The following is a 57,671-nucleotide window of genomic DNA, read 5'->3' as shown; positions in this document are numbered from 1 at the left end:
GGTGGCGCGAAGCGCCGGATGAGGGGTCTCTATCGGCACGGTAAAATGTGGCGAGATACCCCTCACCCCAATGAGCCTGGGTCTACCAGCATCGCTGCCCTCTCCCGCAAGGGGCGAGGGCACATCGATCAGCACCGCGCCGAATTCATAACCCGCCTCAGGCCACCGCGGCCGGGATCGGGCGCGGGCTGACGACGTATTCGCGCAGGACCTTGTCGTTGGCGTCGACCTCGATCAGTGCGACGTCGTAGGTCCAGAGATCGGCCAAATGCTGCAGAACGCGCTTGGCGTCGGTCTCGTTGAGCTGCGCGCCCTTGATGACGTGGTGATGCAGGATCAGCCGGCGGTCGCCGGAGAGATCGACGTCGACCACCTCGATATTGGCGTCGATGTAGCCGACATCGTGCTGCCGCGCCAATTCGCGCCGGACGCGGCGGAAGCCGCGCTCGTCGTGGATGGCATCGACGCGGATGCCGGCGCGCTCCTCGGGATCGTCGTGCAGGTGGAACATGCGGAACTGCCGCATCAATTTGGGGCTCAGGAACTGGCCGATGAAGCTCTCGTCGCGATAATTGGCCCAGACGTCGCGCAGCACGCCCATGACGTCGTTCTTGCCGGCGATGTCGGGGAACCATTCGCGGTCCTCATCTTCCGGCCGGGTGACGATGCGCTCGATGTCCTGCATCACGGCGAAGCCGAGCGCATAGGGGTTGAAGCCCGAGAAGCGCGGATCGTCGAACTCGGGCTGGAACACCACATTGGTATGCGAGCCCAGGAATTCGAGGAAGTTGCCGTCGGTGATGCGGCCCTGCTGATGCAGCTGGGTCATGATGCGATAGTGGACGTAGGTCGCTGTCCCCTCGTTCATCACCTTGGTCTGGCTCTGCGGATAGAAATATTGCGCGATGTGGCGGACGATGCGCAAGAGCTCGCGCTGCCAGGGCGCCAGCCGCGGCGCGCTCTTCTCCAGGAAATAGAGCAAATTCTCCTGCGGCAGGCCGAGCAACTTGCGGCGCCGCTCGATGCTGAGCGTCGAACGGCTCTTGCTCTTGCCGGCCGGCACGGTGCGCCAGAGATCGTTGAAGACCTCTTCCTCGTGCTGGCGCCTGCGCCCTGCCCGCTTCTCCTCGGCGCGCAGATCCAGCTTCTTCTTGCCGGGGTAGCGGTCGATGCCGTGCGACATCAGCGCATGCGCGGCGTCGAGCGTACGCTCGACCTCGGTGCGGCCGTAGCGCTCCTCGCATTGCATGACGTAGTTCTTGGCGAAGTCGAGATAGTCGAGGATGCCCTCGGCATCGGTCCACTGCTTGAACAGATAGTTGTTCTTGAAGAAGTGGTTGTGGCCGAAGGCGGCGTGCGCGATCACCAGCGTCTGCATCGTCGCCGTGTTCTCCTCCATGAGGTAGGAGATGCAGGGCGAGGAGTTGATCACGATCTCATAGGCGAGCCCCATCAGGCCCTTGCGGTAGGAGGCCTCGTGGAAGGCGAAATGCTTGCCGAAGGACCAGTGCTTGTAGAACAAGGGCATGCCGACCGACGAGTAGGCATCCAGCATCTGCTCGGCGGTGATGACCTCGATCTGGTTCGGATAGACGTCGAGCCCGAGATCCTTCAACGCCACCTCTTCGCAGGCATCGGTGATGCGCTGCAAGGTGCGAAAATCCCAATCCGCGCCTTCGAACAAACGTTCCGTCATGGAGCGGCTTTCTCCTGAGCAGTTTCGCGGCGCTGGAACAGGTCGTGGAACACCGGGAAGATCTCGCTGCGCTCGGAAACCTTGCGCATCGAGAGCGGTGCGCCGCTGTTACGCAGGCGCTCGTAAAGGGTCCAGAGCGAGGAGTCGGAGAGATCGAAGGCGCTGCCGCCTGCTTCCCCGACCTCGAGATAGGCAAAGAACTGGCAGACCGGGAGGATCTTGTCGGTCAGCAGCAGGCCCGTGAGTTCGCCGTCGGAATAGGAATTGTCGCCGTCGGAGGCCTGCGCGGCGTAGATGTTCCAATCCGCGGGATTGAAGCGCTCGCGCACGATCTCGTGCATCGCCTGCAGCGCGCTGGAGACCAGCGTGCCGCCCGAGGCCGGGCCGTAGAAGAAGGTCTGCTCGTCCACCTCCTCGGCGCGGTCGGTATGACGGATGAAGACGATCTCGACATGCTTGTAGCGGCGCTTCAGGAACACGTAGAGCAGCATGTAGAAGCGCTTGGCGAGGTCCTTCATGTGCTCGGACATCGAGCCGGAGACGTCCATCAGGCAGAACATCACGGCCTGCGCGACGGGCTTCGGCACCATCTCGAAGCGGCGGTAGCGGATGTCGAGCGGATCGATGAAGGGAATGCGCTTGGACTTCGCCTTCAGTGCTTCGAGCTGGGCGATGAGCTCAGTACGCTCGTCCTCGTCCGTGCAGGCGGCGATCGCGGCTTCCAGCTCCTCGATCTCCTCCTTGCGGGGACGCTTGAGCGCGATGCGGCGCGCCAGCGCGAGCTTCACCGTCCGGCTCACCGAGATGTTGGCAGGCGAGCCCGACGTGGTGTAGCCGGCGCGCTGGATGCCCTCGCTCTCGGTCTGCGCGATCTTGCGCTTGGCGAGATCCGGCAGCTCAAGGTCGTCGAGGAAGAGATCGACGAATTCGTCGCGGGAAAGGACGAAGCGGAAGGCGTCCTCGCTGTCGCCTTCGCCAGGACCGGAATCCTTGGCGCTGCCCTGGCCGGAGCGCTGCAGATAGTCGCCCTCGATGAACTTCTTGTTCCCGGGCAACACCATGTCCCGCGTTCCGCCTTCGCGGCGGAAACGCGGCTCGTGCATCCCGTCCAGCGGGATCGTGACCTCACCACCCTCCAGGACGTCCTTGATATCGCGTTCCTGCGAGGTCTTCTTGACGGCGCCCTGCACCAGGGATTTGGCCCGACGCAAGAACCGCTGACGGTTCTCAAGACTCTTGCCGCCTGGATTCAGGCGCCTGTCAATAATGTGAATCGGCACTTTTTCATCCGCCTCAACCGGCCTGCTTCACACGCATGTACCATTCGACGAGCCGGCGAACCTGACGCTCGGTGTAGCCGCGCTCCACCATGCGTGCGACGAACTCGCCGTGCTTCTTCTCCGTCTCGCCGTCCTTCTTCGACCCGAAGGAGATGACCGGAAGCAGGTCCTCGACCTGGGAGAATATCCGCTTTTCGATCACGTCGCGAATCTTCTCGTAGGAGGTCCAGGTCGGATTCTTGCCGGCATTCTGTGCTCTGGCCCGTAACGAGAACTTGACCACCTCGTTGCGGAAATCCTTCGGATTGGCAATGCCGGCCGGCTTTTCGATCTTGGTCAACTCCTGGTTCAACAGTTCGCGATCGAGCAACTGGCCGGTGTCCGGATCCTTGAAATCCTGGTCCTCGATCCAGGCATCGGCGTAATCCACGTAGCGGTCGAACAGATTCTGGCCGTAATCCGAGTAGGATTCCAGATAAGCCTTCTGGATCTCGTTGCCGATGAACTCGGCATAGCGCGGTGCCAGCTCCGCCTTGATGAACTCCAGGTAACGTTTCTCGGTTTCCTCCGGCAGCTGCTCGCGGCGGATCGACTGCTCCAGCGCGTACATCAGGTGCACGGCATCGGCAGCGACCTCCTGCGGATCATGGTTGAAGGTCGCAGCCAGGATCTTGAAGGCAAAGCGCGTGGACACGCCGTCCATGCCTTCATCGACACCGGCGGCATCCCGGTATTCCTGGACGCTTCGTGCCTTGGGATCGGATTCCTTCAGGCTTTCGCCGTCATAGACCCGCATCTTGCCGAACAGCGTGGAGTTCTCGTGCTTGCGCAGGCGCGACATGACCGAGAACCGAGCCATCGTTTCCAGTGTCGACGGCGCGCACGGCGCAGACGCCAGCTCCGAGCCCTGGATCAGCTTCTCGTAGATCTTCTGCTCTTCGGTGACCCGCAGCACGTACGGCACCTTGATCACGCAGATGCGGTCGATGAAGGCCTCGTTGTTCTTGTTCGCCTTGAAGCTCGCCCACTCCGCCTCATTGGAGTGCGCGAGGATGACGCCGGTGAACGGGATCGCACCGATATTCTCGGTGCCGATGTAGTTGCCTTCCTGCGTTGCGGTCAGCAGCGGGTGCAGCATCTTGATCGGCGCCTTGAACATCTCGACGAATTCAAGGATGCCCTGGTTGGCGCGATTGAGGCCGCCCGAATAGCTGTAGGCGTCGGGATCGTTCTGCGCGTAGGTCTCGAGCTTGCGGATGTCGACCTTGCCGACCAGCGACGAGATGTCCTGGTTGTTCTCGTCACCCGGCTCGGTCTTGGAGACCGCGATCTGGCGCAGCCGCGACGGCTGGATCTTGGCGACGCGGAATTGCGAGATATCGCCGCCGAAGGCTTCCAGCCGCTTGTAGCACCACGGGCTCATCAGGCCGGTGAGACGGCGGCGCGGAATGCCGTACTTCTCTTCCAGCATCGGCCCGAGATGATCGGGATCGAACAGGCTCAGCGGGCTCTCGAACACGGGCGAGAGTTCATCGCCGGCTTTCAGCACGTAGATCGGCTGCACTTCCATCAGCGACTTGAGCCGCTCGGCAAGCGAGGATTTGCCGCCACCGACCGGACCGAGCAGATAGAGGATCTGCTTGCGCTCTTCGAGACCCTGCGCCGCGTGCCGGAAGAAACCGACGATGCGCTCGATGGTTTCTTCCATCCCGTAGAAGCCGGCGAAGGCCGGATAGGTGCGGATGGTGCGGTTCAAAAAAATACGGCCAAGGCGTGGGTCCTTGGCCGTGTCAATCGTCTGTGGATCGCCGATCGCCGCTAGCAGTCGTTCGGCCGCGTTGGCGTATTTCATCGGATCGCTTCGACACGATTCCAGATATTCCGCCATCGACATGTCGTGCTGGCTTCTCGCCTCGAACGACCGAGCGAAAGCGTTGAATAGAGAATCGTTGTACATGATCCCTCTCCGCGTGATTTCCGCTACAAGCTGAAACGAAAGCAGTTACTGGACCGTTCCTCAGGCCGCTTCTCGAATCAGCGTGAGCACATGACAGTCATTGGACACCCGGGGACCGACTCGACGCAACGCACAACGTAGGCAACCGGGTGAGTTACGAACAGGCACCTGCCTGTTATTTATGCGAATCTATGTATATCTTCGCTCATTTCCAGAAAATGTCACTCGGCCGCCACATCCGGGCATTACCGGGGATCAGCTCATCCGGCGGTGCAGCATAGCCGTCAGCCGGCGGCAGCTTTATGACGCTTGTACGGCCAAGCCTTGTGCACCCGAGCCTTGATCGCGGTCTCGCCGCAATGCGGTGCGTGCATCGCTGGCGGCATGGCAGTCACGGCAAGCGCGCTGCAATGTATCAAAATCGGTCGCCAGTCCCTCGGAGGAGATGACGATTTGATCTTGCTGCGCGCCGCGCGGCGTCGCCCGGCTCCTGCCGCGAATGCAGGAGAGCTGCTGCTGCAATGCCGGCGTCGGCGTCAGCACGATCATCCTGTGCCCGCGGCGATCCTCGGTCGAAATCTCCGCGATCGACTCCCACAGCAGAAATTCATTGCCGATGCGGAGATCGCGGATGCCGTAGGGGGTGACGATCACCACCGGCCCACGTTCGCCGGGAAGCAGCCAGATCAGCCAGCCGGTAATCAGGCCGAATACCGCAACGCCGGCGTAGCCGACCGCCGTGTCGTAGTCGCCGAGGCTGTCCCACCAGTCGAAGGCAAGGCTCGCGCTGAACAGCATCATCGCGAAACCCGCCGCGACCAGCAGCCGCAAGCGCGTGGCGCATTGGTTGACTTCGAGGTCGTGGGACGCATCGACGCGCGCGGTCGGCGCGACCGATTGCGGGCTGTCGGAGACGGCGGACGGCGGGCCGTCAGGATGTGCTTGCATGCTTTCCCCCAGCATGGCCATTCGCGACCGAGCCACAGATGATCCGGCGGATCGGAATCCACTGACGACCGGCTGTGCAGCGGCCGACAGGCGTTACGCAACGAGACCTCGGCCGAACCTTTCCCGGCCAACGACTTTTTACGCAACACAGCCACTGCCGCCTGGATCGCCATGATCGCGACGGAGTTACACTGGAGGGTATGACTCCCACATGCGTGATTGGTTCCCTCCAGGGAGCATGTACGCTAGAGGATAGCGCGTCAGGACCGGCGCGGGAACCCCTCGCCCGCAGGCTTGGAGATAAATAAGCATCATGAATCCCGTCAAAGAACTGGAACAGCACGGACAGGCCGTCTGGCTGGACTTCCTGGCCCGCGGTTTCATCGCCAAGGGTGACCTGAAGCGGCTGATCGACACCGATGGCGTCAAGGGCGTCACCTCCAACCCGTCGATCTTCGAGAAGGCGATCGGCAGCTCGGACGAATATGACGCCCCGATCGGCAAGGCCCTGAAGCGCGGCGACCGGTCCGTGGCCGACCTGTTCGAGGCCGTCGCGGTCGAGGACATCCAGAATGCCGCCGACGTGCTGCGCCCGGTCTATGACCGCCTCAAGGGCGGCGACGGCTATGTCAGCCTGGAAGTGTCGCCCTATCTGGCGATGGACACCGCCGGTACCGTCACTGAAGCCCGCCGGCTGTGGAAGGACGTTGATCGCAAGAACCTGATGGTGAAGGTGCCGGCGACGCCGGAAGGCCTGCCGGCGATCGAGACGCTGATCGGCGACGGCATCAGCATCAACATCACGCTGCTGTTCTCCAAGGCGGTCTATCTCGAGGTTGCGGAGGCCTATCTGGCGGGTCTGGAAAAATACGTCGCCGGCGGCGGCGATCCGTCGCATGTGGCCAGCGTGGCGAGCTTCTTCGTCAGCCGCATCGACTCGGTGGTCGACAAGCAGCTCGACGAGAAGATCGCGCGCGCCAACGACCCCTCCGAGAAGGAACGGCTCGCTGCGCTCAAGGGCAAGGTCGCCATCGCCAACGCCAAGGTCGCCTATCAGGATTACAAGCGCCTGTTCGCTGGCCCCCGCTGGGAGAAGCTCGCCGCCAAGGGCGCCAAGCCGCAGCGTATGCTGTGGGCGTCGACCGGCACGAAAAACAAGGACTACAGCGACGTCCTCTATGTCGAGGAACTGATCGGCCCCGACACCATCAACACCGTGCCGCCGGCGACGCTGGATGCGTTCCGCGACCACGGCAAGCCGCGCGACAGCCTGGAAGAGAATGTCGAGGACGCCAGGCGCGTGCTGGAGGAGCTGGAGCGCTCCGGCATCTCGCTCGATGCGATCACCGAGGAGCTGGTCAGGGACGGCGTCAAGCTGTTCGCGGATGCCGCCGACAAGCTCTACGGCGCCGTCGCCCACAAGCGCGCCACCGTGCTCGGGCCGGCGCTCGATCGCCAGCAGCTTTCGCTCGGCGACGGGCTCGGCAAGGCGGTTGCCAAGAGCACCGAGGAATGGCGCGCCTCGGCAAAAATACGCAGGCTCTGGCAGCGCGACAAGTCGGTCTGGACCGGCACCGACGAGGACAAATGGCTCGGCTGGCTCGACAGCGCCGCCAAGGCCGACATTGCCGACTACGAGGACTATGCGGGCCGGGTGAAGGGCCAGAACTTCTCCGACGCCGTCGTGCTCGGCATGGGCGGATCGAGCCTGGGACCCGAGGTGCTGGCCGAGACCTTTGGCAAGAAGCCCGGCTTCCCGAAGCTGCACGTGCTTGACTCCACCGACCCGGCACAGGTGCGGGCGATGGAGGCGAAGATCGACATCGCCAGCACCGTGTTCATCGTCTCCAGCAAGTCCGGCGGCACCACCGAGCCGAACGCGATGAAGGATTATTTCCATGAACGCGTCGCGCAGGCGGTCGGACCCAAGGTGAAGACCGGCCACCGCTTCATCGCGGTGACCGATCCCGGCTCGTCGCTGGAGAAGGCGGCCAAGAAGCTGAACTATGCCCGCATCTTCCATGGCGAGCCCTCGATCGGCGGGCGCTATTCGGTGCTGTCGCCGTTCGGGCTGGTGCCGGCGGCGACCGCCGGCATCGACGTCAAGGCCTTCGTCAAGCACGCGCGCTCCATGGCGCGCTCCTGCGGACCGGACGTGCCGCCGTCCGAGAACCCGGGCGTGCAGCTCGGCCTTGCCATGGGATTGGCCGCGCTCGAAGGCCGCGACAAGGTGACGATCCTGTCGTCGAAGAAGATCGCCGATTTCGGCGCCTGGGCCGAGCAGCTGATCGCGGAATCGACCGGCAAGGAGGGCAAGGGCCTGATCCCGATCGACGGCGAGCCGCTGGGCGATCCCAATTCTTACGGCAACGACCGGTTCTTCATCGACATCCGCACCGAGGGCGAGGCGGACGCCGCCCATGACTCCAAGCTTGCCGCCATCGAAGCGGCCGGCCACCCCGTCGTGCGCATCGTCATGAAGGGAATCGACCATCTCGGCCAGGAGTTCTTCCGCTTCGAGATGGCAACCGCGGTGGCAGGGAGCATCCTCGGCATCAACCCGTTCGACCAGCCCGACGTGGAAGCGGCCAAGATCAAGACCCGCGAGCTCACGGCGTCGTTCGAGAAGACCGGCGCGCTGCCCGCGGAGCAGCCCGTGGTCAGCACCGACGAAGCCGACCTCTACACCGACGAGGCCAACGCCACCGCGCTGCGCGCGGCCGGCGCCAATGGCGATCTCACCTCCTGGCTGAAGGCGCATCTGTCGCGCTCGGGCGAGGGCGACTATGTCGCCCTGCTCGGCTACATCGCCCGCGACAAGGCCACCATCGATGCCCTCCAGGCGATGCGGCTGGAGGTGCGCGAGAAACGGCATGTCGCGACCTGCGCCGAGTTCGGCCCGCGCTTCCTGCACTCCACGGGACAGACCTACAAGGGCGGGCCCGACAGCGGCGTGTTCCTCCAGATCACGGCCGACGATGCCAAGGACCTGGCCGTGCCGGGCCAGAAGGCGAGCTTCGGCGTGATCAAGGCGGCGCAGGCGCGCGGCGATTTCGACGTGCTCACCGAGCGCGGGCGGCGGGCGCTACGCGTTCACCTCAAGGGCGGGCTCAAGAAAGGTCTCGCGGCGCTCAATGCCGCGCTCAACGACGCGCTGAATTAAGGGAATCTCTCACATGCAACTCGGCATGATCGGCCTCGGCCGGATGGGCGGCAACATCGTTCGCCGCTTGATGCGCCAGGGACATTCGACCGTGGTCTACGACAAGGACGCCAAGGCCGTCGCGGGCCTTGCCGCCGACGGCGCGACCGGCTCGGCGACACTCGAGGAGTTCATCTCCAAACTCGAGCGTCCACGCACGGCCTGGGTGATGCTGCCTGCGGGGCACATCACCGAGACGACGATCGACACCATCGCGAAGGTGATGCAGGAAGGCGACGTCATCATCGACGGCGGCAACACCTTCTGGCAGGACGACGTCCGCCGCGGCAAGGCGCTGAAGGCGCGCGGCATCCACTATGTCGACGTCGGCACGTCGGGCGGCGTCTGGGGCCTCGACCGCGGCTACTGCATGATGATCGGCGGCGAGAAGGCTGTGGTCGACCGGCTCGATCCGATCTTCGCCGCGCTCGCGCCCGGCGCCGGCGACATTCCGCGCACCGAAGGACGCGAGGGGCGCGATCCCCGCATCGAGCAGGGCTACATCCATGCCGGCCCCGTCGGCGCCGGGCACTTCGTCAAGATGATCCACAACGGCATCGAATACGGCCTGATGCAGGCCTATGCCGAAGGTTTCGACATCCTCAAGAACGCCAATATCGACGCCCTGCCGGCGGACCATCGCTACGATTTCGATCTCGCCGACATCGCCGAGGTGTGGCGGCGCGGCTCAGTGATCCCGTCCTGGCTGCTCGACCTCACCTCGACCGCGCTCGCCGACAGCCCGCTTCTGTCGGAATATTCGGGCTTCGTGGAGGATTCCGGCGAGGGACGCTGGACCGTGAATGCCGCGATCGACGAAGCCGTGCCGGCCGAGGTCCTGACCGCGGCGCTCTACACACGTTTCCGTTCCCGCAAGGAACACACCTTCGCCGAAAAAATTCTCTCCGCGATGCGTGCGGGTTTCGGCGGCCACAAGGAGCCGAAGCAGCCGGGCGCTTCGAAACCAAAGTAGCAAGTAGACAAGCGAAGGCCGACAATTCGTGACAAAAGACCCGCAAGCCAAGCGCAAGCCGGAAAACTGCGCCTTCGTCATCTTTGGTGTCACCGGCGACCTCACCCATCGCCTGGTGATGCCGTCGCTCTACAATCTGGCGGCGGAGCACCTGCTGCCGGAAAAGTTCTGCGTCGTCGGCGTGGCCCGCAAGGGTCAGTCGGATGACGAACTGCGTAGCAGCCTGCTGAAGGGACTGCGCCAGTTCGCGACGCGGCCCGTGGACGACGACATCGCCAAGAAGCTGCTGGAATGCGTGACCTTCGTCGAGGCCGATCCGAAGGATCCGCCTTCCTTTGATCGCCTGCGCGAGCATCTGGATTCGCTGGAATGCGCGCAGGACACCGGCGGCAACCGGCTGTTCTATCTGGCAACACCGCCCGCTGCGTTCGCGCCGACCGCGCGCGAACTCGGCCGCACCGGCATGATGAAGGAGAACGGTGCCTGGCGGCGCCTCGTGATCGAAAAGCCGTTCGGCACCGATCTCGCCTCGGCGCACGCGCTGAACGCCGAACTGCTGAAGATCATGGACGAGCACCAGATCTACCGGATCGATCATTATCTCGGCAAGGAGACGGTGCAGAACATCCTGGTGCTGCGCTTTGCCAATGGCATGTTCGAGCCGATCTGGAATCGCAATCACATCGACCACGTCCAGATCACGGTGGAGGAAAAGCTCGGTGTCGGCCACCGCGGCGGCTTCTACGATGCCACTGGCGCGCTGCGCGACATGGTGCCGAACCATCTGTTCCAGCTGATGTCGCTGGTCGCGATGGAGCCCCCTGCACGTTTCGACGCACATTCCGTGCGCTCCGAGAAGGCCGATGTGCTGACGTCGATCCAGCTGCCAAGCCCGGAAGAGGCACTGAAGAATTCAGTCCGCGCGCAATATCTCGCCGGCCGCATCGGCGACGAAGAGCTCACGGACTATCGCAAGACCGCGGACGTCAAGCCCGGCAGCACCACCGAGACCTTTGTCGCGCTCAAGCTGATGATCGACAATTGGCGCTGGGCCGGCGTGCCCTTTTACCTGCGCACCGGCAAGGCGCTGGGTCACAAGCGCACCGAAGTCGCGATCAAGTTCAAGCAGGCGCCGCTGTCGATGTTCTCGGGCACGGACGTCGACCGCCTGTCGCAGAATTTCCTCACCATCGGCATCGCGCCGACCGAGACCATCGAACTGCAGTTCAACGCCAAGATCCCGGGGCCGAGCATCACCATCGACGGCGTCGAGATGAAGTTCCGCTACGGTGACTATTTCCGCGTCGATCCCTCAACCGGCTACGAGACGCTGATCTACGACTGCATGATCGGCGACAACATCCTGTTCCAGCGCGCCGACGGCATCGAGGCCGGATGGCAGGCGGTGCAGCCGTTCCTGGATGCCTGGAAGAGTGCGGGCACCAACGGCATCGAGACCTATGAAGCCGGCAGCGACGGCCCGAAATGCGCCGACGAACTGCTCCGGCGCGACGGGCGAAGCTGGCGGAAATTTTCGTGATGGCGGGCGGACAGCCGAAGCTGATCGTCGCGGCGGATGCCGAGGCGCTGGCGCAGGCCGCGGCCGAACGGGTGATGGCGCGGATCGGCGCCAATCCGGCGCGTATCGCGGTCTGCCTGACCGGCGGGTCGAGCCCGAAGAAACTCTATCAATTGCTCGGCAGCGATTCCTGGCGTGGCAAGATCCCGTGGGACCGCGTGCACTGGTTCATCGGCGACGAGCGATTCGTGCCTGAAAGCGATCCTCTCAACAACATGGCGGTGGCGCGGGCGACCTTCCTCGATCGCAATGCGCCTGCCGGCCATATCCATCCGATCCCGACCACGACTGAAAATCCCGATGCCAGCGCCGAAGCCTATGCGCGCGAGCTGCAGGCCTTCTATGGCGCTGACCGGCTCGATCCGGCGCGGCCGCTGTTCGACCTCGTCCTGATGGGCGCAGGCCCGGACGGCCACACCGCCTCGCTTTTCCCGGGCTATCCCGAGATCGAGGAGGCCCAACGCTGGGTCGTTGGCGTGCCCAAGGCCAATGTCGCGCCGTTCGTGCCGCGGGTCTCGCTCACCCTGCCCGCTCTGGCCTCCTGCCGCGAAATGCTGTTCGAGATTGCCGGGCACGACAAGCAGGCGATCTTGACGCGCCTCCTCAATGGCGAGAATCTGCCGGCCTTACGCGCGCGCTCGAATGGTGAGACCGTCTGGCTGGTCGATAGGGCCGCGCTTCCGGAGGAAATTAGTGGGCCGCGTTGAAGCACCTTGTGCGTTGATCGTGATGGGCGTGTCGGGTTCGGGCAAGAGCACGGTCGCGGAGGCGCTGGGCCAGCGGCTCGGCTGGCGGTTCGAGGACGGCGACAGCTTCCATCCCGCCAGCAATGTCGAGAAGATGCGGGCCGGCCATCCCCTCACCGACGAGGACCGCTGGCCCTGGCTCAACGCCATCGCCGACGAGATCGCACGGGTGTGTGACAGAGGCGAGCACGTCATCATCGCCTGCTCGGCGCTGAAGCACACCTATCGCGACGTGCTGCTGCGCGGACGCGACGACGTCCGCTTCATCTTCCTGAAGGGAACGAAAGAGCTGATCGCCGAGCGGCTCGCGCAGCGCAAGGGCCATTTCATGCCGCCGGGGCTGCTGACAAGCCAGTTCGACACGCTGGAGCCGCCGGAAGCGGGCGAGCACGTCCTCACCGTCTCGATCGACGAGACCGTCGAGGCGATCGTGGACGGCATCGTGCGGCAATTGAAGCTGGGCGGCGCAATACCCAAGGTTCTGCCATGACTCCCATCTCACTCGTGGTCTCCGATGTCGACGGAACGCTGCTGACCAAGGACAAGACGCTCACCGAGCGCGCGCGATCCGCGGTGCAACGGCTGCACCAGGCCGGCATCGGCTTCACCATCACCTCCAGCCGCCCGGCGATCGGCATGCGTTTCCTGATCGAGCCGCTGGCGCTCTGGCTGCCGGTCGGCCCGTTCAACGGCTCCTCGATCGTCGATCCCGAGATGCGCCCGGTCGAGCAGCACCTGATTCCGCCGGGCGCCGCCGAGCGGTCGCTGCAGATCCTCCGCGACTACGGCGCCGACATCTGGCTGTTCACCACCGACAAATGGCTGATCGACAATCCCAGCGGCAAGTACGTCGCCCATGAGCAGCACACGATCCGCTCCGACCCGACCATCGTGACGGACTTTTCGCCCTACCTCACGAGCGCCTGCAAGATCGTCGGCGCCAGCGCCGACGCGGCCAGGCTCGCCGCTTGCGAGAAGGCGATGCAGGAGGCGCTCGGCAGCGAAGCGACCGCGGTGCGCTCGCAGACCTATTATCTCGACATCACCCCGCCCGGCTTCGACAAGGGCACGTTCGTCGAGGCGATGGCGAAGCGCTTGGATATCTCGACCGACGCCGTCGCCACCATCGGCGACATGCAGAACGATCTCGCGATGTTCCGCGTCAGCGGCACCTCCATCGCCATGGGCAACGCCGCCGACAACGTCAAGGACCAGGCCACGCATGTCACCGCGAGCAACGAGCAGGACGGCTTTGCGGAGGCGATGGAGATGATTTTGAAGCGGAATGGGGTGGGTTGAGCGATCGGCTATCGGTACACGACCTTGGAAATCGACCAGCTGACTTTTTTGGACGACGGCGCGCAGCTGTTCCGGCAGGCGTTGACATCCGATCGATTGCACGAGCTCAGGGCAGCCCTGTCCCATTTGCCGCCCGATCACGCCGGACTGAGATTAAGAGGCATTGAGGGTCTCGCGCCCTTCCTTGCCGCCCGCGGACATGTCGGAAGCTGTGCCGCGTCAGTGCTTGGAGAGTCGTGTCGTCCGGTCAGGGCCATCCTGTTCGACAAGACGGCCGCGACGAACTGGGCCCTCGGCTGGCATCAGGACCGCACCATCGCGGTGAAGGAGCGCATTCCGGTCGATGGCTTCGACATCTGGAGCATCAAGAGCGGCATGCAGCATGTCGAGCCACCCTTTGCGCTGCTATCAGGCATGGTGACCCTGCGGGTTCATATCGATCCGGTCCCGGCCAGCAATGCGCCGTTGTTGATCGCGCCGGGCTCCCATAAGCTTGGGCGGATTGCTGAAGAGGACGTCCGGGACGTGGTACGCGGTTGCGGCACGGTCGCATGCCTGGCTGAGCCTGGCGACATCTGGCTCTATGCAACGCCAATTCTCCACGCATCGGATGCGGCCACTTTGCCGATACATCGCCGCGTCCTGCAGGTGGACTTTTCTGGTGGAGAACTCCCTGGCGGTCTGGAATGGCTCGGGATCTAGGACCCAAGCGAGCATCACTGCTTCGACCGCTGCATCGCCGGCTTCTCGCTCTTCTGCCTTGCCGCCGAGAGGTTATGCGCGGTGTTGATCAGCGCGATGTGGGTCAGCGCCTGCGGGAAATTGCCGGTCTGGCGGCGGGCCACGGAGTCGTATTCCTCGGCCAATAGCCCGACATCGTTCGCAACGCCTACCACGCGATCGAACAAGACCTGCGCCTTGTCGAGATTGCCCGCCAGCACATGAGCATCGGCGAGCCACAGGCTGCAGGCGAGGAACGCACCTTCGAGCGGCGGCTGTCCCGCGGGCAGCTCGCGCGGATCGTGCCGCAGCACGAAACCGTCGCGCATCAGGCATGTCTCGACGGCGGCGATGGTGCCGCAGATGCGCGGATCCGACGTCGGCAGGAAGCCGACGCCCGGCAGCAGCAGCACGCTGGCATCGAGCAGTTTCGTGCCGTAGGACTCGACGAAGGCGTTCTCCTCCGCATCGAAACCGTTGTTGCAGACGTCGCAATGAATGGCTTCGCGCAAGGTGCGCCAATGCAGCAGCGGCGCCTTGAAGCCAAAGGTCTCGGCGCTCTTGATGCCGCGGTCGAAGGCGACCCAGGCCATGACCTTCGAGAACACGTAGTGCCGGGGCTGCCCGCGCCGTTCCCAAATGCCGTGGTCAGGCCGATCCCAGACTTCGGCGAGATGGTTGAGCACGTTGCATTCCAGCGCCCAGCTCTCCTCGTCGAGCTTCAGCCTGGCCATGCGCGACTGGTGGAAGGCGTCAATCAGTTCGCCGTAGACGTCGAGCTGGAGCTGCGCATGCGCGGCATTGCCGACGCGCACCGGCTTGGCGCCCTCATAGCCGGCGAGCCAGCCTGCCTCCCATTCCAAGAGCCGCCGCTGACCCCAGATGCCGTACATGATCTGCATGTTCGCCGGCGAGCCGGCGGCCGCGCGCAGCAGCCAATTGTGCCAGGCCGAAGCTTCCTCGGTATAGCCCGAGTTCATCAGCGCCAGCAGCGTGAAGGTGGCATCACGCAGCCAGCAGAAGCGGTAATCCCAGTTCCTGCTGCCGCCGAGCTTTTCCGGCAGCGAGGTGGTGGGCGCCGCGACGATGCCGCCGGTGGGGCCGAAGGTCAGCGCCTTCAGCGTGATCAGCGAGCGCAGGATCAGGTCGTGATAATCGCCGTCGCGGGTGTAACGGAGGCACCAGTCCTGCCAGAAATTCTCGGTCTCCTTAAGCGCGAGCTCTGGATCGATCGGCCCGGGCGGATCGAGATGCGAGGGGCCGTAGGTCAGCACGAACGGCACGGTCTCGCCCGCCCTGACCTCGAAATCGGACACCGTGGTCAGATCCTCGCCGCGGGTCTTCGCCGGCGTGCGGAGCACCGTCATGTCCTGGCCGCAAATCGCGAGCAGGGAATGATTGATCCGTCGCACCCAGGGAATATCCACGCCGAAGCCGAAGCGGATGATGAGCTCCATCCGCATCTCGACCTTGCCGCTGACGCCGCGGACCAGACGCACGATGTCGGAGGCCTTGCCGCGCGGCGGCATGAAGTCGATCAGCGCGACGGTGCCGCTCTTGGTCTCAAATCGCGTTTCGAGGATGAGGGTGTTGCCGAGATAGCGACGCGAGATCGCGGTGACGTCCTCGCTTGGCGCGACCAGCCAGCGGCCGTTCCTGTGCGTTCCGAGGATAGCGGCAAAACAGGCGTCGGAATCGAAGGCGGGCCAGCACAGCCAGTCGATCGAGCCGTTGCGCCCGACCAGCGCCGCGGTCTCGCAGTCGCCGATCAGCGCATAGTCCTCGATCCTCTGCGTCAATGTCGTACGAGCCCGGGAAGCCCCCCCGGCCGTTCAACTCCCGCCGGTCAGCGAACGTTCCCGCGTTGCCGCTCTCAAGGCCGTGAGATCAACCTTGGAGGCGATCTTGTCGAGCGCGACCGGAAGGCGCTGGCGCCAGTTCGGATGCTCGTCGATCGTGCCGGGAATGTTGGGCTGGTCGATCACGCCGAGCAGATCCTCCATGGACACCGCGAGCAGGCGCGATGGCGTGCGCGACAGGAAGGCGAGCACCGAATAGAGGTCGTTGGCATTGATGCCGTTCTGCCGCAAAATCTCGTCGAGCGCACCGAGCGCATCCCAGCGGGCCTGATCGTTCTCGCCGGGATCGAGCCCGAGCGACAGCTTCATCTTGAGATCGCTGAAGGAGCGCCAGCCCGCATAGGTGCACAAATCATGCGTGTTCAGCGTCACCAGCGCGTTGGGCCGGTAATGATCGATATTGCGGAAATGGCCGGAATCGTCGCGCTCGAACATCATGACGAGATACGACCAGATGCCGAAATCCTGCATGGTCTCGCGAAAGCCTTCCGGCACGGTGCCGAGGTCCTCGCCGATCACGATGCATTTGTGGGCCGCGCTCTCGCGCACCACCGCGGCCAGCAGCGCCTCGAACGGCATCTGCACATAGGCGCCGTTGTCGGGCTTGAAGCCGCGCGGCACGAGGTAAAGCCGCTTCAAGCCGAGCACGTGATCGAGCCTGATGGCGCCGGCATGCCGCATCGACGCCGCCAGCATGTCGGCGAACGGCACGAAGGATTGCGCCTCGAGGCCGCCGGCATTGAAGCCCGCGAGGCCCCAGTCCTGGCCGACGGTATTGAGCACGTCCGGCGGCGCGCCGACGGCGAGGTGGCGGGAAATCGCGGTCTGCTCGTTCCAGGCATCGAAGCCGTTGGACTGCACGCCGACCGCGACGTCGAGATAGAGCCCGACGCGCATGCCGAGCTGGCCGGCCAGCACCTTGGCGGCATGCAATTGGCTGTCGGCCGTCCACTGCACGAATTCGACGAACTCGACCTCGCGCCTGTCAGGCCCCTTGTGCAGCTCGGCGCATTTGGCTTCACTCGGCTGTTGCCATTCGGACGGCCATTCCCACCACGGCCGGTTGAAGCGATGCCGCAGCACCTCGAAGCAGGCGAAGCGGGACAATAGCGGCGCGCGGGCGGCGCGGAAGGCGTCAAACTCCTTGCGGCGCGCCTCGCGCGCGCTCGTCACGAAGCTGTTGAAGGCAGCGCGCAAGGCCAGCCATTTCAGCGCCGCCATGTCGGCATAGGGCACGCGGTCGCCGTCACGCAGCCGCGCGGCGGTCGCGGCCGCGTCGGGGACGAGATCGGCGGAAAATTCCGGGATCGCCTCGACGTCGATATAGAGCGGATTGAGAAACAGCCGGCTGTTCGGCGAATAGGGGCTGCAATCGGCCGGCTGGTCGTCGAACAGCACGTGAAGCGGGTTGAGGCCGACGCCGTCGGCGCCGAGTTGCTTGGCAAGCCGGACGAGACCGGCGAGATCGGTGAAATCGCCGATGCCCCAATTGCGGTCGGAGCGGACGCTGTAGAGTTGCACGGCGAGCAGCCAGCCGCGGTCGAAATCGCCGCCGAAAGCGCGCTCGGGCGCCACGATCATCGGCACGTCTTCGGTCTCGCCCCCGGCATCCGTCAGCGTCAGGCGGTGATAGCCGAGCGGCAGGCCGGCGGGCCAGGCGATGACGGGCTCGCGCGTCTCTCCTTGCGCGATCACATTGCCGTTGCCGAGGATCTTCCATTGCAGCGGCGGCGTCCCGGTTGCCGCCAGTTCCGTGCGCGGATGCCCTAAGGCGCGGACCACGACCGGCCCGCTGACGAAGCGGTAGACCCGCTTCTCCGGCAGGGCATCGAGGATGGATTTGAGCGCCTCGGGCGCGGTGACCCGCAGCTTGCCGAGGGCGTCGACGAATTCGGACTGAACGCCCTTGATCCGGGCTTGAGCTAAAAGATCCATTCGGCACGCAGCTTGCAGGCCATAGTTTGGCCGGTGGCATCGATTTTAACGAGGTCGCGGAAGAGGTTAGTCAGGGGTAACTCGCAAACTGCGCTTGCCGTTCCCCAGGGAACCAATGACACACAAGCGGCTTTCTATAATGGTACCAAGCGCGGGTTCCCGACAAGGGAAACGGGCTCCTGCTTTCTTGTCAATGGCATCACCGTGAACAAGACAATTCAAACTGTCGAAAGTGCCGCTTCAGGCAGCGCTTTCCTCATCGAAGACGTCTATCCCTTGGTCGACGGCGGCCGCTTCGCCGTGAAGCGGATCGCGGGCGAACCGGTCGAGGTCTGGGCTGACATCTACCGCGACGGCGATGCCGTGATCGCGGCTGCGCTGATCTGGCGAGGAGAGCAGGACCGCGAATGGCGGAGCGAGCCGATGACCCCTCACGGCAATGACCGCTGGTCCGGCGCGTTTACACCGGTTGAGCCCGGTCAATATGTCTATGCGATCGAAGCCTGGACCGACGAGTTCGCGACCTGGTCGCACGCGATCGCGCGCAAGCGGCGGATCGGGGCCGATGTCAGCCTCGATGCGATCGAGGGCGCTGGCCTCCTGACCAAGGCGCACGGCGCGCGGCAGGACGCCGCAGCGATCATCATCAAGCGATGCGAGGATTATCTCCAGACCGGCGACGTCACCCCGCTGCTGGCGACCGAGCTTGGCGAAGCGATGGCCGAGAGCCAGTCGCGGCCCGACCTGACGCGCTCGCCGCTGTTCCCGCTGATGGTCGACCGCGACAAGGCGCGCTTTGGCGCCTGGTACCAGATGATGCCGCGCAGCCAGAGTGAGATCCCGGGCCGGCACGGCACGCTCCGCGACTGCATTGCGCGCGTCCCTGATATCGCCGCCATGGGCTTTGACGTGCTCTACTTCACACCGATCCATCCCATTGGCCACACCCACCGCAAAGGCCGCAACGACTCGCCGGTCGCGAGCGAGGGCGATCCCGGCTCGCCCTATGCGATCGGCACCGCCGAGGGCGGGCATGATGCGCTGCATCCCGCGCTCGGCACGATCGAGGACTTTCGCGCGCTGGTCGCGACCTGCCTCGAGTACGGGCTCGAGCTTGCGCTGGACTTCGCGGTGCAGTGCTCGCCGGATCATCCGTGGCTGACGCAGCATCCGGAATGGTTCAAATGGCGGCCGGACCGCTCGGTGCGGACGGCGGACGGGCCCTATTCGGATATCGTCATCCCCGATTTCGGCTGCGTCGATCGCGCCGGGCTGTGGAACGCGCTTCGCGACGCCATGCTGTTCTGGATCGACCATGGCGTCACCATCTTCGCCATCGACAATCACGACACCGCACCGCTTCCGTTCTGGGAGTGGCTGATCGGCGACATCCGCCGCCGGCATCCCGAGGTAATCCTGTTCTCCAAGACCTTTGCACGGCCGAAGCTGATGAAGGGCCTCGCCAAGCTCGGCTTCGCGCAGTCTTTCAGCTATTTCCCCTGGCGCACTTTGAGGTGGGAGCTGGAACAATATCTCGGCGAGCTGACCCGTTATCCCGAGCGGGACTTTTATCGGGCGAACCTGTTCGTCAACACGGCCGACCTCTTGCCCTATCATCTCCAGAGCGGCGAGCCCTGGGCGTTCAAGTCGCGCGTTGCGCTGGCGGCGACGCTGTCGGGCAATTACGGGATCTTTGGCGGCTTCGAGCTCCTGGAGCACGAGGCGATTCCAGGCCGCGAGGAATATCTCGATTCCGAGAAGTATCAGATCAAGCAGCGCAACTGGGACGCGCCCGGCAACATCAAGCCCTACATTGCCGCGCTCAACCGCATCCGCAACGACAACGCGGCGCTGCAGCAGACAGCAAGCTTGCGCTTCCTCGGCATCGAGGACGGCGAGACCATCGCCTTCGTCAAGGAGGCGGCTGATCCCGCGAGCACCGTCGTCGTCGTGATTGCGCTCTCGCGCCATGTGCGCGAATTCTGGCTGCCGCTCGGCGACCTCACTGTTGACGCCGACGGACAGCGACACCATGTGACGGCACTCGAAAACCTCCTCACCGGCGAGCAGTCCCGCATCGAGTGGGGCGGGATCAGGTTGCGCATCGATCCCGACCGTGATCCTGCGCTCCTGTTCCGCTGCCTGGCGTAAGGGTTCACGCCATGAATGTTCTGTCTTCCGTCGACACCAAGAAAGTTGAGGCTGCCGAGACCGTGGATGAGCTCTGGTACAAGGACGCGATCATCTACCAGCTCCACGTCAAGGCCTTTGCCGACAGCAACCATGACGGCATCGGGGACTTCGCCGGCCTGACCGAGAAGCTGCCCTATCTCCAGGAGCTCGGCGTCACCGCGCTGTGGCTGCTGCCGTTCTATCCCTCGCCCGGCCGCGACGACGGCTACGACATCGGTGACTACGGCGCGGTCAATCCCGATTTCGGGACGATGAAGGATTTCAAGCGCTTCATCCAGGAGGCGCAGAAGCGCGGTTTGCGCGTCATCACCGAGCTGGTCGTCAACCACACCTCCGACCAGCACAAATGGTTCAAGCGCGCGCGCCGCAGCCCGGCAGGCTCGAGCGCCCGCAACTGGTATGTCTGGAGCGACACCGACCAGAAATACCAGGGCACGCGGATCATCTTCACCGACACCGAGAAGTCGAACTGGACCTGGGATCACGAGGCCGGCGCCTTCTACTGGCACCGCTTCTTCTCGCACCAGCCGGACCTGAATTTCGACAATCCGCGCGTGGTCAGCGCCATCATCCAGGTGATGAAGCGCTGGCTCGACGCCGGGGTCGACGGTTTCCGGCTCGATGCCATTCCCTATCTCTGCGAGCGCGAGGGCACCTCGAACGAGAACCTCCCCGAGACGCATGCGATCATCAAGCGCCTGCGCCAGGAGCTGGATTCCTACTCCAAGGGCAAGCTGCTGCTGGCCGAAGCCAATCAATGGCCGGAGGACGTGCAGGAATATTTCGGCCGCGGCGACGAATGCCACATGGCCTATCACTTCCCGCTGATGCCGCGCATCTACATGGCGATCGCGCAGGAGGACCGCTTCCCGATCACCGACATCCTGCGCCAGACGCCTGACATCCCGGCGAGCTGCCAATGGGCGCTGTTCCTGCGCAACCATGACGAGCTGACGCTGGAGATGGTCACCGACGTCGAGCGTGACTATCTCTGGACCACCTACGCCAACGATCCGCGGGCGCGCATCAATGTCGGCATCCGCCGGCGCCTTGCGCCGCTGATGGACAATGACCGCCGCAAGATCGAGCTGATGAACTCGCTGCTGCTGTCCTTCCCGGGCACGCCGATCATCTATTACGGCGACGAGATCGGGATGGGCGACAACATCTATCTCGGCGACCGCAACGGCGTGCGCACGCCGATGCAATGGAGCCCGGACCGCAATGGCGGCTTCTCGCGCTGCGACCCCGCCCGGCTCTACGCGCCGCTGATCATGGATCCGGTCTACGGCTATGAATCGGTCAACGTGGAGGCGCAGTCGCGCAGCCTGTCGTCGCTGCTCAGCGCCACCAAGCGGCTGATCTCGGTGCGCAAGTCAACGCTCGCCTTCGGCCGCGGCACCATGACCTTCATCCGCCCGGCCAATCGCGCCGTGCTGGCCTATGTCCGGCAGTATCGCGACGAGGTGATCCTCTGCGTCGCCAATCTCTCGCGCGCCGCGCAGGCGACCGAGCTCGATCTGTCGCCGTGGAAAGACCGCATCCCGCAGGAGATGCTTGGACGGACGCGTTTCCCGCCGATCGGCGAATTGCCCTACATGATCACGCTGGGGCCCTACGGCTTCTACTGGTTCCATCTCACCGAGCGCGACAAGTCCGAGCCGGTGACGCCGCGCGCGGTGCCTGAGTTCGAGACGCTGGTGGTGCCGGTCAATTCGAACTGGGTGTCGCTGGCACGCGAGCGCGGCGTGTTCGAGCGCGACGTGCTGCCAGGATTTTTGGCAAGGACACGCTGGTATCCGGAGCACAATCCCAAGCACATCAAGGCCACACTGACCTCGGCGGTGCCTTTCAGCGATATCGGCGACAACAGGCCCTGGATCGCGTTCTTCGAGACCACGCGGGACGACGTCACGACGCGCTACGTGCTGCCGATGCAGATCGAATGGGTACGCTTCGACCGCGAACGCTTCAACCCGAAGGCGCTCGCCGCCGTCCGCCAGGGTGCGCGCGAGGGCACACTGCTCGACGTCGCGACCGAGCAGATCTTCATCGGCCTGTTCCTGCGGGGTCTGTCGCAAAACCTGGTGGTGGACGAGAACAATCTGCGGCTGGAGTTCAAGGCGACCAGCCGATTCGCCGACTACACCATCAAGGAGCCCGAACGCATCCGCGCGATCGAGCAGTCCAACAGCACAGCGCTCGTGGACAACCAATATGTCGTCAAGATCCATCGGCAGCTCGAAAGCGGCACCAGTCCCGAGATCGAGATCGGCCACTACCTCACCGAAATCGCCCGCTTCGCCAACACGCCGGCCCTGCTCGGCAGTGTCGAGCTGGTGGAGGACGATCAGCGCAGCGCCGTCGGCGTGCTGCATGCCTATGTCGAAAACCAGGGCGACGGCTGGACGATGACCACCGGCTATCTCGATCGCTATATCGACGAGCAGCGGCTCTTGTCCGCGGGCGAAACGCCGCGCGAGACCCAGGAGCAGGCGCCTTACCTGCACTTCATCGCGCAGATCGGCCGGCGGCTTGCCGAGCTGCATGTCGCCCTGGCCGCGGCAAAGCCGGACAATCTCGCTCCGGAGCCGATCGGCTCCGGACACGCCAGGCGCTGGGTCTCTGACCTCAAGGCGCGGGCCGAGCGCGTTTTCGAGCACCTGGCCAATAGCCGCGACGGCCTGCGGGAGGCGGACCGGCCGCTGATCGACCGGCTCGGCGCCGCGCGCGCGGCCCTGCCCGACCACCTCAATGCACTATTGCCTTCCGGGATCGGCGGGTTGAACATCCGTCATCATGGCGACTTCCGCCTCGGGCAGACTCTGATCGTGAAGGACGACATCTTCATCATCGACTTCGACGGCCATCCGCGCCGGCCGCTGGCCGACAAGCAGCGCAAGCTGCCTGCCGCGCGCGATGTCGCCGGCCTGATCCGCTCGATTGATCTTTCGGTTAACGTGGCCCTCAACCGGGTGCTCGCGGGCGGCTCCGACGAACAGGACCGGCTTGCAGCCGCGCTCGGCGAATGGCGCGAACGCGCCACCACGACGTTCCAGCACGCCTATCGCGAGGCCATGACCGACCGGCGGCTGTGGCCGGAAGATCCGCAATCCGCGCAAGGCCTGTTAAGGTTTTTCCTGCTTGATCAAGCGTTCGACGACGTAGAGTACGAACTGTCCCACCGGCCCGAGGGGCTCCATGCGCCGCTGACCGGACTGCTTCGCATTCTGTCCAGCGCCGAAAGCGAAGCCCATGCCTAAACTGCCAGCTGAAGCCTACGCGATCATCGAGGGCCGCCACTCCGACCCCTTCCACTATCTCGGGCTGCATCCCGAGGGCGGCAAGAGCGTGGTGCGCGCCTTCCTTCCCGAGGCCTCCAATGTCGAGGCGGTCGGCGAGCATGGCGAGGTCGCGCCGCTCGACCGCGTTCATGACTCCGGCCTGTTCATCGGAGCCCTTCCCAACGGCTCGCAGCACTATCAACTGCGCGCGAAATTCGGCAACAGCGTCGTCGAATTCGAGGATGCCTACCGCTTCCCGCCGATCCTGACCGATTTCGACCTCTATCTGCTCGGCGAAGGCACCCACCAGCGCCTCTACGACAAGCTCGGCGCGCATCCGATGCGGCTCGACGGCGTCGACGGTATCGGCTTCGTGGTGCTGGCGCCGAATGCGCGGCGCGTATCCGTGGTCGGCGATTTCAACTTCTGGGACGGTCGGCGTCATCCGATGCGGGTGCGCGGCAGCGGGTACTGGGAGCTCTTCATCCCGCATGCGAAGATCGGCGATCACTACAAGTTCGAGATCATCGGCCCGCACGGCCATCTGCTGCCGCTGAAGTCCGACCCGCTGGCGTTTGCGAGCGAGGTACGGCCGAAGACGGCCTCGATCGTGCTCGACGAGGCGCATCTGCCGCGGCCGCGCCCCGCGCCCGACGGCATCAACGCGCTGTCGGCGCCGATGTCGATCTACGAGGTCCATCTCGGCTCGTGGCGGCGCAAGGGCAACAATGAATGGCTCACCTATCGCGAGCTGGCCGAACAGCTGCCGGCCTATGCTCGCGACATGGGGTTCACGCATCTCGAATTCCTGCCCGTCAGCGAGCATCCGTTTGACGGCTCCTGGGGCTATCAGCCAACCGGCCTCTATGCCCCGACCAGCCGGTTCGGAAGCCCCGAGGATTTCGCCGCGCTGGTCGATGCCTGCCATCGCGAAGGCATCGGCGTGCTGCTCGACTGGGTGCCCGGCCATTTCCCCGACGATCCGCACGGGCTCGGCAGCTTTGACGGCACGGCGCTGTTTGAGCACGCGAACCCGCTTCAGGGCCGCCATCTCGACTGGGGCACGCTGATCTACAATTACGGTCGCACCGAAGTGACGAACTTCCTGGTGTCGAACGCGCTGTTCTGGATGGAGCGCTACAGCATCGATGGCTTACGCGTCGATGCGGTGGCGTCGATGCTCTATCTCGACTACAGCCGGCCGCCCGGCGCGTGGATTCCGAACCAGTATGGCGGCCGCGAAAACATCGAGGCGATCGACTTCCTGCGCCGTTTCAACACGGAGGTCTTTGCCCGCTTCCCGCAGGCGACCACGGCCGCGGAAGAATCCACCGCATGGCCGCAAGTCTCGCGCCCGGTCGAATTCGGCGGGCTCGGCTTCGGCTACAAGTGGAACATGGGCTGGATGCACGACACGCTGAATTACATCAGCAAGGATCCGATCCACCGCAAGTATCATCACGGCGAGATCCTGTTCGGGCTGCATTACGCCTTCTCGGAGAATTTCATCCTGCCGCTGTCGCATGACGAGGTCGTGCACGGCAAACGTTCGATCCTGGGCCGCATGCCCGGCGACGAATGGCAGCGCTTTGCGAATTTGCGGGCCTATTACAGCTTCATGTTCGGCCACCCCGGCAAGAAGCTGCTGTTCATGGGCGCCGAGATCGCGCAGAGCCGCGAATGGAATCACGACCAGTCGCTCGACTGGCACCTGCTCGAATACAAGGTCCATTCCGGCATCCAGGCGCTGATCCGCGACCTCAACCGCCTCTACCGCGCGGTGCCGGCGCTGCATCAGATGGACTGCGACCAGGCCGGCTTCGAATGGCTGATCACCGATGATGCCAACCGCAACGTGTTCGCCTGGCTGCGCAAGGGTTTTGACGAGCACGCGCGGTGCCTCGTCATCGTCAACTTCTCCCCCAATGTCTATCGCAACTATCGCGTTCGCGTGCCCCTGGCCGGCAAGTGGAAAGAGGTGTTCAACTCCGACTCCGCCCATTACGGCGGCAGCAATGTCGGGAACATCGGCGAGGTCCGGACCGTTGACGGCAAGACGCCCGAGCTCCGCCTCACCATTCCGCCGCTCGCCGCGATCTTCCTCGTTCCGGAAAGCTGACCGATGCGCCTGACCGCCGGATCGCCCGCACGCCTCGGCGCAAGCTGGGACGGACGCGGCACCAATTTTGCGCTGTTCTCCGCCAACGCGCAGAAGGTCGAGCTCTGCCTGTTCGACACGCAAGGCCGCCGCGAGCTCGAACGCGTCGAACTGCCCGAAAAGACCGAGGACGTCTGGCACGGCTATCTCAACGACGTCTCGCCCGGCCAGCTCTACGGTTATCGGGTGCACGGCCCGTACGAGCCCGAGCACGGCCATCGCTTCAATGCCAACAAGCTGCTGCTCGACCCCTATGCGAAGCGGCTCGCGGGCCGGCTGGTCTGGAGCGATGCGCATTTCGCCTACCGCACCGGCTCGCCGCGCGAGGACCTGTCGTTCGACCGGCGCGACAACGCGCGCGGCATGCCCAAGGCCGTCGTGGTCGACGAGACCTTCAACTGGGGCCGGCGCGAGATCCGGCCGAACATTCCCTGGGAAGACACGATCATCTACGAAGCTCACGTCAAGGGCCTGACGCAGAAGCGCGACGACGTGCCGCCGAACCTCCGTGGCACCTACGGCGGCCTGTCCTCGCCGGCGATGATCGAGCACCTGAAGAAGCTCGGCGTCACCACGATCGAGCTGCTGCCGATCCACAGCTTCGTCGACGACCGCATCCTGGTCGAAAAGAAGCTCGTCAATTACTGGGGCTACAACTCGCTGTCCTTCTTCGCGCCGGAGCCGCGCTACGCCCAGGACAATGCGCTGGATTCCTTCCGCACCACGGTCGCGCGCCTGCACGATGCCGGCATCGAGGTGATGCTCGACGTCGTCTATAACCACACCGCCGAAGGCAACCACCTCGGCCCGACGCTGTGCTATCGCGGCATCGACAATGCCTCCTATTACTGGCTCAACCGCGAGAACCCGCGCTACTACGACGACTTCACCGGCTGCGGCTCGTCGGTGAACCTCACCCATCCGCGTGTGTTGCAGATGGTGATGGACTCCTTGCGCTACTGGGTCGAGGTCTGCCATGTCGACGGCTTCCGCTTCGATCTCGCCACCACGCTCGCGCGCGGGCCGAACGGATTTGATCGCGGCATCTCGTTTCTGACCGCGATCCGGCAGGATCCGGTGCTGGCCGCCGTGAAGCTCGTCGCCGAGCCCTGGGACCTCGGCCTCGGCGGCTACCAGGTCGGCGCATTTCCCTCGCAATGGTCGGAGTGGAACGACCGCTATCGCAGCGCCATGCGCCGTTACTGGAGCGGCGAAGGCAGCCTGATCGGCGACATCTCCAGCCGCATGACGGCGTCCTCCGATCTGTTCAATCACGACGGACGGCGGCCGCGCGCCAGCATCAACCACATCACGGTGCATGACGGTTTCACGCTCGCCGACCTCTTCAGCTATAACGAGAAGCACAACGAGGCCAATGGCGAGGACAATCGCGACGGCTCCAACGACAACCACAGCAACAATTGCGGTGTCGAGGGACCGACCGACGATCCGAATATCCTCGCCCTGCGCCGGCAGCTTCGCAGGAACGTGCTGGCCTGCCTGATACTGGCGCAGGGCGTCCCGCTGATCCTCGCCGGCGACGAGGTCGGCAATTCGCAGTCCGGCAACAACAACGCCTATTGCCAGGACAACGAGGTCGGCTGGGTCGGCTGGGACAATCTCGGCAAGGAGGGCGAGGACATGGTCGATTTCGTCTCAGGCCTCGCCGACATCCGCCGCCGCTTCTCGCAGCTTCGCAGCCATCGCTGGCTCGACGGCCGTCCCAAGGACGGTGTCTCCTACGGCGCACTGTGGCTGACGCCTGAGGGCAACGAGATGACGGAGAGCGACTGGACATTCCCGGATGGGCGGTTTCTCTCCTATGTGATGGGGCCGATGGAACCCGGCAGCGCCGCGATCTTTATCGTCCTGAACGCTGCGCCCGAAGAGATCGCATTCAAATTGCCCAAAATGTCCGAATACAAGAGCTGGCAGCAGATCCTGAACACGACCGATGCCAAGCTGAACACCATCGACTTCCCGTCCGGGAGCGACAGCAAGGCGCCGCCGCGCTCCGTGCTCGCCTTCGCGGGGGCGCCATGAGGCCATCCTTCGGGGCGCGGCCAACGAAAGACGGCGTGTCGTTCCGGCTGTGGGCGCCCGGCGCGCGCCGCGTCGATCTCCTGCTCGACCGCAGGCACGCGATGCAGCGCCGGCAGGATGGCTGGTACGTGGCCGAGATTGTCGGCCTCACCACTGGCAGCCGCTACAAATTCAGGATCGACGACGAGATCGACGTGCCCGATCCGGCCTCGGCTTTTCAGCCAGAAGACGTCTTCGGCCCGAGCGAGGTGATCGATCACGACGCGTTCGCCTGGCGCGCGCAGGATTGGCGCGGCCGGCCCTGGGAAGAAACGGTGCTGATCGAGACCCATGTCGGCACCTTCACGGGCGAAGGCACCTACCGCGCCATGATCGACAAGCTCGATCATCTCGCAGCGATTGGAATCACTGCGCTGGAATTGATGCCGCTGGCCGATTTCGCCGGACGCCGCGGCTGGGGTTATGACGGCGTGCTGTGGTATGCGCCCGACAGCGCCTATGGCCGTCCCGAAGATCTGAAGACGCTGATCGACGAGGCCCATCTGCGCGGGCTGATGGTGTTCCTCGACGTCGTCTACAATCATTTCGGCCCGGAGGGGAATTATCTCGGCCGCTATGCGCCGACCTTCTTCACCGATGCGCATACGCCCTGGGGCAGCGCGATCGACTACCGCGTGCCGCAGGTGCGCGCCTTTGCGGTCGAGAACGCGCTGTCCTGGCTGACCGACTACCGCTTCGACGGACTGCGGCTGGATGCCGCCAACCACATCATGGCTGTCCCTGGCGAGCAGTCGATGCTGCAGGACCTCAGCGTCGCCGCCGGGGAGCTTGCCAGGGCCACGGGACGGCACATCCATCTCGTGCTGGAGAACGGCGACAACCGCGCCAGCCTGCTCGATGCCGCACAGGAGCCGCCGAACGGAAAATATCGGGGACAGTGGAACGACGACTATCATCACGTCTGGCATGTGATGCTGACCGGCGAACTCGCCGGATACTACGGCGACTACCAGACCCCGCGCATGGACCTCGCGCGCGCGCTGGCCTCGGGCTTCGTCTACCAGGGCGAGATCTCGGAGTTCTGGGGCAAGAAGCCGCGCGGCGAGCCGAGCGGCAAGCTGCCGCCCGCAACCTTCGTCAATTTCCTGCAGAACCACGACCAGATCGGCAATCGCCCGCTCGGCGAACGGCTCGAGAGCCTGGCATCGCCGCAGCAGATCGAGGCGGCGCTCGCAGTGACCCTGCTCGCGCCGATGGTGCCGATGCTGTTTCAGGGCGAGGAATGGGGCTCGAAGGTCCCCTTCCCGTTCTTCTGCGATTTCCAGGGCGGCCTTGCCGATGCGGTGCGCAAAGGCCGCAAGCAGGAATATGGCTGGGCCTATGAGAAATACGGCGACGAGGTGCCCGACCCGCTCGATCCGGCAACACTCGAAACGGCTGTGCTCGACTGGACCGGCCGCACGCCGGAGCAGGAGGCGCGGATGGCGCTGGTGCGGGAGCTGCTCGCGCTTCGCCGTAAGGAAATCATGCCGCGGCTCAAGGGCGCGAGCTTCGGTGATGCCGAGGCAGCCGACAATGGCCTGCTCAGCGCACATTGGCGGATGGGCGACGGCACGACGTTGCGCCTCGTCGCCAATCTGTCGGATCACGAGATCACTTCCACCGTCAGCACCGGCACGCCGATCTGGGGCGGCGCGGCCGGCGATCGGCTTCCGCCCTGGTCGGTGGTCTGGCGCCTCGGAGGTTGACATGCCTCCCGCCATTCCTGTCGCGACTTACCGGCTCCAGCTCACTGCGGATTTCGGCTTCGACAAGGCCACTGCGGTGGTGCCCTATCTCAAGGCGCTGGGAATCACGCATCTTTACGCTTCGCCGGTGATGAAGGCGCGCAAGGGCTCGACGCATGGCTACGACACCGTCGATCACAGCCAGCTCAGTCCCGAGCTCGGCGGCGAAGCCGGTTTTGCGCGGCTGAGCGAAGCGCTAGTCAAGCACGACCTCGGTCTCATCATCGACTTCGTGCCCAACCATGTCGGCGTGCATTTTGCCGACAATCCCTGGTGGCTCGACGTGCTGGAATGGGGCCAGGCCTCGCCGCACGCCGTCGCCTTCGATATCGACTGGGACCTCTTGCCCCACCGCGCCCGCGGCGGCGTGCTGCTGCCGATCCTCGGCTCGTCCTATGGCGAGGCACTCGAGCGCGGCGAGATCGAGCTGCGCTACGATGTCGATGAGGGAAGCTTTTCCGCCTGGTATTTCGAGCATCGCTTGCCGATCGCGCCCGAGCGCTATGGTGAAATCCTGCGCGTGATCGTGAAGGAGGCGGACACCGCCGAGACAGAGGCCGGCAGGCGTCTGCTTGCGCTTGCGGCGCGCTACATGGGATTGCGCCGCCCCAATCGCAAGGAAGCGCCGGCCTTCAAGACCGAGCTCAAGGAGATCGCGGGCGCCGCCGACATCATCAGCCGCGGTCTTGCCGCCTATCGTGCCGCCAGGGATCGTCACGCGCAGACGCTGGCGCTGCATCACCTGCTGGAGCGCCAGAACTACAAGCTCGGACACTGGCGGCTTGCCTCCAGCGACATCAATTATCGCCGCTTCTTCGACGTCAACGGGCTGGCGGGCCTGCGCGTCGAGGACCCAGGCACGTTCGCCGCCACGCACCGGCTGGTGAAGCAGCTTGTCGCCGACGGCAGATTGCAGGGCATCCGCCTCGATCACATCGACGGGCTGCGCGATCCTGCGCAATATTGCCAGCGGCTGCGGCGGCTGGTGCGCGATGCGCAGGGCAAGACAAAGCCGTTCTATACGGTGATCGAGAAGATCCTGTGCGAGCACGAGCGCCTGCCGCATTTCGCCGGCGTCCAAGGCACCACCGGCTACGAGTGGATGAACGTCATCACGCAGGTGCTGGTCGAGCCTAAGGGGCTCGAGGCGCTGGACGAGACCTGGCGCCAGATCAGCAACCGGCCGCCACGGCTTGCGCCTTACGTCAAGGAGGCCAAGCGGCGCGTGCTGGAGACGCTGCTGACCAGCGAATTCACCGTGCTGACGCGCCTGCTCGCGCGCATCGCCAATGGGCATTACTCGACGCGCGACTTCTCGGCCGACAGCCTGCGGCAGGCGCTCGAGCTCTACGTGCTGCATTTCCCGGTCTATCGCACCTATCTGACCACGGCCGGGGCGACCGCGCATGACCGCAAGCTGATCGAGGACACCATCGCGCGCGCCCGCGCCGAATGGTTCGCCGCGGACGAAGGCATCTTCGACTTCCTGCGCGATGCCCTGACCATGGATCTGCTCAAGCCCGGCCGGCCTCCGCACAGCACGCCGCGCGTGCGCCGCTTCGCGCTGAAGGTGCAGCAGTTCACCGGGCCGATGATGGCAAAGTCGCTGGAGGACACCGCGTTCTACCAGTTCCACCGGCTGCTGGCGCTGAACGAGGTCGGCGGCGATCCCGCCAGCACCGGCCTCACCGTTTCCGCCTTCCACGAGGCGATGCGGGCGCGCGCCAGGGAGTGGCCGCAAGGGATGACGGCGACCGCCACCCACGACACCAAGCGCGGCGAGGACGCCCGCGCCCGGATTGCGGCACTCAGCGAAATTCCCGGCGAATGGACCAGCGCGGTGTCGCGCTGGAAGGTCCTGAATGCGCCGCATCTCGCGCTCCACGGCCATCTGCGCGCGCCGTCGGCGACATTCGAATACATGCTGTACCAGACCCTGCTCGGCGCCTGGCCGCTGCAGGGGTCGCTCGATGCCAATTTCGTCGAGCGCATCCAGGCCTATGCGCTCAAGGCCGCGCGCGAAGGCAAGGAGGAGACGAGCTGGCTCAACCCGCACGAGGCCTATGAGAGTGGCGTCAGGAGCTTCATCGGGAAGATCCTCGATCCCGCGCTGTCAGGCGAATTCCTGGAGGCGCTGCAATCCCTGGCCCGCCGTCTCGCCCTGCTCGGTGCGTTGAACTCGCTGAGCCAGCTCACGCTCAAGGCGACGCTGCCGGGCGTGCCCGACTTCTACCAGGGCACCGAATTCTGGGACTTGTCGCTGGTCGATCCCGACAACCGCCGCCCCGTGGATTTTGCCGCGCGCGATACGGCGCTGACGTTATTGAAAACACCGGACTGGACCGCCCTGACCAGGGCCTGGCCGGACGGCCGGCTCAAGCTTGCCTGGACGCGGCAGCTGCTCCGGCGGCGCAACGAGCTCGCCGATGTTTTCGCGCAAGGCGACTACCAGAAGCTGGAGGTGCGCGGCACGCATGCCGAGCACGTCATCGCGTTCGCCCGTCGCCGCGGTCGCACTGCGGCGATCGTCATCGTCGGACGCCAGTTTGCGCCGTTCACGCAAGCGGGCCGGCAATGGCCCGCAATCGAAGGCTTCGATGCGACCGTCGATATCACGGGCTATGCAGCGGCGGGGCTTGCGGGCAAGGCCCTGCCGATCGCACAGGCTTTCCACGATCTTCCGGCGGCTGTCATTGCGGCCCGCGCAGCGAGCCCCATCAGGCCTGCGCTGCAGCGCGCCCGCGCCTGAAACTCACTTTCCGTCGTCCTTGGTCAGCAGCAACTGTCCGCGCTTCTTGATGGTCGCCTGCGCCATCTCGGCAAAGCGCTGCAACAGCCACGGCAAGACCACCTGAACCTTGACGTGATCGTCGGCGACGTCGACCTGACCGGTCGCGATCTGCCCGAGTGCGCGGATGCGGAAATTCATGCTGTCGCCGCTCCAGCGCTCCTCCTCGACCTGCAGCACGGGAATGCTGGCGGCCGCGCGGCCAAGCCCGGACTTAAGTCGGCGCACCGCCTCCTCGCGGCCGAGACGATGCGGAATGGAAACGACAAGCGGTGCTGACATGGCTCTGCCCCGTGCTGCTTGATCCTCACTTAGTGATGCCGGCTGCGACCATAAAGGTTCCATGCAAGATGATCCGTCAGCCGTGTTTCAACAACGGAACTATAAAACCTACGGCAAGTTGCCCTCGCACACGGGACAGGTGCAAACGACCCTTTCAAAAAAGGGCTGGAGGAGACTCGCATGTCAATCGGCACGATCATTCTGATCATTCTGGTCATCGCCCTGCTCGGCGGCTTCAGCGGCATCGGCGGCGGCCCGTTCTACGGCACCGGCTATTACGGCGGCGGCGGCCTCGGGCTCGTCATCGTCATCCTGCTGATCCTGCTGCTGATGGGACGGATCTAGCGATCAGTTGTAGGGTGGGTTAGCACGCGGCTGCGCGAAGCGCAGTCCGCTGGCGTAACCCACCACTTCTGCCTCCACGGCAACAGAAGAGGTGGGTTACGCTTCGCTAACCCACCCTACTTCTTTTTCCCCGCCAGCTTCTTCATAGCCGCCTTGATCGACGCCGCCGCATCGTCATATCCCTCCCACGCCTTCGAACGCGTCAGCAAGCCCGGCACCGTCCTCACCGTGTATTTCTTCGGGTCGAGATCGCCCTTCACCTGCGCCCAGGTCACGGGCATCGATACGGTTGCGCCGTCGCGCGCGCGGGGCGACAGCGGGGCGACCGCCGTCGAGAGCCGATCGTTGCGCAGATAGTCCAGGAAGATCTTTCCGTTGCGCAGCTTCTTCGACATGTTGAGCAGATAGCGTTCGGGGTCGTCATCGGCCATCCACTGGCAGATTCCTTGCGCAAACGCCTTGGCCTCCTTCCAGCTCACCTTGTCGCGCGCACCGTGGAGCAGCGGCACCACGACGTGCAGGCCCTTGCCGCCGGTGGTCTTGCAAAAGCTCTCCATGCCGACAGCGGCGAGCCGCTGCCGCATCTCCTTGGCCGCCTCGACGACGTCGGTAAAATCGACGTCCGGCGCGGGATCGAGATCGAACACCAGCCGCCCCGGCGTGTCATAGGCATCCGGCGCGCAATTCCAGGGATGCAGTTCGACACCACCGATCTGCGCCACCGCCGCAAGCCCCTCGACGCGATCGATCTGCAAATACGGCTTGCGATCGCCGGAGACCCTTGCGAGTTCGAGCAGGTTCGACGTGCCCTGCATCGCATGCCGCTGGAAGAACTTTTCGCCGCCGATGCCATCGGGCGCGCGCAGGATCGAACAGGGCCTTCCCTTGATATGCTCGATCATCCAGGAGCCGACCGCCTCAAAATAGCGCGCGAGATCGAGTTTCGTGACACCTTCGCCGTCGCCACCATCCGGCCACAGCTCCTTGTCCGGCTTGGAGATGACGACGCCCATCACCTCTGCGGTGCCGGCGTCCTTCCTGCCCGTCTTCGGCACGGCGCGCTTCCGGGCCGCGGGCTTTGCGAGTTCGGTATCGACAGGTGTCTCGGCCTCGACCTCCTCGGCCGGCTTGTCCTGCCGCAAGCCCTTGAACGCGGCCTGGCGGATATTGCCGTCGGCGGTGAAGCCGGCAAATTCAATCTCGGCGACCAGCTCCGGCTTCAGCCAGTGCACGTCGCGCGTCTTCTTCGGAGCATTCTTGCCGCCGAAGGGGCTTTCGTTCGACGACACCTCCTTCAGCGACGGCATGATGCGCTTGACCTTGTCGGCGCCGAAGCCGGTGCCGACCATGCCGACAAAGGCGAGATGATCACCGCGATGCACGCCGGCCATCAGCGAGCGGAATTTGCCGTTGGTGGTCTTGTAGCCCCCGATCACGACCTCATGGCCGGCGCGGCATTTGGCCTTGGTCCAACTCTCGGTGCGGCCGGAGCGATAGGGTGCGTCCATCTTCTTCGACACCACCCCTTCCAGCTCGAGCTTGCAGGCCGACTGTAACACCGCGTCGCCGCCGCTCTCGAAATGTTCGACATAGCGGATCTGGGCCGACTTGCGCTTGCGCGCTTCCAGCAATTCCTTGAGCCGCGCCTTGCGCTCGCCGAGCGGCAGCCGGCGGTAATCGAGGCCTTCGACGAACAGGAGATCGAAGGCAAAGAAGATGAGATCCCCGGTCTTGCCGTCCGACAGTGCGGCCTGCAGCGAGGAGAAATTCGGCGCGCCGTTGTGATCGAGCGCGACGATCTCGCCGTCGATCATGGCGTCCGGCAGTGCACCCGCCTCCTTGGCGATCGCCGCGAACTTGTCGGTCCAGTCCAGCCCCTTGCGCGTCTTCAACGTCGCCTCGCCGTCCTCGACCCGGAGCTGCACGCGGTAGCCGTCGAACTTGATCTCGTGGCACCAGCCCGCGCCGGCCGGCGGCCGCTCAACCGGCGTGCAGAGCTGCGGCGCGACGAAGTCCGGCATCGCCGAGATCTTCCTGGCATTCGTGGCCGTCGTCGTCTTCTGTCCGGCCTTGCGGGTCTTCAGCGCCGCGCGCGGCGCCGGCTTGACGGTCCTCCCCTTCGTCTCCTCGGTCCGATTGGACTGCCACACCGCATCCGCCTTGGCGTTGGCGTTGGCGCCCTTCGCCAGCATGAACGGCTTTGGCGCGCGGCCCTTGCCTTCGGCGATCTGCTCCATCGCGCGGCCGGAGGCGACCGAGGTGTCCTCGTCGAGGATGTCATTGGCCTTGCCTTCGCGGGCATAGTCGTCGCGATGCTTGATGAGCAGCCAGTTGGTGCGTTTTTCGCCGCCGCGGTTGCGCATGCGCACCAGCACCCAGCTGCCATGCAGCTTGTCGCCATGGAGGGCGAACTTGAGGTCGCCCTTCCTGAAGCCGGCTTCCGGATCTTCCGCCTCCCACGTGCCGCGGTCCCACAGCATCACCGTGCCGCCGCCATACTCGCCTTCCGGAATCGTGCCTTCGAAATCGCCATAGTCGAGCGGATGGTCTTCGACCTCGACCGCCAGGCGCTTGTCGTGGGGATCGAGCGAGGGCCCTTTCGTGATGGCCCAGGACTTGAAGACGCCGTCGAATTCGAGCCTGAGATCGTAATGCAACCGGGTCGCATCGTGCTTCTGGATCACGAAGCGCCGCTGTTGCGACGGCGCCACCGCGGTCTTGCCGGATGGCTCGGGCGTCTTCTCGAAGTCACGCTTCTGTCGGTAGGTGGAGAGTTTTCGCAGCACGACCGGTCCCGCTTCTCTTTCGGCGTTCGAGCCTATCACGGCAAAAGTCCCACCCGGAACCAAAACCCGATCGCGAGGTTGGGGTTCCAAAACACCTTGAAAACGCTGGAGAATGGAATGGCCCCCCGTGCCTATTGGAAGGGAACGCTGAAGCTGTCGCTGGTCAGCTGCCCCGTCGTGCTCTATCCCGCGACGACAGCGGCCGAGAAGACCCGCTTTCACATGATTAACCGCGAGACCGGCAACCGTCTCAAGCAGCAGATGGTCGATGCCGAGACCGGCGACATCGTCGAGAGCGACCAGAAGGGACGTGGTTACGAGCTGCGCAAGGGCAAATATGTGGAGATCGAGCCAGAGGAGCTCGAGGCTGTACAGATCGAGAGCAATCACACCATCGACATCGAGAGTTTTGTGCCGAGCGAGGAAATCGACCAGCGCTATCTCAACCATCCCTATTACATCGCGCCCGACGGCAAGGCCGCGGCCGACGCTTTCGCGGTGATCCGCGATGCCATGAAGGATCAGGATCGCGTGGCGCTCGCCAAGATCGTGCTCACCAACCGCGAGCACATCATCGCGATCGAGCCGCTCGGCAAGGGCCTGCTCGGCACCACGCTGCGCTACCCCTATGAGCTCCGCGACGAGGACCAGTTCTTCGACGGAATCAAGAGCCCCAAGATCACCAAGGACATGGTCGAGCTCGCCAGCCACATCCTGCACACCAAGGCCGCGCATTTCGACCCCGGCGAATTCAAGGACGAGTACGAGAACGCGCTGAAGGCACTGGTGAAGCGCAAGGCCAGCGGCAAGAAGATCGAATTGCCCGAGCCAGAGGAGCGCCCGAGCAACGTCGTCAGCCTGATGGACGCGTTGAAGCAGAGCCTGAAGGGGCGCGGCGGGAAAACGTCGGCGAAGTCGCATGCGCGCAGGGCGACGGGGCGGCAGCGCAGCTCGCGAAAGACGCACCGGGCCGCGGCGAGGCATCGGAAGGCGGGGTAGCTCGTCATTCCGGGGCGATGCGAAGCATCGAGCCCGGAATCCATCATGCCAAGCGTGACGAGCGGAGAAATGGATTCCGGGCCCGCGCCAAGGGGCGCGTCCCGGAATGACAGCGGGGCCTAATCCCCCGCCTTCAGCCGGTATCCGATCCCCGTCTCGGTCAGCACATATTGCGGACGCTCGGGATCGGCCTCGATCTTCTGGCGGAGCTGGCGGACATAGACGCGTAAGTATTGCGCGTCCGTCAGCTCGTCCCACAGCTCCTTCAACAAGAACCGATGGGTCAGCACCTTGCCGGCGTGCTGCACCAGCACGCGCAGGAGGTCATATTCCTTCGGCGACAGTTTGACGTCGCGCTCGCCGACCTTGACGATGCGGCGGACGAGATCGACCGAGAGATCGCCGGTGCGGAACACCGGGCGCTCGCCCTGGACCTGGAGCTGGTGCCGCAGCGCGGCGCGCAGGCGCGCCAGGAGCTCGTCCATGCCGAACGGTTTTGTCAGGTAATCGTCGGCGCCGAGATCGAGGGCCTGCACCTTGCCGGCCTCGTCGCCCCGGCTCGACAGCACCACGATCGGCACGGCCTCGTTGCGGGCCCGGATGGTGCGCAGCAACTCGTGGCCCTGGATGTCGGGCAGGCCAAGATCGAGGATGATCAGCGCGGGCCCTTCAGCGAGCTTTTCCAGCGCCGACTTGCCGTTCGGTGCTTCCAATATCTCATAGCCCTGCGTCGTCAGTCCCATCCGCAACAATTTGCGGATCGGCGGCTCGTCGTCGATGACCAGGACCTTGATCGCGGCGGCACTCATGCGGCGGTATCCAATGCGTTGGTCTGGGCGGGAACCGGCAGACGGATGGTGAGGATCGCGCCACTCCGGTCATTGCGGTTGGCGGCCGAAATCGTGCCGCGCATCGCCTCAATGAAGCCGCGTGAGATGGCGAGCCCGAGGCCCGTGCCGGGACGGACATGATCGCCCTTCTGCGCGCGGTAGAACTTGTCGAACACGCTCTCGAGCTCGTGGGGCGGAATGCCGTCGCCTTCGTCGGCGACCTCCATCACCACTTGATCCCGCTCGCGCCGGCTTCGGATCGAGATGGTGGTGTCGGGCGGCGAATATTTCGCCGCATTGTCGAGCAGGTTGAACAGCACCTGCTCGAACAGCACGGCATCCAGCTGCAGCATCGGCAGATCGGCGGCCAGCACCAGCTCGACCTTGTGCGCGGTCAGGATCTTGCTGGCGCGGCGCAGCGCGCTGCCGATGATCTCGCCGAGATCGTGCAAGGCCGTGTTGGGCACGATGGCACCGGACTCGAGCTTTGTCATGTCGAGGAGATTGGCGATGAAGCGGTTGAGCCGCTCGGATTCGTCGATCACGGTGGCGAGCAGGTCGCGCTTCTCGGTGTCGGACAAGGCACCCGCGAGATCGCGCATGGTCGAGGCCGCACCCAGCACGGAAGCGAGCGGCGTCTTCAAATCATGTGAGATCGAGGTCAAGAGCGCCGAGCGCAGCCGCTCGGATTCGACGGTGCGCTTGACGCGATCCATGTCCTCGACCAGCAGCACGCGCTCGATCGCGAGCGCGCCCTGGTCGACCAGCGCATCCAGCAGCCGGCGCTGATCCGGCGTCAGCAGCGGGCCGGTGCGGTCGTTGTCGATGCCGATGACGCCGATCGGGCCGCGCCCGGTGCGCATCGGCAGGAACAGCCGCTTTGCGCCGGGCAGCGTGTCCGAGCCGCGGCCGGCGGAGCGATCATTGCTCCAGGCCCAGTTGGCAGCGGCGAGATCGGCCTGATCGAGCTGGTCCTCCGGCGGATAGCCGGATTTCACCGTGAGCAGGCCATCCTCCGGCAGCAGCAACACCACACGGACCTTCAGCATCAGTGCGATCTGGTAGGCGCTCGCCCACAACACGTCGTCGAGCGTAGCGGTGCCGGCGAGCTTCCGGCTGAAAGCATAGAGCTGTTCGGTGGTCCTGATGCGACCGATCGCGGTGTCGGCCTGCGTGCGCACGCGTCCCGCAACGTTCGACACCACGAACGCAATCAGCATGAAAAAGAAGAATGCCGCGACGTTCGTCGGGTCCGTGATGGTGAACGTGTAGACCGGCGGAAGGAAGAAGAAGTTGTAGGCCAGCGACGCCGCGACGCTCGCAAGCAGTGACGGCCACAGACCATAGCGCACGGCAACGGCCACCACCGCGGTGAGGAACATCAGGTCGACGTTCTCGACACCGAAATACGGCTTGATGAGCATCGCGGCCGCAAGGCCAAGCGCCGTGATCCCGAGCGCCTTGAGATAAGGCCGGGCCTCGAACGGCTCGGATCGCGCGGCGGTCTGCACCGCCGTCTTCGGCGCCGCCTCTCCGGTGAGCTCGTCGCCGGGGATGACGTGAACGCTGATGTTGCCCGCGCGGCGCACCAGATCATGCACGACCGAGCCGCGCGTCATCTCGAACCAGCGCGAGCGGGTCGATTTGCCGATCACGATCTGGGTGACGTTGTTGCCATGCGCGAAGTTGATGACGTCGTCGGCGATACGGCGGCCGACGGCGGGAATGGTCAGTGCCTCGCCGCCCAGCGCCTCCGCGAGCCGCAGCGTATCGGCCAGCCGGTCGCGCTCCTCGTCGGACAATTGCAGCGAGCGCCGCGTCTCGATCGAGATCGCGGTGAACGGCGCATGCAACCGGTCGGCCAGCCGCTTGGTATAGCGCACGAGCCCGGCGGCACGCGGATCCTCGCTGACACAGACCAGGATGCGCTCGCCCGCGGCCCAGGGGCCGGCGATCGCATTCGCCTGCATGTGGTTGAGCAGCTGCTCGTCGACCCGCTCGGCCGTCCGCCGCAGCGCGAGCTCGCGCAGCGCGGTCAGATTGCCGGGCGAGAAATAATGCTCCAGCGCCCGCTCGGCCTGTTTGGGGACGTAGACCTTGCCCTCCCTCAGCCGCTGGATCAGATCATCAGGCGTGAGGTCGATCAGCTCGATGGCGTCGGCGCGGTCGAACACCGAATCCGGCACGGTCTCGCGCACCCGCACATGGGTGATCTGGGCGACGACGTCATTCAGGCTCTCGATGTGCTGGATGTTGACGGCGGTGTAGACGTCGATGCCGTGGGACAGCAGCTCCTCGACGTCGAGATAACGTTTGGGATGGCGGCCGCCCGCCGCGTTGGTGTGGGCGAGCTCGTCGACCAGCGCGATCTGCGGCCGCCGCGCGATCACGGCGTCGAGGTCCATCTCCTCGACCGTCTGGCCGCGGTAATCCAGCCTTTTGCGCGGGACCACTTCGAGGCCACGCACCAGCGCCTCGGTCTCGGCGCGGCCATGGGTCTCGACGAAGCCGACCACGACGTCGATGCCGGCCTTGCGCCTGGCGTGGGCGCTCTGCAGCATCTCGTAGGTCTTGCCGACGCCGGGCGCGGCGCCGACGAAGATCTTCAGCTTGCCGCTCGCGCTTTCCTCCCGGCGCGCAGCTTCCAGCAGCGCCTCGGGAGACGGACGTTGTTCGGGATCGCGGCGCTCTCGGACCATGTTGTCAATATAATCATCTGCGCACCGCGAGCCTAGACCGCTACTTGGCTGCAGCGCGATCCAGCGCGAGGTTCAGCGCCAGTACGTTAACGCGGGGTTCGCCCAGCAGGCCGAACAAGCGGCCCTGGACGTTGGCAGCCACGATCTGCTTCACAGCGTCCTGCGGCATATTCCGGGCCTTGGCAACGCGCGGCACCTGGAATTCCGCGGCCTCCGGCGAAATGTCGGGGTCGAGGCCGCTGGCCGAGGTGGTGACCAGGTCGACCGGCACCGGCGCATTCGGATTCTCGGCTTTCAGCTTGTCCACATCCTCCTTCAGCCGGTCGGCCAGTGCCTTGCTGGCCGGGCCGAGATTGGAGCCACCCGAATTGGCTGCGTTGTAGGGCGCCGGCACCGTCTTGGTCGAATCATTGGGGTCCGGCGCAACCGTCGCCGAGGGGCGGCCATGGAAGTACTTGTCGTCCTTGAACTCCTGCCCGATCAGGGCGGAGCCAATCACCTTGCCGTCCTTCTCGATCAGGCTGCCCTGGGCCTGGGCGGGAAACAGCGCGCCGGCAATGCCGGTCATGGCGAGCGGGTAGGCCACGCCGGTGACGGCGGTAAGCGCCAGCAGCAGGACGATGGCGGGGCGGATTTCTCTGAGCATGTTACGTCTCCTAAGTCTTCGTCATCGTGCGGGGCGCCGCGCGTCCCGCGCGATGGCGATCAAGCCAGGTGCAAGGCGGTCACGACGAGGTCGATCGCCTTGATGCCGATGAAGGGAATGACGATCCCGCCAAGCCCGTAGATCAAGAGGTTGCGGCGGAGCAGCGCGCCGGCGCCGACGGCGCGATAGGCGACGCCCTTCAGCGCGAGCGGGATCAGCGCAATGATAATCAGCGCGTTGAAGATGATCGCCGACAGGATGGCGCTCTGCGGGCTCGACAGGTTCATGACGTTGAGCACGTTGAGCTGGGGGTAGAACGCCAAAAACATCGCCGGGATGATGGCAAAGTACTTGGCGACGTCGTTGGCGATCGAGAACGTCGTCAGCGCGCCGCGCGTCATCAAGAGCTGCTTGCCGATCTCGACCACCTCAATCAGCTTGGTCGGGTTGGAGTCGAGATCGACCATGTTACCGGCTTCGCGCGCGGCTTGCGTGCCGGTGTTCATGGCAACGCCGACATCGGCCTGCGCCAGCGCCGGCGCGTCATTGGTGCCGTCGCCGCACATGGCCACCAGCTTGCCCTTGGCCTGCTCGTCGCGGATCAGCTTGAGCTTGTCCTCGGGGGTTGCCTGCGCCAGGAAGTCGTCGACGCCGGCCTCGGCCGCGATCGCGGCGGCCGTCATCGGATTGTCGCCGGTGATCATGATGGTGCGGATGCCCATGCGGCGCAGTTCGGCGAAGCGCTCGCGGATGCCGCCCTTGACGATGTCCTTGAGCTGGATGACGCCGAGCAGCTTGCCGTCTTTCGCGACCGCAAGCGGCGTGCCGCCGGCCTTCGAGATCTCGTCGGCAATGGCCTGGATCTCGCGTCCGAGCTCGGACAGCGCCCCAGGCTGTAGCGCCCGCGCCGCGTTGCCCGAAGCAATCGCCAGCGGCGCGCCGCCGCCGACATAGTTCAGCATGGCATCGACCGCGCCCTTGCGCACCGACGAGCCGCCGGCATCGACGCCGCTCATGCGGGTCTGCGCCATGAACGGGATGAAGGTGGCGCCTAACTCGGCCATGTCGCGACCGCGGATGCCATACTTCTCCTTCGCCAGCACGACGATGGAGCGGCCTTCCGGGGTCTCGTCGGCGAGCGAGGCGAGCTGGGCGGCGTCCGCCAGCTCCTGCTCGGTGACGCCGCGCACGGGACGGAAGGCCGTCGCCTGCCGGTTGCCGAGCGTGATGGTGCCGGTCTTGTCGAGCAGCAGCGTGTCGACGTCGCCGGCGGCTTCGACCGCGCGGCCGGACATGGCGAGCACGTTGAAGCGCACCAGGCGGTCCATGCCGGCGATACCGATCGCCGACAAGAGCGCGCCGATCGTGGTCGGGATCAGCGTCACGAACAGCGCGACCAGCACGATCACCGAGATCGAGCCGCCGGCATAGGCCGCGTAGCTCGGGATGGTCACGGTGGCGAACACGAAGATGATGGTGAGGCCGGCGAGCAGGATGTTGAGCGCGATCTCGTTCGGCGTCTTCTGACGCTCAGCGCCTTCGACCAGCTTGATCATGCGATCGATGAAGGTCGAGCCTTGCGCAGCGGTGATGCGGACGCGGATCCAGTCGGACAGCACCTGCGTGCCGCCGGTCACTGCCGAGCGGTCGCCGCCGGATTCACGGATCACGGGCGCGGACTCGCCGGTGATGGCGGCCTCGTTGACGGAGGCAACACCTTCGATCACCTCGCCGTCGGAGGGAATGGTATCGCCGGCCTCGACCAGCACGATATCGCCGACCTTCAGGCTCGTGCCCGGGACCAGCTTGAAGGCCTGGCCGGCGCCGGTCAGGAGCTTGGCCTGGCTCTCGGTGCGGGTCTTGCGCAGCGATTCGGCCTGCGCCTTGCCGCGGCCTTCCGCCACCGCTTCAGCGAAATTGGCGAACAGCACCGTGAACCAGAGCCAGAGGATGATCTGGAAGGTGAAGCCGAGGCTCGCTCCGCCCGTGACGATGTCGCGCAGGAAGATCACGGTGGTGAGCGCGGCCACGATCTCGACCACGAACATCACTGGGTTCTTCACCATCAGCCGCGGGTCGAGCTTGGTGAACGACGCGCGGATCGCGGGCAGCACGATCCTCGGATCGAGCATCGCCGACATCGGCGCACGTTTTTGCAGTTTCATCGTATCCATGGAGGTCACTCCAAACAGTCAGAGTCAGAACACTTGGCCGGCGTTCATCGCGAGCTGCTCGACGATCGGGCCGAGCGCGAGCGCCGGGAAGAAGGTCAGGCCGCCGATGATCAGGATCACGCCGATGACGAGGCCGACGAACAGCCCGCCGGTGGTCGGGAACGTGCCCGCCGACGGCGGGATGGACTTCTTGGCCGCGAGCGAGCCCGCGATCGCCATCGCCGGAATGATCATGAAGAAGCGGCCGACGAACATCGCGGACGCACCGGTGAGGTTGTAGAAGGGGATGTTGCCGGTGAGGCCGCCGAACGCTGAGCCGTTGTTGCCGGTCTGCGAGGTGAAAGCATAGAGCACCTCGGTGAAGCCGTGCGGCCCGGCATTCGCCATCGAGGCGACCGCCGTCGGGTAGACCACGGCGACCGCGGTCCAGCCGAGATACATCAGCGGCAGCACCAGGATCGCGAGCATCGCCATCTTGACCTCGCGCGCCTCGATCTTCTTGCCGATATATTCCGGCGTGCGGCCGACCATCAGGCCCGCGACGAAGATCGCGAGCACGACGAACAGCAGCATGCCATAGAGGCCGGCGCCAACGCCGCCGATGATGACCTCGCCGAGCTGGATGTTGATCAGCGGGATCATGCCGCCGAGCGCAGTGAAGCTGTCATGCATGGCGTTGACCGCGCCGCAGGACGCGGCTGTGGTGATCACGGCGAACAGCGAGGATGCGACGATGCCGAAGCGGACCTCCTTGCCCTCCATGTTGCCGCCGACGAGGCCGAGCGCATGCATCGTCTCCGTGCCGCTCGCTTCCGCCCAATAGGTGATGCCGACGCCGACGATGAACAGCACGCCCATGACGGCGAGGATCGCCCAGCCCTGACGCTGATTGCCGACCATGCGGCCGAACACGTTGGTCAGCGCGGCGCCGATCGCGAAGATCGACAGCATCTGAACGAAGTTCGACAGTGCGGTCGGGTTCTCGAAAGGATGCGCGGCATTGGCATTGAAGAAGCCGCCGCCATTGGTCCCTAACATCTTGATCGCGACCTGCGAGGCGACCGGGCCGACCGCGATGGTCTGCTTGGCGCCTTCGAGCGTCGTCGCCTCGACATACGGCCCAAGCGTCTGCGGAATACCCTGCCAGACCAGGAACAGCGTGTAGACGACGCAGATCGGCAGCAGCACGTAGAGCGTGGTGCGGGTGACGTCGACCCAGAAATTACCGACCGTGCGCATCGAAGCCCGCGAGAAGCCGCGGATCAGGGCGACCGCGAGCGCGATGCCGGTCGCCGACGACAGGAAATTCTGGTGCGTGAGCCCGACCATCTGCACGAGATAGGACAGCGTGCTCTCGCCGCCGTAGTTCTGCCAGTTGGTGTTGGTCACGAAGGAGATCGCGGTGTTGAAGGAGAGATCTTCCGAGACCGCGGATTGCCCGGCCGGGTTGAACGGGAGCACGGCCTGAAGCCGCATCAGGGCGTAAATGATGAGAAAGCCGCCGACATGGAACAGCAGCATGGCGACCGTATAGGTCAGCCAATGCTGCTCGCGTTTCCCGTCGACGCCGGAGATCCAGTAGACGCCGGCCTCGATGGGACGCAGCACCGGCGACAGGAACGTCCGCTCGCCGTTGAAAACGCGCGTCATGTACCAGCCGAGCGGCTTGGTCAGCGCGACGATGATGGCACAATATAGGATGATATGGAGCCAACCGATCATAGTCATAGCATTACCCCTTCAGACTTTGTGTCCGGCGCAGGAGCGGGAGAAGTAGCGCAAGCAGGCCGGCGACGAGCGCGGCGTCCGCCAGCAGCAATTCGGCAAGCAGCAGCACGGCTCAGAACCGCTCGGGCCGCAGCAGCGCGTAGGTGAGGTAGATCAGGAGGCCGAATGAGACGACGCCGGCGAGCGCATAATCGAAGATCATGGTCCCCTCCCTCACAGCCGTTCGCAGGCATAGGTGTAGCCGATCGCAAGGGCGAAGAAGACGAAGCCCAGCGCCAGCATCAGAATGTCCATCATGGAGAGTTCTCCTCGTTGCGCGACGATATCCGGCATAACTGCCTCTGGATTCCGGCCGATCGCTCCGCGCCGATGCAATGCATGTCTCCGGCTATCGGCCGGAACTTTCACTGCGCTGAGGTGCCATCACGCGCATAGGTTTTCGAGATGAGCCCTATGGCAACATTATAGGAATCCCATAAAGACCGGCCCGTGGTTGAGGGCGACCGGATGGCACCAGCAAGGCACTCCAGATGTTGGCTCGGGACTGGCAGCTCAGCGATGCCGATCCAGCATCGCCTTCGTTCCCGATAGTTATGGCGGACCGTCGCCCCGGTCTTCCATAAACGCCTGCCTCCAAGAACTGCGGGCGTTTCACAAAAACGACAGTCGGACATGGGCGCTAGGTGCGCGTCCTATCCGGCAGCGCCCGTGCATTTATGAAATCCTTATATCTCTCGCCCCCTCCTCATCTCGTTTTCAAATGCCGTTCCAGCCATCTTGGAGAGGCCGGCCGACTGACCGACGCCAATTCCAGGAGGCCTGACATGACCGCCACTCTCCACCACAACGATCCACCATCGCTCAGTGCGCGCCTTCATCACGCGCAGGCAATGACGCGGCCGTTGATGCTCGACATCGTGCATGGCTGCCGGCGCTTCCCCTCCCTCGGCCAGAGCGAGCGCACAGCGCGCATCACGCGGCTGATCGATGCGGAGGCCTGGACCGATGCCGCGCTGGCGCTGATGGAGCTTGAGCTGCCACTGTGGCAGGTGCGCCGCATCGCCTATGACGAGGGTGAATGGCACTGCGCGCTCTCGCGGGAACGCGAATTGCCGGACTGGCTGGACGCGGCGGTCGAGGCGCACCATGCCGACCTCGCGCTCGCCTTGCTGTCGGCGTTCATCGAGGTCCAGGCGTTGGCCGTTGAGGCCTCGCGGCCAAGCGTTCCCACCGTGCGCCCTGCCCCGGATTCGCTCTACGAGCCGGTTGCCTGCGAGAACTTCAGCTAAGCCAGCCGGACAGGTTCGCACCTTGCCGCAATCTTCGAAGACATCGCGGGCCCTGAGCCCGGCGCGGGTGATCACGCGCTTTGCCGTGCGCGTCGTCCTGCTCGGCGCCTTTGCGGCGTTCAGCAGCATCGGCTTCGGCCGCAGCCTCGTCACCCTGCTCTGGATGTCGATCATCCTCTGCGCCACCGTCGCGCTTCTCAGGCGCGAGCAGCTGTTCGGCGGCGTCCTCAATCATTGGGACGAATGCGCCGCGTTCGGCGCGCTGTTCGCGCTGGTTCAGCTTGTCAGCGCGCAAGGCTGAACAGGAAGCTTTATGAGCTTCCTATGAGATCGCCGCAGCGCCTCACTCGAAATCATATTCGCTTGAACAGATATTGATCGAACGGTTGCGGGCTCGCGCCCGCCACCGCCGTCAATCGGAAGGAATACATCAATGAAACGCGTCGAACCTCCCTCGTGCAGCTCCCTTTCGACCATCGTCTTCATCGGCCGCAACCGCCGGGGACAATGGGTCGCGCAGGAGCAGAACGGCCTCTATGGCGGCCTGTTCGTCAGCCGCGCCCAGGCCGTCAAATACGCGCTGTTCGAGAACGGGCAGCATCCCGAGACCATCGTCGAGCTGCCACGCGAGCTCGAGCTCGACATGGGCAAGCGCCCCGACATCATCGTCTCGCAGCGCGCCGCCTGAGCCGGCGCCATTCCGCGGGAAAGCCATGTTCATCCCACCCTCAGCCTGGTTCACCGGCTTCATTCCGGACCTGCCGACGCCGTTCGACGCGGCTGACGCTGTCGATCTCAAGGCGTTTGCCGCACTCTGCGAACGCCAGATCGCGGCAGGTGTGCCTGCGATCGTGGTTTGCGAGACCGCCGGCGAGGCGCCGACACTCTCATCGGCCGAGCAGGAGCTCGTCATCCGCACTGCGGTCGATGTCGCCCGCGGCCGCGTGCGGATCATTGCCGGCACGCTGTCGAATTCCACGAGCCAGGTCATCGAGCTTGCCCGCCGTGCGGAAGCGGTCGGCGCCGACGCCGTGATGGCGGTGGTGCCCGCCTACAACAAGCCGATGCAGGAGGGGATGCTCGCGCATTTCCGCGCCATCGCCGGCGCAATCGGCCTGCCCGTGATCCTGCACGACGTTCCCGGCCGCACGCTGCGCCCGCTCGCCGACGAAACGCTGCTGCGTCTCGTCGAATCCCGCCGGTTCGTGGGCCTGCGCGATGGGAGTGGCGACATCACCCGTCCGATGCGCCTGAACCGGCTGCTGCCGGCCGGCTTTCGCCTTCTCTCCGGCGACGACGTCACCGCCTTCGGCACCATCGCAAGCGGCGGCGACGGCGCGATCTCGGAAGTCTCCAACATCGCCCCCGATCTGTGCCGCACGATCTTCTCGCAGGTCAGGCAAGGCCGCCTGCAATCGGCACGTTACCTGCACAAGCGCCTGATGCCTCTCATCACCTGTCTCGCCAAGGACAGTCCCGCCGCGCTCAAGAGCGCCCTCGGCGTGCTGGGCCTGATGTCGCCGGCGACAAGGCTGCCGCTCGTGCCGTTGGACGCGGCCGCACAGAGGGACGTGGTGCGCGCCTTCGCGGCAATCGCCGACGAGGAGCTGATCGACAGCGTCGGCGCCTGAGCCCTCGCGCAGTCGTTCGGATCTTTCATGCCTTCATCAGTCGAAGACCATCACAGGCTGCTCTGCGCCTGGCAGCTGGCCGTGCTGCGCTTTGCCGTGACGCGAAGCGATTCCGACCGGCTCAATGTTGTCGCGCTCGCGGCCGAGCTCGACAGTCTTGGCGGCCGGCGCTGCGGCGAGGACTCGCTGCACTTCTTCCGGCGTACCAGCTCCCATCTCTGCGCGGCCATCTGCGGCCAGCGGCAGGATGCAGAGGCGACCCTGGACTGCTTCTGCAAGCAGATCGACGAGCCGCGGCTACGGCTCGCCTTCGCCGCCGCCGTCGGGCTCGCCCGATCGAAGCCGGCACGATCCAAACCGCAACCGAAGCGTGACCCGAACCTTTTCAAAGGACTGCCGGCGCGACCGCCGGCGCCTTTATGACTTTCCTATACCGCAGCTGCAGTGGTCACCTCGCAATCATACGCGGCGGTGGCCATCATACGAGACAGATCGGAGCGGCCGTTTCGCCGCACCGGATAAGGACTGAGAAAATGTCGATCCTGACACATGGCCTTGACCGCCCCTTCGTGCCTGAGCGTCCGGCGCGCATCTCCGAGGCGCGCAAGGCTCAGCTCAGAGGTTTCGCCCTCGGCGCACTGACGCTGCTCTCGATGGGGAGCGTGCTCACTGCGCTGATCGCGCTGAAGACCGCAATCTATGTCTGGCACATGCACGGCTGACCCGCAGGGAGGCCCCTATGACCTTGCAGATGTGTGAAGAGGCCGCCATGGCCGCAATTGCCCTCCAGACCTCCCGTCGCCGACCCGACGCCAGGCAAGCGGCAGCGCTCAGGCCGCTCGATCCGGATGTCGTCAGTGCCGCCATCCCCGCCTTCTTCATTGGGCGCAACCGCGCCGGCCTCTGGGTGGCGCGCGAAGCGAATGGACGTGTCGGCGGCTTGTTCCTGTTCAAGAGCTCGGCGGTGGACTTCGCCAACCGCCAGAGCGCGCCGCAACGGTGCGCGCTGGTGTTCCCCACCGAGACCTTCGAGCTCGACGTCGAGAACCGCGGCAATCCGCTGATCGTGCTCGCGGACGGAGCCAGGCGGCTCCTCGCGCGCGTGGTCGCGAGGCTGAAGACATGATCGAGCTCAAGATCGCCATCCTGGTTGCGCTGATGGGCGCATTGCTGCTCGGCATGCGCATTGGCGCGTCGACGGCATCGGACAAGTAGCATGCAGTTGCTCAAGGGACATCTCGAGCACGCGGTCGCCACGGCGATCCTGACCATGACGCTGAGCCTGGTCTGGGGCGCGGTCCTGATGATCGTGATCACGCTCATTGCGCGCGGGCTCGGGGTATAATTCTCACCTCTCCGCTTCCGCCTCGATCAGCCGCGCCAGTTCCGCCGCCGTGACCTCGATCGGCCGGCCGCTGCGCTCGACGCGGGCCTGGATCAGCGCCCCCTGAAGCGCCGACGTGCAAAGCACGGCAAGCGTCTCCGCCCGCGGCCTCGCAAACCCGTCCGCAATCAGCCTGTCGCGGAGAAGTGCGATCCGCGCCGCATAGGCCTTGCGGCCGGCCTCCGCGACCGCGCGCTCGCGCGGCGCCAGCTCGAGCAGCACGGTCGTGATCGGGCAGCCGTTGCGAAAGCCGGAGCCCTGCATCCATCCCGCCAGCAGCCGGGCATGGGCGCGCAAGAGCTCGCCGGTCGAACCGCACTCCTCCGCAAGCTTGGCAACGGTTTCCGCCACGCGGCGGCCGGCCTCCTCGACCGCCGCCACTGCGATCGAGGATTTTCCATCCGGAAAGTAATGATAGAGCGAGCCCTTCGGCGCGCCGCTGACATCGACGATGTCGTTGAGGCCGGTGCGGGAATATCCCTGGCGGCGGAATAGCGTCACTGCGGCATTGATGATGGGCTGACGGTGCTTTGGCACGGCCGGCATGACGCTCTCCTTCCAGTCAGAAATTATATTGATTGGTCTACATCAGCCTCCGACAGTCAAGGCATGACCAACGACAAGGAGAGGCAGATGCCCAGGGGAGTGACCTACGAGCTGAACGACGGCGTGGCGCGGATCGGGCTCGACGACGACAAGGTCAATGTGATGTCGGCCGCGATGCTCGGCGAGATCGGCGCCGCCTTCGACCGCGCCGAGAAGGAAGCCGGGATGGTGGTGCTGCGCTCGGCCCGGCCGGGCATCTTTTCCGCAGGCTTCGACCTGAAAGTGTTCGCCTCGGGCGATGCCGCCAAGAGCCTCGAGATGGTCCGGGCCGGCGCGGAGCTTGCGCTGCGGCTGATGGCGTTTCCGCATCCGACCGTCGGCGTGATGGAGGGCCATGCCTTTCCGATGGGGACCTTCCTGCTGCTCGCCTGCGACGTCAGGTTGGGCGCGCGGGGGCCGCACCGCATGGGTCTGAACGAGGTCGCGATCGGCATCGCGCCGCCGAGCTTCGCCATCGAGCTCGCGCGCAGCCGCCTGCATCCGGCCTGGCTCAGCCGCACCGCCACGCTGGGCGAGATGTATGAGCCCGACGATGCGCTGACAGCAGGCTTCCTCGATCGCGTGGTTGCGCCGGAGGCCATCGACAACACCCTCGGGGAGATCGTCGCGGCCTTGCGTGGGATCCACAAGCCGTCGCATGCAACCGCCAAGATGCGCCTGCGCCAGCCGGCCATGGACGCCATGCGGGCGGCGATCGACCGTGAATTGACCATGGCTGCCTATGAGGCAAGCAACCGGGCGCGCAGCGCGGTCGCGATGCCAGCCTGAGGCCCGTATCCCGCGGAAAAGGGGCGGCCGATCTGGCGCAATTTCACGGAACCGTGTAGAGCGGTTTCATGAGCACAAGCAGCGTCAACGTCGTCGCCCACCCCCTGGTCCAGCACAAGCTCTCCCTGATGCGGGAGAAGGACCGCTCGACCAAGAGCTTTCGCGAGATCCTGAACGAGATCGGGATGCTGCTCGGCTACGAGGTGACGCGCGACCTGCCGCTGGAGCTGGTCGAGATCGAGACACCGATTGCGGCCATGCAGGCGCCGAAGATCGCCGGCAAGAAGCTCACGCTGGCGCCGATCCTGCGCGCCGGCGTCGGCTTCCTCGACGGCATGCTGGCGCTGATGCCCTCGGCGCGCATCGCCCATATCGGGCTCTACCGCGACCCCGAAACATTGCAGGCCGTGGAATACTACTTCAAGGCGCCCCAGGACCTGTCCGACCGCACCGTGATCCTGATGGACCCGATGCTGGCGACGGGCAACTCGGCCTGCGCCGGTGCGTCCCTGCTCAAGGAGCGCGGCGCCCGCGACATCCGCTTCGTGTGCCTTCTGGCCGCGCCTGAGGGCATCGCGCGGTTCCAGAGCGAGCATCCCGACGTGCCGGTCTGGACCGCCGCGATCGACGAACGTCTCAACGACCACGGCTATATCGTGCCGGGCCTGGGCGATGCCGGCGACCGGATGTTCGGCACCAAGTAGACAGCCATCAAGTAGACAGGTTTGCGCGATCGGGTTACTCCGGTTGCCATGAGCGCCGACGACTTTTCGCTGCAATCGCTGGTCCAGGCCGAGGCAGCCGCCGATCCCGCCTTCGTTTTCGACGGCACGCCGGTCTCGCACGCGGAATTCCAGGGGAAGATCGTGCAGACCGCGGCCTGGCTTGCGGCCCAGGGCATCGGCAAGGGCGACGTCGTCGCGGTCTGGCTGATCAACCGGGTCGAATGGATCGCGCTGCTGTTCGCCGCCGCCCGCCTTGGCGCCGTCGTCGCCGCCGTCAACACACGCTACCGCAGCGCGGAAGTCGCGCATCTGCTGAAGGTGTCCGGCGCCAGGCTGATGGTGGTCGAGGCAACATTCCGCTCGATCGACTTTGCCGCCATTCTCGCCGACGTTGCCAAGGCCGAGGTGCCAGCGCTGCAAAAGCTTGCAGTTGTCGGCGCGGATGCGATCCCGGCACACTGGCCCTGTGTGCGGTTCGACGCGTTCGACAAGCCCTATCCACCTGCCCCGCCGACCCAGGACGATATCGACCTGCCCGTGCTGCTCTATACGACGTCGGGCACGACCAAGGGACCAAAACTCGTCGCGCATTCGCAGCGGACGCTGGCGAGCCACGCCGTCTCTGTCGCCAGGGCGCTCAAGCTCGATCCGCGGCGTCATTCGCTGCTGGCGATACTGCCGTTCTGCGGCACGTTCGGCATGACAAGCCTGCTCGGCTTCATCGCGGCGGGCGCGACCATCCATATGGTCGACGCCTTCGAGGCCGCGCCGGCGCTGAAGATCCTCGAAACGCAGAAGATCACCCATTCGTTCGGTTCGGACGAGATGTTTCGCCGCATCCTCGCCCTTACCGATGCACCGCGGCCGTTTCCGTATCTCGAACTCTGCGGTTTTGCCGCGTTCCAGCCCGGCTGGCGCGAGCTGGCTGCAGAGGCCGAGGCCCGCGGCCTGCCGCTGTTCGGCCTCTACGGCTCGAGCGAGGTGCAGGCGCTGTTCTCGATTGGCCGTGCCAGCGACGCCTTTGCCGATCGCATCGAGGGCGGCGGCTGGCCGATGTCGGCGGAGGCGAAGGTGCGCATCCGGGACACCGAGACAGGCGAGCTCGCGGCCCACGGCGTCTCCGGCGAGATCGAGATCAGCGCGCCGTCGCGCTTCCTCGGCTACTTCAACAACCCCGATGCGACCCATGACGCGATCACCGCCGACGGCTTCTTCCGCACCGGCGACATCGGCCGGCTGCGCGGCGACGGTGCCTTCGTCTACGAGACCCGCGCGGGTGACGCCATGCGACTCGGCGGTTTTCTCGTGGCACCCGGCGAGATCGAGGACGAGCTCAAGTCCTGCCCGGGAGTTGCCGATGCCCAGGTCGTCGCGGTCGATCTGAAGGGCCAGGCGCGCTGCGTCGCCTTCGTGATCCCGACGAAGCAGCCGCCGCAGCAGGAGGCGCTGACCGCGCGACTGCGGGACAGGCTGGCTGGCTACAAGGTGCCGGCGCGGATCTATCTCGTCGACGCCTTCCCCGTCACCGACAGCGCCAATGGCGTCAAGATCCAGCGCGCCCGGCTTCGCACCATGGCGATGGAGCGCATCGCCGCCGAATGAGCCCGACCTATTTCAGGTAGCTTGCGAGGTTCAGACTCAGGATCTTGCCAAGCGCCGAATAGGACGCGGTGAGCTGCGTCTGGTAGGTCGAAAGCTGCGCCGTGATCGCCGCAACGTCGACGCTGGTGAGGTCGTTCGACAGCGTCTCGGCATAGCTCTTGTAGTCAGTCTGGCGGGTGCTCGCGGTCTCGATCGAGGACGCCGCGCTGGAGAGCTTTGCCTGCACCGCCGCGGTGTCATCGAGGGCCGTGCTGGCGAGATCGAGCGCGCTGGTGATGTCCGAGGACGACAGCGTGGTGCTGTTGGCCACGAACTTCAGCACACGCATCACCTCCTCGAATGCCGAATTGTCGGCGGTGACACCGTAGGACACGGTCTCGTCGGCCGCGACCCGCACCGATGCGATCTCACTGTCGCCATTGTAGTAGCTGGTGTCGGCCGTGGTCGTCGAGCCGGTACCGGACGAGAAGCTGGTGAGATCGACCGGCGCCGTCGCCGTCTTGCCGCCGGCGAAGACATACTGGCCGTCATATTGCGTATTCATCAGCGAGCCCATCTGCTCCAGCATCTGCTGGGCGGAGCTGATCACCGAATTCACTTCGGTCGAGCTCCCCGTCGAGGCGGCGCTGAGCTGGGAGCGGAGCTGGGTGAGGATGTCGGTGACCGAGCCGACTGCCGAATACATCACCTGGACCTTGCTGTCGGCGAGCGTCGCGGCATCGATATAGGACTGCGCGCGCGTCACGGAGACCTGGAGATTGACGACGTGCTGCGCGTCCGAGCCGTAGCCGCCGAAATCGGTCGAGACGACGCCCGAGGATTCCTGGATCTGCTTGTTGGCCATCACCGACTCCACCCGCATCGCGTCGGCGATCATCCTGTTCGACTGGGCGAAGGTGGCCACCCTCATCGCGACCATAGGCGTGCCCTCTTACGTCGACTGCACGGCGGTGAGCAGCGCCGAGTACATGGAGTTGATGGCCTGGATCAGCGCCGACGCGGCCGAATATTTGTTCTGGAGCGTGCTCAGATTGGCCGATTCTTCGTCGAGGTTGACGCCGGACTGCGACGACAGCGAATTCGCATAGGTCGACTGCGCGGTCTCCTTGGCGGTGTAGTCCGTCGACGCCTGCGAGGTCTTGCTCGAGACGTCGGACACGATGGCCGAGGCGTAGTCGGCCAGCGATCCCGTGGTGGCGGCAAGGCCGCCGGTCGACGCAAAGGTCCGCGAGTCCGTCAGGGCATCGTAGAAGGCATTGATCACGCTGGCGGAGCCCGACGACAGCACCGTGCTGCCGACCGTCAGGGTCGACGACGAATCCAGCGTCGCGAGCTGCAGCTCGTTGGTTCCGGACAGGATCTTGCTGTTGACTGCGATGTCCGAAGCGCCCGTTCCCGTCACGAGGTCATTGAGGCCAAAATACTCGGAAAATCCCTCGCCCGAGCTCCCGACCGCGCTCGTCATCTCGTTGATGGCGACGCCGTTGCCGGAGCCGGTCGCGGTGATCGAGAGATGGCCGTCCGCATCGACCGACGCGGATAGGCCCGAGATACCGTTGATGGCGCTGACGAGGTCGCCAACCGTCGAATACGATGACAGGTCGAGATCGCTGTAGGAGACCAGATTGCCGCTCTGGTCGGTGACGGCAAGGCGCACCGTGCCGGTGGCGGACAGCGCCGTGCTGCTGGTGACCGCGGTCGTGCCGGTCAGGCTCGTCGGCGCCGGCACCGAGGAGGCGCTGTTCGAGACGCTGTTCATCGCCGACGCCAGTTGCTGAGCAAGCTGGTCGAGCTGTGATTGTGCATCCGGCAGCGTGTCGTCACGGAGCGTGATCAGCGCACCGATGTCGCCGCCGGTGATCTGGGAGGTGATGTCGACGCCGTTCACCGTGATCGCGCTGAAACCGCTCGACGAGGAGCCGGCCGTATAGGTCGTCGACGCCGTCACATTGGCCGCGGCGGTGTAGCTGATCGTGTGCGCGGAAGAGTCCACCAGCGCCTGGCCTGACGTGGTGTAGATCTGGAGATCGCCGTTCGACGCCGTGAAATAGCTGATGTTCATCTTCGAGGCGAGGTCCTGGAGCGCGGTGTTGCGCTGGTCCTCCAGGTCCGCGGTGGACTGCCCGGTCGCAGCCGTCTGCTTGATCTGGGCGTTCAAATCCGCGATCTGCTGCAGGTCCGTATTGACGTTGTCGATCGAGGACGCGATGTCCTGGTCGGCGTCGGAGCGCAGCTTCTGGATCCCGCTCGAGGTCTCCCGCAACTGGCTTGCAACGTCGTCGAGCGCGCTGACGACGTTGGATTGCAGCGAGGCGCTGCTCGGCGTGCTCGCCAGCGACGACAGCGCCGATTCCAGCGATGCAATGCTGTTGGCGAGCGAGGTCCCGGACGAGGAATCGTCACTGCTGCTGATCGAGCCGTAGAGCTTCTGAAGCGACGTCAGATAAGTATTGGTGGTGTCGGCCGCGCCGAGGTCGGAATCCGAGCCGACCAGCGACTTCAGCAGCAGCTTGTCGACCGTCGAGGTAATGCCCGTCACCGTGACGCCGGTGCCGACACCGTTGGTGACGCTGCTCGACTGGTTGGCGGCCTTCTTGGTATAGCCCGTCGTGTCGGCGTTCGAGATGTTCGACGACGTCACGCTGATCTGAACGGACGTCGCCGACAGCCCGCTGAAAGCAATCGATCGTGCGATATCGAGTGACACGGTGGGCCCCCGGAACCGTCAGGCGCTGCGGCTGGTGCCGCTGGAAACGGCGCGGGCCGCGGCGACGCGGCCGGACGCGCCATAGGGCGACACTGCCGCGATCTGCTCGCGGATCGCCTGCATGACCGCCTCGATCCGGCGGTTGCTGGCCTCGATCGCCGCGCGCAGGCGCACCAGATTCTCGTCCATCGCCGCACGCAGCTTCAGGATCTTGTCCATCAGCTGTTCGCGCAGGATCCGGTCGCGCACGTGCAGGCTGGTCGTGCCCGCCGCGCATTCGGCAACGATCCGCTCGAACATCTCCGCCAGCCGGTTCTTCTCGTCGACCTGCTTCAGGCGCGAGGCCGGCAGGCCTTTGGCGAGTTCGGCATTCTCCTCGGCGACAAGCGCTGTCAGCGTGTCGATCAGTGTGATCAGCGACTTGATCCTGACATCACCATTCGCAGCATTCGTCATCTTGGCTTGAGCTACACTCATGGTCATCGCCTTCTAATTATGCCGTTTGCCGCGCTGGACTTGCGAGTTGCGCAAGTAGGCGCCGATTGCGGTCGCCCTGACAGTTGCCTGCCTCATCTCGCCCTCGATCTCCGCGCATTCCCGCAGCAGACCGCGACGTGTCGTTTCGACGTCGTCGAGCAGCGCAAGGAGCTGCTTACGGTCGCTACTCCTGACGGTCGCAACCCGCGCCAGGAGCCGCTGCATCCGACGCAGCAGCGCTTCGCCAGCCGCGCCTGCCTTTTCACCGGGCATCGCTCACCTCATCGCCGAGATCAGGGTGTCGTACATCTTGTTGACGGTGGAGATGACCTGGGACGCGGCGGAATAGGCCTGCTGCGCCGAGATCATGCTCGAGAACTGGCTGGAGGTATCGGTGGTCGAGGATTCCAGCTCGCTGCCGTAGATGGTGCCTGCGCCGTTCTCGCCGGAGGCCTGTAGCGAGGCGTTGCCCGACGTCACGGTCGCCGAGTAAAGACCGTCGCTGGCGGCGGCAAGTCCGTTGGGATCGGCGAAGGTCGCCACGGCGATCTTGTAGATCGCGATGGTCTCGCCGTTCGAATAGGTCGCGTCGACCACGCCGTTCTTGCCGATCGAGATGCTCGACAGCTTGCCGTAGGACAGGCCGTCCGAATCGATGCTGGTGACGTTGACCGAGGGCGTGGTCTCGCCGGACGCATATTGCGTCAAACCGTCCGTCCCGCCGGCGGTGCCGAGATCCATGGTGATCGTGCTGTCGGCCGCGCCGTCGGTCCAGCCCGTGATCGAGACGGTCGCAGGGTCCGGACTGGTGCTGGCAAGCGAGCCGTCGCTGTTGAAAGTGATGTCGATCGTGCCCGACGCCGTGCCTGTCGCGGTTGTGGTGTCCGACGACGATGTCGGATTGGCGAAACTCGCGCTCCAGGCGTTGGTGCCGGTCTTGGTCCAGGTGATCTGCATCGTATTTGCAGCACCGAGAGAGTCATACACCGTCATCGAGCTGGTATAGGTGTCGCCGGTGGCGGCATCCGATGGCAGGTTGGCCGCGATCGTGGTCTTGGTGGTGGCGCTGCCGCTGGTCGAGGCGACCTGGGTGTTGATGGCCTCGAGATTGCTCGCCGACTCGCTGCCGACGACATTGCCGTCCGCATCGGTGCGCCAACCCTCGAGGTAGCTGCCGTTGTTCTCGAGATAGCCGGCATTGTTGATCGTGAAGGCGCCGTTGCGGGTGTAGGACGTGATGCCGCCGGACGCGGCACTGGTCACCACGAAGAAGCCGGAGCCCTGGATTGCGACGTCGGTGGCATTGGAGGTCGCGGCGAGCAGGCCCTGCTGGGTGATGTTGGAGCGGCCCGAGACGGTGACGCCGCCCGATGCGTAAGAGGTGGTGTTGCTCGACGCCGTCACGAGCGCGTCGAACATCGCCGACGTCGTCTTGTAACCCGTCGTGCTCGAATTGGCGATGTTGTCGCTGATCATCGACAGGGACTGGCTCTGGGCACTGAGCGCCGAGATCGCCGAGGACAATGCACCGGTGAGACTCATGATG

46 protein-coding genes are annotated in these 57,671 nt (G+C 64.9%); 26 read left to right on the top strand and 20 right to left on the bottom strand.

Annotation, left to right across the window (positions count from 1 at the left end; translation table 11 throughout):
- Positions 1-157: 157 nt before the first annotated feature.
- From JQ635_RS23840 to JQ635_RS23825, 4 genes are all read right to left on the bottom strand, one after another.
- A complete protein-coding gene (locus tag JQ635_RS23840; protein WP_211412220.1) occupies positions 158-1,696 on the bottom strand; it encodes a SpoVR family protein in 1,539 nt (512 codons plus the stop codon).
- Complete coding sequence (locus JQ635_RS23835) at positions 1,693-2,970, bottom strand: YeaH/YhbH family protein (protein ID WP_211412281.1); 1,278 nt, start codon at positions 2,968-2,970, stop codon at positions 1,693-1,695. Before JQ635_RS23835 ends, JQ635_RS23840 begins: the two co-directional genes overlap by 4 nt.
- Positions 2,971-2,989: 19 nt before the next feature.
- A complete protein-coding gene (locus JQ635_RS23830; protein WP_211404878.1) occupies positions 2,990-4,933 on the bottom strand; it encodes a PrkA family serine protein kinase in 1,944 nt (647 codons plus the stop codon).
- A gap of 300 nt (positions 4,934-5,233) precedes the next feature.
- Entirely contained in the window at positions 5,234-5,902 is a 669-nt protein-coding gene (locus JQ635_RS23825) for an STM3941 family protein (protein ID WP_211412219.1), read from the bottom strand.
- 292 nt (positions 5,903-6,194) lie between these two features.
- Between JQ635_RS23825 and JQ635_RS23820 the strand changes: the two genes are divergently transcribed.
- The 7 genes from JQ635_RS23820 to JQ635_RS23790 are packed head-to-tail and all read left to right on the top strand — an operon-like array spanning position 6,195 to position 14,382.
- Complete coding sequence (locus JQ635_RS23820) at positions 6,195-9,044, top strand: bifunctional transaldolase/phosoglucose isomerase (RefSeq protein WP_211412218.1); 2,850 nt, start codon at positions 6,195-6,197, stop codon at positions 9,042-9,044.
- A 13-nt stretch (positions 9,045-9,057) separates the two neighbouring features.
- Positions 9,058-10,056 (top strand): phosphogluconate dehydrogenase (NAD(+)-dependent, decarboxylating), encoded by a 999-nt coding sequence (gene gnd, locus JQ635_RS23815; protein ID WP_211412217.1) that lies wholly within the window; start codon positions 9,058-9,060, stop codon positions 10,054-10,056.
- A gap of 28 nt (positions 10,057-10,084) precedes the next feature.
- Positions 10,085-11,596, top strand: coding sequence for a glucose-6-phosphate dehydrogenase (gene zwf, locus JQ635_RS23810; protein ID WP_211412216.1), 1,512 nt, complete (start codon positions 10,085-10,087; stop codon positions 11,594-11,596).
- Positions 11,593-12,342 carry a 6-phosphogluconolactonase gene (gene pgl / locus JQ635_RS23805; RefSeq protein ID WP_211412215.1) on the top strand — a complete coding sequence of 250 codons (750 nt, stop codon included), beginning with the start codon at positions 11,593-11,595 and terminating at the stop codon, positions 12,340-12,342. The genes zwf and pgl overlap by 4 nt, the downstream gene beginning before the upstream one ends.
- On the top strand, positions 12,329-12,871 hold the full coding sequence (locus JQ635_RS23800) for a gluconokinase (RefSeq protein WP_211412214.1): 543 nt from the start codon (positions 12,329-12,331) through the stop codon (positions 12,869-12,871). Before pgl ends, JQ635_RS23800 begins: the two co-directional genes overlap by 14 nt.
- Positions 12,868-13,680, top strand: a complete 813-nt coding sequence (locus tag JQ635_RS23795) for an HAD family hydrolase (RefSeq protein WP_211412213.1) — start codon at positions 12,868-12,870, stop codon at positions 13,678-13,680. Before JQ635_RS23800 ends, JQ635_RS23795 begins: the two co-directional genes overlap by 4 nt.
- A 24-nt stretch (positions 13,681-13,704) precedes the next feature.
- Positions 13,705-14,382: a phytanoyl-CoA dioxygenase family protein gene (locus JQ635_RS23790; protein ID WP_211412212.1), complete on the top strand. Its 678-nt coding sequence runs from the start codon at positions 13,705-13,707 to the stop codon at positions 14,380-14,382.
- A gap of 14 nt (positions 14,383-14,396) precedes the next feature.
- On the opposite strand, the gene JQ635_RS23785 is transcribed toward JQ635_RS23790, so the two are convergent.
- Both JQ635_RS23785 and malQ read right to left on the bottom strand, forming a co-directional pair.
- On the bottom strand, positions 14,397-16,199 hold the full coding sequence (locus tag JQ635_RS23785) for a glycoside hydrolase family 15 protein (RefSeq protein ID WP_211412211.1): 1,803 nt from the start codon (positions 16,197-16,199) through the stop codon (positions 14,397-14,399).
- 33 nt (positions 16,200-16,232) lie between these two features.
- Positions 16,233-18,194, bottom strand: a complete 1,962-nt coding sequence (gene malQ / locus JQ635_RS23780) for a 4-alpha-glucanotransferase (RefSeq protein ID WP_211412210.1) — start codon at positions 18,192-18,194, stop codon at positions 16,233-16,235.
- 204 nt (positions 18,195-18,398) lie between these two features.
- On the opposite strand from malQ, the gene JQ635_RS23775 reads away from it, so the two are divergent.
- The 6 genes from JQ635_RS23775 to treY are packed head-to-tail and all read left to right on the top strand — an operon-like array spanning position 18,399 to position 32,408.
- Complete coding sequence (locus JQ635_RS23775; RefSeq protein WP_211412209.1) at positions 18,399-20,345, top strand: maltotransferase domain-containing protein; 1,947 nt, start codon at positions 18,399-18,401, stop codon at positions 20,343-20,345.
- Positions 20,346-20,356: 11 nt separating this feature from the next.
- The gene (gene treS, locus JQ635_RS23770; protein ID WP_211412208.1) at positions 20,357-23,650 is read left to right on the top strand and encodes a maltose alpha-D-glucosyltransferase; all 3,294 of its coding nucleotides are present in this window, start codon (positions 20,357-20,359) and stop codon (positions 23,648-23,650) included.
- Positions 23,643-25,790, top strand: coding sequence for a 1,4-alpha-glucan branching protein GlgB (gene glgB / locus JQ635_RS23765; RefSeq protein WP_211412207.1), 2,148 nt, complete (start codon positions 23,643-23,645; stop codon positions 25,788-25,790). The genes treS and glgB overlap by 8 nt, the downstream gene beginning before the upstream one ends.
- A gap of 3 nt (positions 25,791-25,793) precedes the next feature.
- Positions 25,794-27,872: a glycogen debranching protein GlgX gene (gene glgX, locus JQ635_RS23760; protein WP_211412206.1), complete on the top strand. Its 2,079-nt coding sequence runs from the start codon at positions 25,794-25,796 to the stop codon at positions 27,870-27,872.
- Positions 27,869-29,620, top strand: a complete 1,752-nt coding sequence (gene treZ, locus JQ635_RS23755) for a malto-oligosyltrehalose trehalohydrolase (RefSeq protein WP_211412205.1) — start codon at positions 27,869-27,871, stop codon at positions 29,618-29,620. The genes glgX and treZ overlap by 4 nt, the downstream gene beginning before the upstream one ends.
- A 1-nt stretch (position 29,621) precedes the next feature.
- Positions 29,622-32,408 (top strand): malto-oligosyltrehalose synthase, encoded by a 2,787-nt coding sequence (gene treY / locus JQ635_RS23750; protein ID WP_211412204.1) that lies wholly within the window; start codon positions 29,622-29,624, stop codon positions 32,406-32,408.
- Between the two features lie 3 nt (positions 32,409-32,411).
- On the opposite strand, the gene JQ635_RS23745 is transcribed toward treY, so the two are convergent.
- Positions 32,412-32,729, bottom strand: coding sequence for a polyhydroxyalkanoic acid system family protein (locus JQ635_RS23745; protein ID WP_211404892.1), 318 nt, complete (start codon positions 32,727-32,729; stop codon positions 32,412-32,414).
- Between the two features lie 180 nt (positions 32,730-32,909).
- On the opposite strand from JQ635_RS23745, the gene JQ635_RS23740 reads away from it, so the two are divergent.
- On the top strand, positions 32,910-33,074 hold the full coding sequence (locus tag JQ635_RS23740) for a DUF3309 family protein (protein WP_018318514.1): 165 nt from the start codon (positions 32,910-32,912) through the stop codon (positions 33,072-33,074).
- A gap of 116 nt (positions 33,075-33,190) precedes the next feature.
- On the opposite strand, the gene ligD is transcribed toward JQ635_RS23740, so the two are convergent.
- Positions 33,191-35,860, bottom strand: coding sequence for a DNA ligase D (gene ligD / locus JQ635_RS23735; protein WP_211412280.1), 2,670 nt, complete (start codon positions 35,858-35,860; stop codon positions 33,191-33,193).
- 117 nt (positions 35,861-35,977) lie between these two features.
- On the opposite strand from ligD, the gene JQ635_RS23730 reads away from it, so the two are divergent.
- On the top strand, positions 35,978-36,859 hold the full coding sequence (locus JQ635_RS23730; RefSeq protein WP_211412203.1) for a Ku protein: 882 nt from the start codon (positions 35,978-35,980) through the stop codon (positions 36,857-36,859).
- 119 nt (positions 36,860-36,978) lie between these two features.
- On the opposite strand, the gene JQ635_RS23725 is transcribed toward JQ635_RS23730, so the two are convergent.
- The 6 genes from JQ635_RS23725 to JQ635_RS23700 form a co-directional block, all read right to left on the bottom strand.
- On the bottom strand, positions 36,979-37,668 hold the full coding sequence (locus JQ635_RS23725) for a response regulator (protein ID WP_211412202.1): 690 nt from the start codon (positions 37,666-37,668) through the stop codon (positions 36,979-36,981).
- Positions 37,665-40,388 (bottom strand): sensor histidine kinase, encoded by a 2,724-nt coding sequence (locus JQ635_RS23720; protein ID WP_211412201.1) that lies wholly within the window; start codon positions 40,386-40,388, stop codon positions 37,665-37,667. Before JQ635_RS23720 ends, JQ635_RS23725 begins: the two co-directional genes overlap by 4 nt.
- A gap of 40 nt (positions 40,389-40,428) precedes the next feature.
- Entirely contained in the window at positions 40,429-41,034 is a 606-nt protein-coding gene (locus JQ635_RS23715; protein WP_211412200.1) for a K(+)-transporting ATPase subunit C, read from the bottom strand.
- A 59-nt stretch (positions 41,035-41,093) separates the two neighbouring features.
- On the bottom strand, positions 41,094-43,208 hold the full coding sequence (gene kdpB / locus JQ635_RS23710) for a potassium-transporting ATPase subunit KdpB (protein WP_211412199.1): 2,115 nt from the start codon (positions 43,206-43,208) through the stop codon (positions 41,094-41,096).
- A 24-nt stretch (positions 43,209-43,232) separates the two neighbouring features.
- Positions 43,233-44,936 (bottom strand): potassium-transporting ATPase subunit KdpA, encoded by a 1,704-nt coding sequence (gene kdpA, locus JQ635_RS23705; RefSeq protein ID WP_211412198.1) that lies wholly within the window; start codon positions 44,934-44,936, stop codon positions 43,233-43,235.
- 112 nt (positions 44,937-45,048) lie between these two features.
- Positions 45,049-45,138 carry a K(+)-transporting ATPase subunit F gene (locus JQ635_RS23700; protein ID WP_211412197.1) on the bottom strand — a complete coding sequence of 30 codons (90 nt, stop codon included), beginning with the start codon at positions 45,136-45,138 and terminating at the stop codon, positions 45,049-45,051.
- A 622-nt stretch (positions 45,139-45,760) separates the two neighbouring features.
- Between JQ635_RS23700 and JQ635_RS23695 the strand changes: the two genes are divergently transcribed.
- From JQ635_RS23695 to JQ635_RS39235, 8 genes are all read left to right on the top strand, one after another.
- Positions 45,761-46,225, top strand: coding sequence for a hypothetical protein (locus tag JQ635_RS23695; protein ID WP_211412196.1), 465 nt, complete (start codon positions 45,761-45,763; stop codon positions 46,223-46,225).
- A 22-nt stretch (positions 46,226-46,247) separates the two neighbouring features.
- Entirely contained in the window at positions 46,248-46,526 is a 279-nt protein-coding gene (locus tag JQ635_RS23690) for a hypothetical protein (RefSeq protein ID WP_211412195.1), read from the top strand.
- A gap of 132 nt (positions 46,527-46,658) precedes the next feature.
- Complete coding sequence (locus JQ635_RS23685) at positions 46,659-46,913, top strand: hypothetical protein (protein WP_211412194.1); 255 nt, start codon at positions 46,659-46,661, stop codon at positions 46,911-46,913.
- Positions 46,914-46,938: 25 nt separating this feature from the next.
- Positions 46,939-47,856: a 4-hydroxy-tetrahydrodipicolinate synthase gene (gene dapA, locus JQ635_RS23680; RefSeq protein WP_211412193.1), complete on the top strand. Its 918-nt coding sequence runs from the start codon at positions 46,939-46,941 to the stop codon at positions 47,854-47,856.
- Positions 47,857-47,883: 27 nt separating this feature from the next.
- Entirely contained in the window at positions 47,884-48,279 is a 396-nt protein-coding gene (locus tag JQ635_RS23675; RefSeq protein ID WP_211412192.1) for a hypothetical protein, read from the top strand.
- Positions 48,280-48,389: 110 nt separating this feature from the next.
- Positions 48,390-48,578: a hypothetical protein gene (locus tag JQ635_RS23670; RefSeq protein ID WP_211412191.1), complete on the top strand. Its 189-nt coding sequence runs from the start codon at positions 48,390-48,392 to the stop codon at positions 48,576-48,578.
- Positions 48,579-48,595: 17 nt separating this feature from the next.
- Entirely contained in the window at positions 48,596-48,982 is a 387-nt protein-coding gene (locus JQ635_RS23665) for a hypothetical protein (RefSeq protein WP_211412190.1), read from the top strand.
- A gap of 90 nt (positions 48,983-49,072) precedes the next feature.
- Positions 49,073-49,201, top strand: coding sequence for a hypothetical protein (locus tag JQ635_RS39235; RefSeq protein ID WP_283826897.1), 129 nt, complete (start codon positions 49,073-49,075; stop codon positions 49,199-49,201).
- A gap of 3 nt (positions 49,202-49,204) precedes the next feature.
- On the opposite strand, the gene JQ635_RS23660 is transcribed toward JQ635_RS39235, so the two are convergent.
- Positions 49,205-49,786, bottom strand: a complete 582-nt coding sequence (locus JQ635_RS23660) for a TetR/AcrR family transcriptional regulator (protein ID WP_211412189.1) — start codon at positions 49,784-49,786, stop codon at positions 49,205-49,207.
- 87 nt (positions 49,787-49,873) lie between these two features.
- Between JQ635_RS23660 and JQ635_RS23655 the strand changes: the two genes are divergently transcribed.
- From JQ635_RS23655 to JQ635_RS23645, 3 genes are all read left to right on the top strand, one after another.
- A complete protein-coding gene (locus JQ635_RS23655) occupies positions 49,874-50,614 on the top strand; it encodes a crotonase/enoyl-CoA hydratase family protein (protein WP_211412188.1) in 741 nt (246 codons plus the stop codon).
- 68 nt (positions 50,615-50,682) lie between these two features.
- A complete protein-coding gene (upp, locus tag JQ635_RS23650) occupies positions 50,683-51,318 on the top strand; it encodes a uracil phosphoribosyltransferase (RefSeq protein ID WP_211412187.1) in 636 nt (211 codons plus the stop codon).
- Positions 51,319-51,366: 48 nt separating this feature from the next.
- Positions 51,367-52,941, top strand: a complete 1,575-nt coding sequence (locus tag JQ635_RS23645) for an AMP-binding protein (RefSeq protein ID WP_211412186.1) — start codon at positions 51,367-51,369, stop codon at positions 52,939-52,941.
- A gap of 7 nt (positions 52,942-52,948) precedes the next feature.
- Here the strand turns inward: JQ635_RS23645 and JQ635_RS23640 are convergent, their stop codons facing one another.
- From JQ635_RS23640 to flgE, 5 genes are read right to left on the bottom strand one after another with little or no spacing between them, the layout of a single operon-like run.
- Positions 52,949-53,860, bottom strand: a complete 912-nt coding sequence (locus JQ635_RS23640; RefSeq protein ID WP_211412185.1) for a flagellin — start codon at positions 53,858-53,860, stop codon at positions 52,949-52,951.
- 12 nt (positions 53,861-53,872) lie between these two features.
- Positions 53,873-55,648 (bottom strand): flagellar hook-associated protein FlgK, encoded by a 1,776-nt coding sequence (flgK, locus tag JQ635_RS23635; RefSeq protein ID WP_211412184.1) that lies wholly within the window; start codon positions 55,646-55,648, stop codon positions 53,873-53,875.
- A gap of 18 nt (positions 55,649-55,666) precedes the next feature.
- The gene (locus tag JQ635_RS23630; RefSeq protein ID WP_433996573.1) at positions 55,667-56,125 is read right to left on the bottom strand and encodes a flagellar protein FlgN; all 459 of its coding nucleotides are present in this window, start codon (positions 56,123-56,125) and stop codon (positions 55,667-55,669) included.
- Positions 56,126-56,137: 12 nt separating this feature from the next.
- Positions 56,138-56,398, bottom strand: coding sequence for a hypothetical protein (locus tag JQ635_RS23625; RefSeq protein WP_211412182.1), 261 nt, complete (start codon positions 56,396-56,398; stop codon positions 56,138-56,140).
- A gap of 3 nt (positions 56,399-56,401) precedes the next feature.
- Positions 56,402-57,667, bottom strand: coding sequence for a flagellar hook protein FlgE (gene flgE / locus JQ635_RS23620; RefSeq protein ID WP_211412181.1), 1,266 nt, complete (start codon positions 57,665-57,667; stop codon positions 56,402-56,404).
- Between the last annotated feature and the right edge of the window lie 4 nt (positions 57,668-57,671).

Source organism: Bradyrhizobium iriomotense (genome assembly GCF_018130765.1).
Taxonomy (GTDB): Bacteria; Pseudomonadota; Alphaproteobacteria; order Rhizobiales; family Xanthobacteraceae; genus Bradyrhizobium; species Bradyrhizobium iriomotense_A.
The sequence above is the reverse complement of the archived record's forward strand: the minus strand, read 5'-3'. Positions and strand labels throughout refer to the sequence as shown.

Excerpts from the sequence above, each read along its gene's own strand:
- JQ635_RS23700 (WP_211412197.1), bottom strand. The coding sequence starts at position 45,138 with ATGATCTTCGATTATGCGCTCGCCGGCGTCGTCTCATTCGGCCTCCTG.
- upp (WP_211412187.1), top strand. The coding sequence starts at position 50,683 with ATGAGCACAAGCAGCGTCAACGTCGTCGCCCACCCCCTGGTCCAGCAC.
- kdpB (WP_211412199.1), bottom strand. The coding sequence starts at position 43,208 with ATGGATACGATGAAACTGCAAAAACGTGCGCCGATGTCGGCGATGCTC.
- JQ635_RS23685 (WP_211412194.1), top strand. The coding sequence starts at position 46,659 with ATGAAACGCGTCGAACCTCCCTCGTGCAGCTCCCTTTCGACCATCGTC.
- JQ635_RS23740 (WP_018318514.1), top strand. The coding sequence starts at position 32,910 with ATGTCAATCGGCACGATCATTCTGATCATTCTGGTCATCGCCCTGCTC.
- JQ635_RS23645 (WP_211412186.1), top strand. The coding sequence starts at position 51,367 with ATGAGCGCCGACGACTTTTCGCTGCAATCGCTGGTCCAGGCCGAGGCA.
- JQ635_RS23660 (WP_211412189.1), bottom strand. The coding sequence starts at position 49,786 with ATGCCGGCCGTGCCAAAGCACCGTCAGCCCATCATCAATGCCGCAGTG.
- JQ635_RS23695 (WP_211412196.1), top strand. The coding sequence starts at position 45,761 with ATGACCGCCACTCTCCACCACAACGATCCACCATCGCTCAGTGCGCGC.
- JQ635_RS23745 (WP_211404892.1), bottom strand. The coding sequence starts at position 32,729 with ATGTCAGCACCGCTTGTCGTTTCCATTCCGCATCGTCTCGGCCGCGAG.
- JQ635_RS23720 (WP_211412201.1), bottom strand. The coding sequence starts at position 40,388 with ATGGTCCGAGAGCGCCGCGATCCCGAACAACGTCCGTCTCCCGAGGCG.
- JQ635_RS23655 (WP_211412188.1), top strand. The coding sequence starts at position 49,874 with ATGCCCAGGGGAGTGACCTACGAGCTGAACGACGGCGTGGCGCGGATC.
- JQ635_RS23640 (WP_211412185.1), bottom strand. The coding sequence starts at position 53,860 with ATGGTCGCGATGAGGGTGGCCACCTTCGCCCAGTCGAACAGGATGATC.
- glgB (WP_211412207.1), top strand. The coding sequence starts at position 23,643 with ATGCCTAAACTGCCAGCTGAAGCCTACGCGATCATCGAGGGCCGCCAC.
- JQ635_RS23630 (WP_433996573.1), bottom strand. The coding sequence starts at position 56,125 with ATGAGTGTAGCTCAAGCCAAGATGACGAATGCTGCGAATGGTGATGTC.
- dapA (WP_211412193.1), top strand. The coding sequence starts at position 46,939 with ATGTTCATCCCACCCTCAGCCTGGTTCACCGGCTTCATTCCGGACCTG.
- JQ635_RS23670 (WP_211412191.1), top strand. The coding sequence starts at position 48,390 with ATGTCGATCCTGACACATGGCCTTGACCGCCCCTTCGTGCCTGAGCGT.
- treY (WP_211412204.1), top strand. The coding sequence starts at position 29,622 with ATGCCTCCCGCCATTCCTGTCGCGACTTACCGGCTCCAGCTCACTGCG.
- JQ635_RS23625 (WP_211412182.1), bottom strand. The coding sequence starts at position 56,398 with ATGCCCGGTGAAAAGGCAGGCGCGGCTGGCGAAGCGCTGCTGCGTCGG.
- malQ (WP_211412210.1), bottom strand. The coding sequence starts at position 18,194 with ATGGATCTTTTAGCTCAAGCCCGGATCAAGGGCGTTCAGTCCGAATTC.
- gnd (WP_211412217.1), top strand. The coding sequence starts at position 9,058 with ATGCAACTCGGCATGATCGGCCTCGGCCGGATGGGCGGCAACATCGTT.
- JQ635_RS23840 (WP_211412220.1), bottom strand. The coding sequence starts at position 1,696 with ATGACGGAACGTTTGTTCGAAGGCGCGGATTGGGATTTTCGCACCTTG.
- JQ635_RS23730 (WP_211412203.1), top strand. The coding sequence starts at position 35,978 with ATGGCCCCCCGTGCCTATTGGAAGGGAACGCTGAAGCTGTCGCTGGTC.
- kdpA (WP_211412198.1), bottom strand. The coding sequence starts at position 44,936 with ATGACTATGATCGGTTGGCTCCATATCATCCTATATTGTGCCATCATC.
- glgX (WP_211412206.1), top strand. The coding sequence starts at position 25,794 with ATGCGCCTGACCGCCGGATCGCCCGCACGCCTCGGCGCAAGCTGGGAC.
- JQ635_RS39235 (WP_283826897.1), top strand. The coding sequence starts at position 49,073 with ATGCAGTTGCTCAAGGGACATCTCGAGCACGCGGTCGCCACGGCGATC.
- JQ635_RS23675 (WP_211412192.1), top strand. The coding sequence starts at position 47,884 with ATGCCTTCATCAGTCGAAGACCATCACAGGCTGCTCTGCGCCTGGCAG.
- treS (WP_211412208.1), top strand. The coding sequence starts at position 20,357 with ATGAATGTTCTGTCTTCCGTCGACACCAAGAAAGTTGAGGCTGCCGAG.
- flgE (WP_211412181.1), bottom strand. The coding sequence starts at position 57,667 with ATGAGTCTCACCGGTGCATTGTCCTCGGCGATCTCGGCGCTCAGTGCC.
- JQ635_RS23665 (WP_211412190.1), top strand. The coding sequence starts at position 48,596 with ATGACCTTGCAGATGTGTGAAGAGGCCGCCATGGCCGCAATTGCCCTC.
- JQ635_RS23830 (WP_211404878.1), bottom strand. The coding sequence starts at position 4,933 with ATGTACAACGATTCTCTATTCAACGCTTTCGCTCGGTCGTTCGAGGCG.
- JQ635_RS23795 (WP_211412213.1), top strand. The coding sequence starts at position 12,868 with ATGACTCCCATCTCACTCGTGGTCTCCGATGTCGACGGAACGCTGCTG.
- treZ (WP_211412205.1), top strand. The coding sequence starts at position 27,869 with ATGAGGCCATCCTTCGGGGCGCGGCCAACGAAAGACGGCGTGTCGTTC.
- JQ635_RS23715 (WP_211412200.1), bottom strand. The coding sequence starts at position 41,034 with ATGCTCAGAGAAATCCGCCCCGCCATCGTCCTGCTGCTGGCGCTTACC.
- JQ635_RS23725 (WP_211412202.1), bottom strand. The coding sequence starts at position 37,668 with ATGAGTGCCGCCGCGATCAAGGTCCTGGTCATCGACGACGAGCCGCCG.
- JQ635_RS23820 (WP_211412218.1), top strand. The coding sequence starts at position 6,195 with ATGAATCCCGTCAAAGAACTGGAACAGCACGGACAGGCCGTCTGGCTG.
- JQ635_RS23825 (WP_211412219.1), bottom strand. The coding sequence starts at position 5,902 with ATGGCCATGCTGGGGGAAAGCATGCAAGCACATCCTGACGGCCCGCCG.